52 protein-coding genes and 1 tRNA gene (2 of these 53 running past the window's edge) are annotated in these 56271 nt (G+C 68.2%); 29 read left to right on the top strand and 24 right to left on the bottom strand.

Annotated features, from left to right (window positions below):
* Together mraY and murD are read left to right on the top strand one after the other, a co-directional pair.
* Window positions 1-567, top strand: partial view of a phospho-N-acetylmuramoyl-pentapeptide-transferase gene (gene mraY / locus P73_RS16165; protein WP_043870371.1) — the 3' portion only. Its footprint begins 516 nt before the window's first position; only the last 567 of its 1083 coding nucleotides appear in the window; its start codon lies beyond the left edge, outside the window; it ends in the stop codon at window positions 565-567.
* Window positions 568-628: 61 nt separating this feature from the next.
* A complete protein-coding gene (gene murD, locus P73_RS16160) occupies window positions 629-2026 on the top strand; it encodes a UDP-N-acetylmuramoyl-L-alanine--D-glutamate ligase (RefSeq protein WP_043870370.1) in 1398 nt (465 codons plus the stop codon).
* On the opposite strand, the gene P73_RS16155 is transcribed toward murD, so the two are convergent.
* Window positions 2023-3009 carry a DNA topoisomerase IB gene (locus P73_RS16155; protein WP_043870369.1) on the bottom strand — a complete coding sequence of 329 codons (987 nt, stop codon included), beginning with the start codon at window positions 3007-3009 and terminating at the stop codon, window positions 2023-2025. The genes murD and P73_RS16155 overlap by 4 nt on opposite strands.
* 121 nt (window positions 3010-3130) lie before the next feature.
* Window positions 3131-4063: an L-lactate dehydrogenase gene (locus P73_RS16150; RefSeq protein WP_043870368.1), complete on the bottom strand. Its 933-nt coding sequence runs from the start codon at window positions 4061-4063 to the stop codon at window positions 3131-3133.
* A gap of 235 nt (window positions 4064-4298) precedes the next feature.
* Here P73_RS16150 and ftsW point away from each other — a divergent pair, with 235 nt between their 5' ends.
* The 13 genes from ftsW (at window position 4299) to recN (ending at window position 20160) form a co-directional block, all read left to right on the top strand.
* A complete protein-coding gene (gene ftsW / locus P73_RS16145; RefSeq protein ID WP_043871838.1) occupies window positions 4299-5465 on the top strand; it encodes a putative lipid II flippase FtsW in 1167 nt (388 codons plus the stop codon).
* 22 nt (window positions 5466-5487) lie between these two features.
* Window positions 5488-6600, top strand: coding sequence for an undecaprenyldiphospho-muramoylpentapeptide beta-N-acetylglucosaminyltransferase (gene murG, locus P73_RS16140; RefSeq protein ID WP_043870367.1), 1113 nt, complete (start codon window positions 5488-5490; stop codon window positions 6598-6600).
* 39 nt (window positions 6601-6639) lie between these two features.
* Window positions 6640-8043, top strand: coding sequence for a UDP-N-acetylmuramate--L-alanine ligase (gene murC, locus P73_RS16135; protein ID WP_043870366.1), 1404 nt, complete (start codon window positions 6640-6642; stop codon window positions 8041-8043).
* A gap of 65 nt (window positions 8044-8108) precedes the next feature.
* A complete protein-coding gene (locus P73_RS16130) occupies window positions 8109-9296 on the top strand; it encodes an APC family permease (RefSeq protein ID WP_043870365.1) in 1188 nt (395 codons plus the stop codon).
* 265 nt (window positions 9297-9561) lie between these two features.
* On the top strand, window positions 9562-9798 hold the full coding sequence (locus tag P73_RS16125; RefSeq protein ID WP_043871837.1) for a DUF2484 family protein: 237 nt from the start codon (window positions 9562-9564) through the stop codon (window positions 9796-9798).
* 69 nt (window positions 9799-9867) lie between these two features.
* Window positions 9868-10836, top strand: a complete 969-nt coding sequence (gene murB, locus P73_RS16120; RefSeq protein WP_043870364.1) for a UDP-N-acetylmuramate dehydrogenase — start codon at window positions 9868-9870, stop codon at window positions 10834-10836.
* 100 nt (window positions 10837-10936) lie between these two features.
* Window positions 10937-11848 (top strand): D-alanine--D-alanine ligase, encoded by a 912-nt coding sequence (locus tag P73_RS16115; protein WP_174446912.1) that lies wholly within the window; start codon window positions 10937-10939, stop codon window positions 11846-11848.
* Window positions 11836-12819, top strand: a complete 984-nt coding sequence (locus P73_RS16110; RefSeq protein WP_043870363.1) for a cell division protein FtsQ/DivIB — start codon at window positions 11836-11838, stop codon at window positions 12817-12819. The genes P73_RS16115 and P73_RS16110 overlap by 13 nt, the downstream gene beginning before the upstream one ends.
* On the top strand, window positions 12816-14147 hold the full coding sequence (gene ftsA, locus P73_RS16105; protein WP_043870362.1) for a cell division protein FtsA: 1332 nt from the start codon (window positions 12816-12818) through the stop codon (window positions 14145-14147). The genes P73_RS16110 and ftsA overlap by 4 nt, the downstream gene beginning before the upstream one ends.
* A gap of 420 nt (window positions 14148-14567) precedes the next feature.
* Window positions 14568-16253, top strand: coding sequence for a cell division protein FtsZ (gene ftsZ, locus P73_RS16100; RefSeq protein ID WP_043870361.1), 1686 nt, complete (start codon window positions 14568-14570; stop codon window positions 16251-16253).
* Between the two features lie 313 nt (window positions 16254-16566).
* Window positions 16567-17502 carry a UDP-3-O-acyl-N-acetylglucosamine deacetylase gene (lpxC, locus tag P73_RS16095; RefSeq protein ID WP_043871835.1) on the top strand — a complete coding sequence of 312 codons (936 nt, stop codon included), beginning with the start codon at window positions 16567-16569 and terminating at the stop codon, window positions 17500-17502.
* 149 nt (window positions 17503-17651) lie between these two features.
* A complete protein-coding gene (locus P73_RS16090) occupies window positions 17652-18488 on the top strand; it encodes an outer membrane protein assembly factor BamD (RefSeq protein WP_043870360.1) in 837 nt (278 codons plus the stop codon).
* Between the two features lie 19 nt (window positions 18489-18507).
* On the top strand, window positions 18508-20160 hold the full coding sequence (gene recN / locus P73_RS16085) for a DNA repair protein RecN (protein ID WP_043870359.1): 1653 nt from the start codon (window positions 18508-18510) through the stop codon (window positions 20158-20160).
* An 89-nt stretch (window positions 20161-20249) separates the two neighbouring features.
* Here the strand turns inward: recN and P73_RS16080 are convergent, their stop codons facing one another.
* The gene (locus tag P73_RS16080) at window positions 20250-21617 is read right to left on the bottom strand and encodes an FAD-binding oxidoreductase (protein ID WP_052453349.1); all 1368 of its coding nucleotides are present in this window, start codon (window positions 21615-21617) and stop codon (window positions 20250-20252) included.
* Between the two features lie 111 nt (window positions 21618-21728).
* Between P73_RS16080 and P73_RS16075 the strand changes: the two genes are divergently transcribed.
* Window positions 21729-23414: a chloride channel protein gene (locus P73_RS16075; protein WP_043870358.1), complete on the top strand. Its 1686-nt coding sequence runs from the start codon at window positions 21729-21731 to the stop codon at window positions 23412-23414.
* A 19-nt stretch (window positions 23415-23433) separates the two neighbouring features.
* Here the strand turns inward: P73_RS16075 and P73_RS16070 are convergent, their stop codons facing one another.
* From P73_RS16070 to cobT, 3 genes are all read right to left on the bottom strand, one after another.
* Window positions 23434-23775, bottom strand: coding sequence for a DUF427 domain-containing protein (locus P73_RS16070; protein ID WP_043871833.1), 342 nt, complete (start codon window positions 23773-23775; stop codon window positions 23434-23436).
* Between the two features lie 69 nt (window positions 23776-23844).
* Window positions 23845-25629: an aminopeptidase P family protein gene (locus P73_RS16065; protein ID WP_043870357.1), complete on the bottom strand. Its 1785-nt coding sequence runs from the start codon at window positions 25627-25629 to the stop codon at window positions 23845-23847.
* 62 nt (window positions 25630-25691) lie between these two features.
* Window positions 25692-27566, bottom strand: coding sequence for a cobaltochelatase subunit CobT (gene cobT, locus P73_RS16060; protein WP_043870356.1), 1875 nt, complete (start codon window positions 27564-27566; stop codon window positions 25692-25694).
* A 246-nt stretch (window positions 27567-27812) separates the two neighbouring features.
* Here cobT and P73_RS16055 point away from each other — a divergent pair, with 246 nt between their 5' ends.
* Window positions 27813-28397 carry an NADPH-dependent FMN reductase gene (locus tag P73_RS16055; protein ID WP_043870355.1) on the top strand — a complete coding sequence of 195 codons (585 nt, stop codon included), beginning with the start codon at window positions 27813-27815 and terminating at the stop codon, window positions 28395-28397.
* 55 nt (window positions 28398-28452) lie between these two features.
* Here P73_RS16055 and P73_RS16050 read toward each other — a convergent pair whose 3' ends face one another.
* On the bottom strand, window positions 28453-28854 hold the full coding sequence (locus P73_RS16050; RefSeq protein WP_043870354.1) for a hypothetical protein: 402 nt from the start codon (window positions 28852-28854) through the stop codon (window positions 28453-28455).
* A gap of 197 nt (window positions 28855-29051) precedes the next feature.
* Window positions 29052-30020 (bottom strand): cobaltochelatase subunit CobS, encoded by a 969-nt coding sequence (gene cobS, locus P73_RS16045; RefSeq protein WP_043870353.1) that lies wholly within the window; start codon window positions 30018-30020, stop codon window positions 29052-29054.
* Window positions 30021-30307: 287 nt separating this feature from the next.
* Here cobS and P73_RS16040 point away from each other — a divergent pair, with 287 nt between their 5' ends.
* Window positions 30308-31288 (top strand): DUF808 domain-containing protein, encoded by a 981-nt coding sequence (locus P73_RS16040; protein ID WP_043870352.1) that lies wholly within the window; start codon window positions 30308-30310, stop codon window positions 31286-31288.
* A gap of 78 nt (window positions 31289-31366) precedes the next feature.
* On the opposite strand, the gene P73_RS16035 is transcribed toward P73_RS16040, so the two are convergent.
* The gene (locus tag P73_RS16035) at window positions 31367-32002 is read right to left on the bottom strand and encodes a DnaJ domain-containing protein (protein WP_043870351.1); all 636 of its coding nucleotides are present in this window, start codon (window positions 32000-32002) and stop codon (window positions 31367-31369) included.
* 69 nt (window positions 32003-32071) lie between these two features.
* On the opposite strand from P73_RS16035, the gene P73_RS16030 reads away from it, so the two are divergent.
* On the top strand, window positions 32072-32329 hold the full coding sequence (locus P73_RS16030; protein ID WP_043870350.1) for a BolA family protein: 258 nt from the start codon (window positions 32072-32074) through the stop codon (window positions 32327-32329).
* Here the strand turns inward: P73_RS16030 and P73_RS16025 are convergent.
* The 3 genes from P73_RS16025 to gatB all read right to left on the bottom strand — a co-directional run bounded on the left by P73_RS16025 (window position 32326) and on the right by gatB (window position 34902).
* Window positions 32326-32760, bottom strand: a complete 435-nt coding sequence (locus P73_RS16025) for a DUF4177 domain-containing protein (protein WP_043870349.1) — start codon at window positions 32758-32760, stop codon at window positions 32326-32328. The two genes, P73_RS16030 and P73_RS16025, sit on opposite strands and share 4 nt — an antisense overlap.
* 80 nt (window positions 32761-32840) lie before the next feature.
* Entirely contained in the window at window positions 32841-33329 is a 489-nt protein-coding gene (locus P73_RS16020; RefSeq protein ID WP_043871832.1) for a thioesterase family protein, read from the bottom strand.
* A gap of 55 nt (window positions 33330-33384) precedes the next feature.
* Window positions 33385-34902, bottom strand: a complete 1518-nt coding sequence (gene gatB / locus P73_RS16015) for an Asp-tRNA(Asn)/Glu-tRNA(Gln) amidotransferase subunit GatB (protein ID WP_043870348.1) — start codon at window positions 34900-34902, stop codon at window positions 33385-33387.
* A gap of 165 nt (window positions 34903-35067) precedes the next feature.
* Between gatB and P73_RS16010 the strand changes: the two genes are divergently transcribed.
* On the top strand, window positions 35068-35874 hold the full coding sequence (locus tag P73_RS16010; RefSeq protein ID WP_245629187.1) for a transglycosylase SLT domain-containing protein: 807 nt from the start codon (window positions 35068-35070) through the stop codon (window positions 35872-35874).
* Between the two features lie 16 nt (window positions 35875-35890).
* On the opposite strand, the gene P73_RS16005 is transcribed toward P73_RS16010, so the two are convergent.
* Entirely contained in the window at window positions 35891-36994 is a 1104-nt protein-coding gene (locus tag P73_RS16005; protein WP_052453348.1) for a Hint domain-containing protein, read from the bottom strand.
* 288 nt (window positions 36995-37282) lie between these two features.
* Here P73_RS16005 and P73_RS16000 point away from each other — a divergent pair, with 288 nt between their 5' ends.
* Entirely contained in the window at window positions 37283-38416 is a 1134-nt protein-coding gene (locus P73_RS16000) for an aminotransferase class V-fold PLP-dependent enzyme (RefSeq protein ID WP_043870347.1), read from the top strand.
* Between the two features lie 79 nt (window positions 38417-38495).
* Here P73_RS16000 and P73_RS15995 read toward each other — a convergent pair whose 3' ends face one another.
* The 3 genes from P73_RS15995 to P73_RS15985 all read right to left on the bottom strand — a co-directional run bounded on the left by P73_RS15995 (window position 38496) and on the right by P73_RS15985 (window position 40810).
* Window positions 38496-39719 carry an FAD-dependent monooxygenase gene (locus P73_RS15995; protein WP_043870346.1) on the bottom strand — a complete coding sequence of 408 codons (1224 nt, stop codon included), beginning with the start codon at window positions 39717-39719 and terminating at the stop codon, window positions 38496-38498.
* Window positions 39720-39815: 96 nt separating this feature from the next.
* Entirely contained in the window at window positions 39816-40061 is a 246-nt protein-coding gene (locus P73_RS15990; RefSeq protein ID WP_043870345.1) for a hypothetical protein, read from the bottom strand.
* Between the two features lie 95 nt (window positions 40062-40156).
* Complete coding sequence (locus P73_RS15985) at window positions 40157-40810, bottom strand: pyrimidine 5'-nucleotidase (protein ID WP_043870344.1); 654 nt, start codon at window positions 40808-40810, stop codon at window positions 40157-40159.
* A gap of 123 nt (window positions 40811-40933) precedes the next feature.
* On the opposite strand from P73_RS15985, the gene P73_RS15980 reads away from it, so the two are divergent.
* On the top strand, window positions 40934-41581 hold the full coding sequence (locus P73_RS15980; protein WP_245629186.1) for a GntR family transcriptional regulator: 648 nt from the start codon (window positions 40934-40936) through the stop codon (window positions 41579-41581).
* 6 nt (window positions 41582-41587) lie between these two features.
* Here P73_RS15980 and P73_RS15975 read toward each other — a convergent pair whose 3' ends face one another.
* A complete protein-coding gene (locus P73_RS15975) occupies window positions 41588-43744 on the bottom strand; it encodes a glycosyltransferase family 2 protein (protein WP_082033373.1) in 2157 nt (718 codons plus the stop codon).
* 374 nt (window positions 43745-44118) lie between these two features.
* Here P73_RS15975 and P73_RS26330 point away from each other — a divergent pair, with 374 nt between their 5' ends.
* Both P73_RS26330 and P73_RS26675 read left to right on the top strand, forming a co-directional pair.
* Entirely contained in the window at window positions 44119-44358 is a 240-nt protein-coding gene (locus P73_RS26330) for a hypothetical protein (protein ID WP_043870343.1), read from the top strand.
* Window positions 44352-44477, top strand: a complete 126-nt coding sequence (locus tag P73_RS26675) for a hypothetical protein (protein ID WP_275451661.1) — start codon at window positions 44352-44354, stop codon at window positions 44475-44477. Before P73_RS26330 ends, P73_RS26675 begins: the two co-directional genes overlap by 7 nt.
* Window positions 44478-44550: 73 nt before the next feature.
* Here P73_RS26675 and carA read toward each other — a convergent pair whose 3' ends face one another.
* Window positions 44551-45714 (bottom strand): glutamine-hydrolyzing carbamoyl-phosphate synthase small subunit, encoded by a 1164-nt coding sequence (carA, locus tag P73_RS15965; protein ID WP_043870342.1) that lies wholly within the window; start codon window positions 45712-45714, stop codon window positions 44551-44553.
* A gap of 187 nt (window positions 45715-45901) precedes the next feature.
* Between carA and P73_RS15960 the strand changes: the two genes are divergently transcribed.
* Entirely contained in the window at window positions 45902-46360 is a 459-nt protein-coding gene (locus P73_RS15960) for a GatB/YqeY domain-containing protein (RefSeq protein ID WP_043870341.1), read from the top strand.
* Window positions 46361-46482: 122 nt separating this feature from the next.
* Entirely contained in the window at window positions 46483-46674 is a 192-nt protein-coding gene (locus P73_RS15955) for a DUF3008 family protein (protein ID WP_043870340.1), read from the top strand.
* On the opposite strand, the gene P73_RS15950 is transcribed toward P73_RS15955, so the two are convergent.
* From P73_RS15950 to lipB, 4 genes are all read right to left on the bottom strand, one after another.
* Window positions 46671-47231, bottom strand: a complete 561-nt coding sequence (locus P73_RS15950; protein WP_245629185.1) for a DUF2244 domain-containing protein — start codon at window positions 47229-47231, stop codon at window positions 46671-46673. The two genes, P73_RS15955 and P73_RS15950, sit on opposite strands and share 4 nt — an antisense overlap.
* Window positions 47232-47416: 185 nt before the next feature.
* Complete coding sequence (locus P73_RS15945) at window positions 47417-49108, bottom strand: cytochrome c oxidase subunit I (RefSeq protein ID WP_043870338.1); 1692 nt, start codon at window positions 49106-49108, stop codon at window positions 47417-47419.
* A 244-nt stretch (window positions 49109-49352) separates the two neighbouring features.
* A complete protein-coding gene (locus P73_RS15940) occupies window positions 49353-49826 on the bottom strand; it encodes a c-type cytochrome (RefSeq protein WP_043870337.1) in 474 nt (157 codons plus the stop codon).
* 113 nt (window positions 49827-49939) lie between these two features.
* Window positions 49940-50590, bottom strand: a complete 651-nt coding sequence (lipB, locus tag P73_RS15935) for a lipoyl(octanoyl) transferase LipB (protein WP_043870336.1) — start codon at window positions 50588-50590, stop codon at window positions 49940-49942.
* A gap of 209 nt (window positions 50591-50799) precedes the next feature.
* Between lipB and P73_RS15930 the strand changes: the two genes are divergently transcribed.
* The 3 genes from P73_RS15930 (at window position 50800) to P73_RS15920 (ending at window position 53006) form a co-directional block, all read left to right on the top strand.
* Window positions 50800-52170 carry a peptidoglycan-binding domain-containing protein gene (locus P73_RS15930; RefSeq protein WP_052453347.1) on the top strand — a complete coding sequence of 457 codons (1371 nt, stop codon included), beginning with the start codon at window positions 50800-50802 and terminating at the stop codon, window positions 52168-52170.
* 169 nt (window positions 52171-52339) lie between these two features.
* Window positions 52340-52426, top strand: a tRNA-Leu gene (locus tag P73_RS15925).
* Window positions 52427-52616: 190 nt separating this feature from the next.
* Window positions 52617-53006 carry an acyl-CoA thioesterase gene (locus tag P73_RS15920; RefSeq protein WP_043870335.1) on the top strand — a complete coding sequence of 130 codons (390 nt, stop codon included), beginning with the start codon at window positions 52617-52619 and terminating at the stop codon, window positions 53004-53006.
* 47 nt (window positions 53007-53053) lie between these two features.
* On the opposite strand, the gene P73_RS15915 is transcribed toward P73_RS15920, so the two are convergent.
* Both P73_RS15915 and P73_RS15910 read right to left on the bottom strand, forming a co-directional pair.
* Entirely contained in the window at window positions 53054-55678 is a 2625-nt protein-coding gene (locus tag P73_RS15915; RefSeq protein WP_052453346.1) for a Hint domain-containing protein, read from the bottom strand.
* Between the two features lie 145 nt (window positions 55679-55823).
* Window positions 55824-56271, bottom strand: the final stretch of a protein-coding gene (locus tag P73_RS15910; RefSeq protein WP_043870334.1) for an AEC family transporter. It continues 491 nt past the right edge of the window; only the last 448 of its 939 coding nucleotides appear in the window; the start codon falls outside the window, past its right edge; its stop codon occupies window positions 55824-55826.

Here is a 56271-nt window from a genome sequence, read left to right as displayed (position 1 = left end):
TGGTGGTTCTTCATTCCCTTCGCCATGATCGTCATCGTCGGCGCGGCGAACGCGGTGAACCTCACCGACGGGCTCGACGGGCTTGCGATCATGCCGGTGATGATCGCGGCGGGCACGCTGGGCGCCATCGCCTATGTCGTGGGCCGCGTCGACTTCACCGATTATCTCGGCCTGCATTACGTGCCGGGGACGGGGGAGATCCTCGTCTTCACCGCCGCGCTCATCGGCGGCGGGCTCGGCTTTCTGTGGTTCAACGCCCCGCCGGCCGCCGTGTTCATGGGCGACACCGGGTCGCTGGCGCTCGGCGGCGCGCTCGGCGCGATCGCGGTGGCGACCAAGCACGAGATCGTCCTCGCGATCGTCGGCGGGCTGTTCGTGGTGGAGGCGCTGTCGGTCATCATCCAGGTCGCCTATTTCAAGCGCACCGGCAAGCGCGTCTTCCTGATGGCGCCGATCCACCACCACTACGAGAAGAAGGGCTGGTCGGAGCCGACCATCGTGATCCGGTTCTGGATCATTTCGCTGGTGCTCGCGCTGATCGGTCTGGCGACGCTGAAACTGCGGTGAGGGAAGGCGGGCGCTGCCCGCCTTTTTTCGAGTATTTGGACAGCAAAGGAGAGGGCGCGCGATGATCCCCGTTCTCGGATATGAAGGCAGGCGGGTCGCCGTTCTCGGCCTCGGGCGTTCGGGTCTTGCGACCGCGCGGGCGCTCGTCGCGGGCGGGGCGGAGGCGCTGTGCTGGGACGACAGCGTGGAGGCGCGGGAGCGGGCGGAGGCCGAGGGCTTCGCGCTTCATGACCCGATGGCGCCGGAGGGGTTTGCGGGCGTCGCCTGTCTGGTAGTCTCGCCGGGCATTCCGCATCTCTATCCCGAGCCCAACCGGGTGATCGAACGCGCCTGGGAGGCGGGGGTGCCGGTGGACAATGACATCGGCCTGTTCTTCCGCTCGCTCGGGCAGGGGGACTGGATGGAGTTCGACACGCCGCCGCGGGTGATCGCGGTGACGGGCTCGAACGGGAAATCCACCACCTCGGCGCTGATCCACCATATCCTTGTCGAAAACGGCACGCCCTGCCAGCTCGCCGGCAACATCGGGCGCGGGGTGCTGGACATCGACCCGCCGGAGGATGGCGGGGTGATCGTGCTGGAGCTGTCCTCCTACCAGACCGATCTGGCGCGGGCGCTGACGCCCGATGTCGCGGTCTTCACCAACCTTTCGCCCGATCATCTCGACCGCCACGGGGGCATGGGCGGCTATTTCGCCGCCAAGCGCCGTCTCTTCGCGGAGGGCGGGCCGGATCGTGCGGTGGTCGGCGTGGACGAGAAGGAAGGCCGCTCTCTCGCCAACCAGCTCGTGGAGGATCCCGAGGACATGCGGCTCATCCGCGTCTCCTCGGGGCAGAAGCTCGGCGGGCCGGGCTGGAACGTTTTTGCGCGCAAGGGATTCCTGTCGGAATATCGCAAGGGCAGACAGGTCGCCTCGATCGACCTGCGCGACATGGCGGGCCTGCCGGGGGCGCACAATCACCAGAACGCCTGCGCCGCCTATGCCGCCGCGCGGGCGCTGAACCTGCCGCCGCGCGGGATCGAGGCGGCGCTGCGCTCCTTCACCGGATTGCCGCATCGCTCCCAGCTCGTGCGCGAGCGCGGGGGTGTGCGGTATGTGAACGACTCGAAGGCGACGAATGTCGATGCCGCCGCCAAGGCGCTCCAGGCTTTCCCGCGCATCCGCTGGATCGCCGGCGGCATGGGCAAGGAGGGCGGGATCGCCGCGCTCGCCCCCTGTCTCGGCTCGGTGGCGAAAGCCTATCTCATCGGCTTCTCGGCACGCGATTTCGCGCTCCAGATCGGGGAGACGCCCTATGAGATCTGCGAGACGATGGAGATCGCCGTGGCGAAGGCCGCGGCGGAGGCGGAGCCGGGCGACACGGTGCTGCTCGCGCCCGCCGCGGCCTCGTTCGACCAGTATCCGAATTTCGAGAAGCGCGGCGACGCCTTCGTCGCGGAGGTGGAAAAGCTCGCCTAGCGGCGTTCGAGGAAGGCGAGGAGGCGGCGTTCGGCCGCCGAAAGCCCGCTCACCTGGGCCGGGGTGATTTCCGGCATCTCGTCGGTTTCCGTGAGCGCGATCACATCGGGATGGATATAGCTGCCCCGCGCGATGGTCGGCGTGTTCTTCAGCCGGTCCGCCGCCGCCTGCGACAGCGCGCGGATCGTGGTTTCCCCGGCCTCGCGCGCCTCGAAGGCGGCGAGCGTGCCCGCCCAGGTGCGAAAGCTCTTGGCGGTGAAATCGCCGCCGGTGTGGTCGGAGATATAGGCGTTGAGCGTGTCGGAGCCGAGCCGGTGGGCCACGCCCTCGGCATCGACCCAGCTCAGAAGCTCGGCCCCCGGAAGGTCGCGCGCCGCCTCGAGCGTCCGCAGGAGCTTTGCGTCGGTGAGCCGGCGCCGGACCTTCTGCCCGCCCTTCGCGACATAGGAGAGCTGCAATCCGCTTTCCGTGAGCTTCAGGTGTCGCCGCCGCAGCGTGAGCGCCCCATAGGAGCCGTTCTGTTCGGTATAGGCGGCATTGCCGACCCTGAGCCCGAGCTTGTCGATCAGCAGGACGGCGGCGGCGAGGGCGAAGGCCCGCGCGCCGGGCTCCTCGGCGAGGTCGCGGGCCACCCGGCGGCGCAGGCGGGGCAGGGCGCGGCCGAACGCGGGCAGGCTGCCGTATTTGATCTGTGCCCGCGCCTCTGCCCAATGGGGGTGATAGCGGTATTGCTTGCGGCTGCGTGCATCGAACCCCGTCGCCTGAAGGTGGCCGTTCTCCTTCGGGCTGATCCAGACGTCGGTATAGGCGGGCGGCACGGCGAGCGCCTCGCAACGGCTGCGCAGGGGACCGTGGTCGAGAGTCGTGCCGTCGGGCAGGCGATAGGCGAACCCGCGCCCGCATTTGCGTCGCGAGATGCCGGGCTCGGTGTCGGGATAGAACACGAGGCCCTCCGGCAGGTCTGGCGCGTCGCCGGGCCGCATCAGCCGCGCTTCCCCCGGCGCCCGTCGCCTTTGCAATAGCCGCTCATTGCCGCTGTCCTTTCCGCCCGCACATCATGGGACGGAACGCCGGGCAGGGGCGGGCGGTTCCGGGGGCGGGCGGTCAGAGCGCGAGGGCTGCGAATGTGTCCGACAGCAGCCGCGCGGAGGCCGCGAGCGCGGTGGCTTCGGCCCCGGAGAGATCCGGGAAGAGGTCGCCCGTGACGCCGCGCGCACCGACGATGCGCGGCACGGAGAGGGCGACCCCGGACTGGCCCGCGATCTCCGGCGCGACCACGGAGACGGTCAGGATCGCCTGTTCGTTCCGCGCGATCGCGCGCACGATGCGCTCGAGACCGGCGCCGATGCCGTACCATGTCGCGCCCTTGCCTTCGATGATGGTATAGGCGGCGTTGCGCACGCCGGCGTCGATCTCGGCGCGCAGCCCGTCGGTGAGGGCAACGCGCATCTGCGCGGCGCAGTCGGGCAGGGAGAGCCCGCCCGCCCGCGCCGACTGCCAGGCCAGGACCTCGCTGTCGCCATGTTCGCCGAGCACATAGGCATGGACGAATTGCGGCGCGATCCCGAGGTGGCGGCCGATGAGGTGGCGAAACCGCGCGGTGTCGAGGATCGTCCCGGAGCCGATCACCCGCGCGGGCGGCAGGCCCGAGAGTTCGGTGGCGATCCGGGTCATGATGTCCACGGGATTTGTCGCGACGAGCAGGATCGCCTCCGGCGCGGCGGTCAGCACCCGTCCGATCACGTCGCGGAATACCTCCGCGTTGCGCGACAGCAGGTCGAGGCGGCTCTCCGCCGGTTTCTGCGCGACGCCGGCGGCGAGGATGACGACGGCGGCGCTGTCGAGATCGGTGTAGTCTCCGGCCGAGACGAGGGTGGTGGAGGCGAAGGGCACCGCATGGGCGATGTCCTCGGCCTGGGCGCGGGCGAGCTCCGGCCGGTGGTCTACGAAGACGAGCTGCGCCGCCGTGCCCCTGAGCGCGATGGCATAGCCCGCGGCCGATCCGACCATGCCCGCGCCGACGATCCCGACCTTCATGTCCTGCCTCCTGCGATTGCCGCCCCATCGCATCACCCCGCGCGCCCGCATGCAACCGCAGGGCGGCAGGGCGGGCCATCTTCGCCTCATGTGCCTCTTTTCGCGGCAGATCCCCGCGCATCGCGGGCCCGAGCGCGCAATCTCTGGTGGCGCATTGGGCGAAAAGCCGCTACTGTTTTTCCACGAGACCCGGAAAACCGGGCGGCAGAATGATAACGAGGCAGTTGGCGGTATCATGACAGAGATGGTTTATGGCTCCATCCCGGACCGGGTTGGCGAGCCGATCCTTCCGCGTTGGTGGCGGACGATCGACAAATGGGCGTTGTCCTGTGTCTTCATCCTCTTCGGGATCGGGCTCCTGCTCGGCCTCGCGGCCTCTCCGCCGCTGGCGCAGAAGAACGACCTTCCCGCCTTCTACTACGTGCAGCGCCAGGCCTTCTTCGGCGGCCTCGGCCTCATCGTGATGCTGCTCATCACCATGATGGACCCGGCGAAGGTGCGCCGCTACGCGGTGATCGGTTTCGGTGCGGCGCTCTTTTCGCTGCTGCTGCTTCCGACCTTCGGCACGGACTTCGGCAAGGGGGCGACGCGCTGGTTCTCCCTGGGCTTCGCCTCGGTGCAGCCCTCGGAATTCCTCAAGCCCGCCTTCGTCATCACCGCCGCCTGGCTGATGGCCGCCGCCCATGAGATCGGCGGGCCGCCGGGACGGCTCTATTCCTTCTTCCTCGCGCTCGTCATCGTGATGCTCCTCGCGCTCCAGCCGGATTTCGGCCAGGCCTCGCTCGTCCTGTTCAGCTGGCTCGTGATGTATTTCGTCGCCGGTGCGCCGATCCTGCTTCTGGGCGGGATCGCCGGGCTCGTGGTGGCGGGGGGCACCTTCGCCTATCACAATTCGGAACATTTCGCGCGCCGCATCGACGGCTTCCTGAACCCCGCGATCGACCCGACCACCCAGATCGGCTATGCCACGAACGCGATCCGCGAGGGCGGGTTCTTTGGCGTCGGCGTGGGCGAGGGGACGGTGAAATGGTCGCTGCCGGACGCGCATACCGATTTCATCATCGCGGTCGCGGCCGAGGAATACGGCGTCGTGCTCGTGGCGATCATCATCACGCTCTATGCCACGATCACCGTGCGCTCGCTCTGGCGGCTGCTGCGGGAGCGCGATCCGTTCATCCGGCTCGCCGGCACCGGGCTCGCCTGCGCCTTCGGCGTGCAGGCCTTCATCAACATGGGCGTCGCCGTGCGGCTCCTGCCCGCCAAGGGGATGACGCTGCCCTTCGTGTCCTATGGCGGCTCCTCGGTCATCGCCTCGGGCATCGCGCTCGGCGCGCTTCTGGCCTTCACCCGGACGCGGCCGCAGGGCGAGATCGGGGACATCCTGATCCGGCGCGGCCGCTGATCGGCGGAGGAAGGCAGAGACCATGACCGAGCAAGCTCCCCTTCTCGTGATCGCGGCGGGCGGCACCGGCGGGCACATGTTCCCCGCGCAGGCGCTGGCCGAGGTGATGCTGGCGCGCGGCTGGCGGGTGAAACTCTCGACCGACGCGCGGGGCGCGCGCTACACCGGCGCCTTCCCGACGGCGGTGGAGATCGAGACCGTTCCCTCCGCCACCTTCGCCCGCGGCGGGGTGCTCGCCAGGGCGGCGGTTCCCTTCCGGATCGGCGGCGGCGTGGTCTCGGCCATGGTGAAATTCCTCTCCGACAGGCCGAAGGCGGTGGTCGGCTTCGGCGGTTACCCGTCGATCCCCGCGATCGCGGCGGCGACGCTGCTGAAGATCCCGCGCATGATCCACGAACAGAACGGCATCCTGGGGCGGGTCAACGAGGTCTTTGCCAAGCGCGTGGACTGCGTCGCCTGCGGCACCTGGCCGACCGAACTCCCCGAGGGGGTGAAGGCCTTCCACACCGGCAATCCGGTGCGCGGGGCGATCCTCGAGAAATACGCCGCCCCCTATATCACGCCCGGCGATTATCCGATGGAGATCCTCGTGCTCGGCGGTTCGCAGGGCGCGCGGATCCTGTCGGACGTGGTGCCGGAGGCGATCGCGGGTCTCCCCGCGGCCACGCTCGCCAATCTGCGCGTGAGCCAGCAGGCACGGCCCGAGGATCTCGAGCGTGTCGCGGCGTTCTATGACGCGCGGGGCATCCAGGCCGACGTGCGGACCTTCTTCGAGGACGTGCCGAAGCGGATGAGCGAGGCGCAGCTCGTCGTCTCCCGCGCGGGCGCCTCCACGGTGGCGGATCTCTCGGTCATCGGCCGGCCTTCCGTCCTCATCCCCTTTGCCGCCGCCGCGGGCGACCACCAGACGGCGAATGCGCGCGGCCTTGCCGAGGCCGATGCCGCGATCATGATCCCCGAGAGCCAGCTCACGCCCGACAGCCTGCGCGAGCAGATTGCGGCGGTGCTCGGCCATCCCGAGGGCGCGCTGATGATGTCGCAGGCGGCGCTCTCCGTCGCCAAGCCGCAGGCGGCGCAGGATCTCGCCGCGCTGGTCGAGCAATTGGCCTTTCCTTCCGCGCCACCGGCCGTATAAGCGCCCTTCACAGACTTCCGAGAGACCAGAGGTTCAGAGATGAATGCAGCCGCCACCAAGCTCCCCACCGAAATGGGGCCGATCCATTTCGTCGGCATCGGGGGGATCGGCATGTCGGGCATCGCGGAGGTGCTTCTGAACCATGGCTATCGGGTGCAGGGCTCGGATCTGAAGGCGTCGAAGATCACCGACCGGCTGAAGGAACTCGGCGCGGTGATCTTCGAGGGCCAGCGCGCAGAGAATCTCGAAGGGGCGGAGGTCGTGGTGATCTCCTCCGCGATCAAGCCGGGCAATCCCGAACTCGACGCCGCCCGGCTCCGGGGGCTGCCGGTGGTGCGCCGCGCGGAGATGCTTGCGGAACTCATGCGGCTCAAGTCGAACATCGCCGTCGCCGGCACCCATGGCAAGACGACGACGACGACGATGGTCGCAACGCTCCTCGACGCGGGCGGGATCGACCCGACCGTGATCAACGGCGGCATCATCCATGCCTATGGATCGAACGCCCGCGTGGGCCTTGGCGAATGGATGGTGGTGGAGGCCGACGAAAGCGACGGCACCTTCAACCGCCTGCCCGCGACGATTGCCATCGTGACCAATATCGACCCGGAACACATGGAACACTGGGGCTCCATCGAGAACCTGCGCAAGGGCTTCTACGATTTCGTCTCCGGCATTCCGTTCTACGGCCTCGCGGTGTGCTGCACCGATCATCCCGAGGTCCAGGCGCTCGTGGGCAAGATCACCGACCGCCGCGTCGTCACCTACGGGTTCAACGCGCAGGCCGATGTGCGCGCGGTGAACCTGACCTACAAGAAGGGCGTGGCGCATTTCGATATCGTGCTGGCGGCCGAGGACATGGTGATCGAGGGCTGCACCCTGCCGATGCCGGGGGACCACAACGTCTCGAACGCGCTGTCGGCCGTCGCGGTCGCGCGCCATCTCGGCATGAAGGCCGAGGAGATCAAGCAGGCGCTGGCGCAGTTCGGCGGCGTGAACCGGCGCTTCACCAGGGTGGGGGAGGTGAACGGCGTGACCATCATCGACGATTACGGCCACCACCCCGTCGAAATCGCCGCCGTGCTCAAGGCCGCGCGGCAGGCCAGCGACGGGCGGGTGATCGCGGTGCACCAGCCGCATCGCTATTCGCGCCTGCATTCCCTGTTCGACGATTTCTGCACCTGTTTCAACGAGGCCGACGTCGTCGGCATCGCGGAGGTCTACGCCGCCGGCGAAGACCCGATCCCCGGCGCCTCGCGCGACGATCTCGTCGCGGGGCTGATCCGCCACGGCCATCGCCACGCCCGCGCCGTCACCTCCGAGGACGATCTCGAGCGGCTGGTGCGCGAACAGGCGCGCGAGGGGGACATCGTCGTCTGCCTTGGGGCCGGGACGATCTCCGCCTGGGCCCACAACCTGCCGGACCGGCTGTCGAAGGGCTGATTTGACCGTGATCATGGACGCCGCGCCCTGCGCCTCCACACTCGGGCGTCACGGGGGGAATTGACATGTCCGACCATCTCAGGCGCCGCATCGGACCGGGACTTCTGACCGCCTATGGCGTCGGCGTCATGGTGGGCGCGGGGATCTACGTGCTTGTCGGCGCGGTGGCCGCCGAGGCGGGGCTCTACGCGCCGGTGGCCTTCCTGCTCGCCGGCCTCATCGCCGCGCCGTCCGCGCTCTCCTATGCCGAACTGTCCACCCGGATGCCCGAAGCGGCCGGGGAGGCGGCCTATGTCGAGGCCGGGACGGGATCGCGGGCGCTCGGCCTGATCGTCGGGCTGGCCATCGTCGCGGGCGGGACCCTCTCCGCCGCCGCGGTGCTGCGCGGGGGCGCCGGCTACCTGACCGGGTTCCTGCCCGTTCCCTTCGATCTCGCGGTGGCGGGGCTCGGCCTCCTGCTCGTCGCGGTCGCGGTGGCGGGCGTTCTCGAAAGCCTCGCGCTCGCGGCGCTCTTCACCGCCATCGAGGTCGCCGGGCTCGCCCTCGTCGTCTGGGCGGGGTGGAGCGCGCCGGCCTCTCCCGACTGGGTGGCGGGGGCGCCGCCTTACCTGCCGGGGATCGGCATGGCCGCGACGCTCGCCTTCTTCGCCTTCATTGGCTTCGAGGACATCGTGAACATGGCCGAGGAGGTGAAGCGGCCGGAGCGCACGCTTCCGATCGCGATCCTCGCCTCGCTCGGCATCACCACGCTGCTCTACGTGCTCGTCACCGTCGCCGCCGTGCGCGTCGTGCCGCTCGAGGCGCTCGCGTTTTCCGAACAGCCCCTTGCGCTCGTGTTCGAGGCAGGCGGCGGGCCGCTCGCGCTGCTCTCCGCCATCGCGGTCGCCGCCGCGCTCAACGGCGTGCTCGCCCAGATCGTGATGGCCGCACGGGTGCTGTTCGGCCTCGGCAAGCGGGGTGGCGCGCTCGGCCTCTTCCACCGCGCGCATCCGCGCTTCGGCACGCCGGTCCTCGCGACGCTGCTGATCGGGGCCGCGGTGATCGCCGCCGCGTTGCTGCTGCCGGTCTCCGACCTCGCCGGCGTGACCTCCACGATCCTGCTCGTCGTCTTCACGCTGGTGAACGCGAGCCTCCTCCGGCTCAAGCGGCGCCGGCCGGAGGCGCCCTTCACCGTGCCGCGATGGATTCCGGCGGTGGGGCTGGTCTTCGCCCTGCTCGCGCTCGCGGCCTTCGCGCTCGGAGCAATGGATTGAGCCTCCTCGTGATTTTCTGCATTTGGACGCTTGCCATCGGGGCCGTTGCACCGTTACCTTTGCGCAGCCAGAAAAGGCCGGGGTCGGTGTCACTGCCCGTGCGCCTCCCGGTCCTGATCCGGACGGGGACGGCGGGGGGTGACGCGCCGGTTCCGCTTGCATTCGCTGCTGCCATGTCTTTGTGTCGCAAGCCGCTCTTCGCGTCGGGGAAACGCGTCGGGGGCGGGATCAGAGGAAGGTAACGGAAGTGGCCCTCGCGATGGAAATGCCGATCTCTCTCGTCCTGTCGTTCGTCTGGGCGATCGTGGCCAATGTGACCGCGATGCTGCCCTCGCGGCGCGGACATTGGCCGGCGGCCGGGGTGCTCGTCGCACTCGGCGTGCCGCTCGTCGGGTTCGTCACCTACGAAATGGGCCCCTGGGTCGGCCTTGCCGTCCTGGCCGCGGGGGCCTCGGTCCTGCGCTGGCCGATCATCTGCCTCGGCCGCTGGCTGCGGCGGTGAGCCGCCCGACCCTCCACGCCGGCCGAACGCGCCCCTTGCGCGCTCCGCGCCATCGTCTATAGCAGGGCCATGACGAGCTATCCCGACATCCGCGGCACCCTCACCGAACATCGCCTTCTGGCCGATCTCACCTGGCTGCGGGTGGGCGGGCCGGCCGATGCGCTCTTCCAGCCCGCCGATGTCGCGGACCTGCAAGCCTTCCTCGCGGCGCTCGATCCCTCCGTCGCGGTCTTTCCCATGGGCGTGGGCTCCAACCTCATCGTCCGGGACGGGGGCATCCGCGCGGTGGTGATCCGCCTCGGGCGGGGCTTCAACGGGATCGGGATCGACGCGGAGGCGGGGCGGGTGACCGCGGGCGCCGCCGCGCTCGACGCCCATGTGGCGCGCAAGGCCGCCGCCGCGGGGCTCGACCTCACCTTCCTGCGCACCATTCCCGGCGCGATCGGCGGTGCGGTGCGGATGAATGCAGGCTGTTACGGGTCCTATGTGGCGGATCATTTCGTCTCCGCCGAGGCCGTGACGCGGGCGGGGGAGCGCGTGACCCTCACCGCCAGGGATCTGGAGTTCCGCTATCGCGAGACCGACCTGGCCGAGGGCTGGGTGATCGTCTCCGCCACATTCGAGGCCGGCCGCGGCGACCCGCAGGCGCTCGAGGCGCGCATGGCCGCGCAGGTCGCGGCACGCGACGCCTCCCAGCCGGTGAAGGAGCGCAGCGCCGGCTCCACCTTCCGCAACCCGGCGGGGTTCAGCTCGACCGGGCGTGCCGACGACGTGCACGACCTGAAGGCCTGGAAGGTGATCGACGATGCGGGCCTGCGCGGCTTTTCCATCGGCGGCGCGCAGATGAGCGGGAAACATCCGAACTTCATGATCAACACCGGCGGCGCCACGGCCGGCGAACTCGAGCTTCTCGGCGAGGCGGTTCGAAAAAAGGTATTCCAAAACGCCGGCATAGCGTTACAATGGGAAATCAGGCGCGTGGGCGAACACGCCGGGGCGGAGATCCCCGACGGGTTGGCCGAAGAGCAAGGCGCGTGACGTCCTTCCCGTCGGGAGGGGCGAAAGACGACCCCGAAACGGGGCAGCGATACAGCAAGGGCCGCGAAAGACGGCTCGGTCATTTGAGGCACGAGTGGACATGTCGAGCAGGCAGTCCCCGAAAGTGGCGGTCATCATGGGCGGACCTTCGGCCGAGCGCGAAGTGTCCCTGTCCTCCGGGCGTGAATGCGCCGCCGCACTGAGGGGCGAAGGATTCGAGGTCATCGAGATCGACGCGGGCGCGGACCTGTGCGCACATCTGCGCGACGCCGCACCCGATGTCGTGTTCAATGCGCTGCACGGGCGGTACGGCGAGGACGGCTGCGTCCAGGGCCTGCTCGAATGGCTGCGCATTCCATACACCCATTCGGGCGTTCTCGCCTCTGCCCTGGCGATGGACAAGGAGAAGACCAAGGAGGTCTATCGCGCCGCCGGCCTTCCTGTCGTCGAGAGCCGCCTGGCCCGGCGCGAGGAGGTCGAGGCCGGGCATGTGCTCGCGCCGCCCTATGTGGTCAAACCCTATAACGAAGGCTCCTCCGTCGGCGTCTATATCGTGCGCGAGGGCAGCAATGCGCCGCGCCTCTCTGCGGAGATGCCGGCGGTCGTCATGGTCGAGGCCTATGCGCCGGGCCGGGAGCTGACCTGCACCGTCATGGGCGACCGCGCGTTCTGCGTGACCGACATCCTGACGGACGGCTGGTACGATTACGACGCGAAATACAAGGCAGGCGGCTCGCGCCATGTCTGTCCCGCCGAGATCCCCGACGAGATTGCCGCGGCCTGCCGCGACTACGCCCTGCGTGCCCATGCGGCGCTCGGCTGCCGGGGCGTCTCGCGCACGGATTTCCGCTGGGACGAGGGCAGGGGGCTCGACGGGCTCATCCTGCTCGAGACCAACACCCAGCCGGGCATGACCCCCACATCGCTCTCGCCGGAACAGGCGCGGGCGGAGGGGATCACGTTCGGCCGGTTCGTGGCCTGGATGGTGGAGGATGCCTCATGCGACCGGTAGACCCGACGGAGTTCGCAAAGGGACCGACCGCCGGCGGTTCGGCCCGCGTGACCGAGGCCGTGGCGCGGGTGCTGCGCGCGCGCAACGGCCAGCCGCCGGAGGCGCCGCCGCGGCCGCGCGATCCCGCGCCCTCGCGCGCCGCCTACAGGATGAGCCGGCTCTGGCTCACGCCCTCGTTCCGTTTCTTCATGCGCCGCCTCGCGCCGGCGCTGGCCGTGGCCGCCTGTATCGGCCTGTGGTTCGCCGATGCTGACCATCGCCGCGCCTTTTCCGACGCGATCCAGGAGATCAAGCGGGAGGTCCAGAACCGCCCCGAGTTCATGGTCAAGCTGATGGCCGTGGACGGCGCCTCCGCCGAGCTCTCCGAAGACATCCGCGAGATCGTGCAGATCGACTTCCCGATCTCCTCCTTCGACCTCGATCTCCCCGGCATGCTCGCGCAGATCGAGGAGCTCGACGCCGTCTCCAGGGCGGGGGTGCATGTGCGCGCCGGCGGGATCCTCCAGGTCGACATCACCGAGCGCAGGCCCTCCGTCGTCTGGCGCGGTCCCCACGGTCTCGAGATGCTCGACGGCGAAGGCCACCGCGTCGCGGCGCTCGACAGCCGCCTCGACCGTCCCGACCTGCCGCTTCTGGCGGGCGAGGGCGCCGACCGCGCCGTGGGCGAGGCGCTCGCGCTCCTCGAGGCGGCGGGGCCGCTCGTGCCCCGGCTGCGCGGCCTCGTGCGCGTCGGCGAGCGGCGCTGGAACATGGTGCTTGACCGCGACCAGACCATCCTCCTGCCCGAGACGGAGCCGCTTGGCGCGCTCGCGCAGGTGATCGCGCTCGACCAGGCCAAGGGGCTTCTGGACCGCGACGTCACCTCCGTGGACATGCGCAAGCCCACACGACCCACATTGCAACTGAGCGAGGCGGCGCAGGACGAGCTGAACCGCCTTCGCGGACCTGAAACCGGAGTGTCCTACCGATGACCGATCTCTACGCTGCCCAACGTGCGATGCGGAACATGCGCAAGGCCGCGCTTCAGCGCGGTGTGATCGCCATCCTCGATGTCGGCACCTCGAAGATCGCCTGCCTCGTGCTGCGCTTCGACGGAGAACGGTTCATGGGCGGAGACGGGGTCGGATCGCTCGCCGGGCAATCCGCCTTTCGCGTGATCGGAGCGGCGACCACCCGTTCGCGCGGCGTGCGCTTCGGCGAGATCGACGCCATGGCAGAGACCGAACGCGCGATCCGCACCGCGGTCCAGGCGGCGCAGAAGATGGCGCAGACCCGCGTCGACCATGTCATCGCCTGTTTCTCCGGCGGCGCGCCGCGGTCCTACGGGCTCGAGGGCATCGTCGAGGTCGAGGGCGACACCGTCTCCGAACAGGATGTCGCACGGGTGCTCGCGGCCTCCGACGTGCCCGATTACGGCAGCCACCGCGAGGTGCTGCACGCCCAGCCGGTGAACTTCGCGCTCGACCACCGTTCGGGCCTGTCCGATCCGCGCGGGCAGATCGGGCGCTCCCTTGCCGTCGACATGCACATGCTCACGGTGGACGGTGCGGCGATCCAGAACCTGCTCTACTGCATCAAGCGCTGCGATCTCGAGGTGGCGGGTCTCGCATCGGGCGCCTATGTCTCCGGCATCTCCGCGCTCGTCGAGGACGAGCAGGAACTGGGCGCGGCCTGCATCGACATGGGCGGCGGCGCGACGGATGTCTCGATCTTCATGAAAAAGCACATGATCTATGCCGACAGCGTGCGCATGGGCGGCGAGCATGTGACCGCCGACATCGCGATGGGGCTTCAGATCCCGAACGCCACCGCCGAGCGGATCAAGACCTTCTACGGCGGCGTCGTCGCCACCGGCATGGACGATCGCGAGATGATCGAGATCGGCGGCGACAGCGGCGACTGGGAGAAGGACCGCCGCACCGTCTCGCGCGCGGAACTCATCGGCATCATCCGGCCGCGGGTCGAGGAAATCCTCGAAGGCGTCCGCGAATGCCTCGATGCGGCCGGGTTCGAACACCTGCCCTCGCAGCAGGTCGTGCTGACCGGCGGCGGCTCGCAGATCCCCGGTCTCGACACGCTCGCGCCGAAGATCCTGGGCCAGCAGGTGCGGATCGGCCGTCCGCTGCGCGTGCAGGGACTGCCGCAGGCGGCGACCGGCGCGGCCTTCGCCTCCGCGGTCGGGCTCTGCCTCTTCGCCGCCAATCCGCAGGACGAATGGTGGGATTTCGAGATCCCGGCGGAACGCTATCCTGCCCATTCGCTCAAGCGGGCGATGCGCTGGTTCAAGGACAACTGGTGAGCGCGGCGGTTGCCGGCCTGCCGGGACGGTGGTAAAAGGGACATGGATCCGCGGCCAACGCGGGCGGCGACCGGCGCGGCCGGCACACCGAAGAGGCACCCGAGCAGTGCCCCGACATTGCGACGCCCAGTCCGGGACCCGTCCCGGAGGCGGGCCGTTCCCCCGGTCCCCGGCCGGGTGCGTAGGTGTCTGCGCGCCGCGACCAGCTAAATCTCGTGTTTTGCGCAAGATCCCGCCGAATTGTTGCGCGGGATCCCCCAGATTTTGTGGTTTTCTCCTGTTTTTGGGATGACGAGCCCCTCGAAACTCCGTAGGATTCGGGGTGAGTAGGTAAATTTTGCCCCGATTCAGGGGCGGGGACAGTCAACCGGCGGACAGGCGCAGACCTGACCGGCCGATCAAAACAGCAGGCGGACGATCATGGCTTTGAATCTGACGATGCCCGAGCGGGACGAGTTGAAACCGAAAATCACCGTGTTTGGTGTCGGCGGTGCGGGCGGCAACGCGGTCAACAACATGATCGAGAAGCAGCTCGAAGGCGTCGATTTCGTCGTGGCGAACACCGATGCGCAGGCGCTCCAGCACGCCAAGGCGCAGGCGCGCATCCAGATGGGCGTGAAGGTGACCGAGGGTCTCGGCGCGGGGGCCCGTCCCTCCGTCGGCGCCGCGGCGGCCGAGGAAAGCATCGAACAGATCGTCGACCACCTCGCGGGGGCGCACATGTGCTTCATCACCGCGGGCATGGGCGGCGGCACCGGCACCGGCGCCGCGCCGATCATCGCCCAGGCCGCGCGCGAGCTGGGCGTGCTGACCGTCGGCGTCGTGACCAAGCCCTTCCAGTTCGAAGGCGCCAAGCGCATGCGCCAGGCCGACGAGGGCGTGGAAGCGCTGCAAAAGATGGTCGACACGCTCATCGTGATCCCGAACCAGAACCTGTTCCGCCTCGCCAACGAGAAGACCACCTTCACCGAGGCCTTCTCCATGGCCGACGACGTGCTCTATCAGGGGGTGAAGGGCATCTCCGACCTCATGGTCCGTCCGGGGCTCATCAACCTCGATTTCGCCGACGTCCGTTCGGTGATGGACGAGATGGGCAAGGCGATGATGGGCACGGGCGAGGCGACCGGCGAGGATCGCGCGATCCAGGCGGCCGAGAAGGCCATAGCAAACCCGCTGCTCGACGAGATCTCGCTCAAGGGTGCGAAGGGTGTTCTCATCAACATCACCGGCGCCTACGACCTCACGCTGTTCGAGCTCGACGAGGCGGCGAACCGGATCCGCGAAGAGGTCGATCCGGACGCCAACATCATCGTCGGTTCGACCCTCGATCCCGACATGGAAGGGGGCATGCGCGTCTCCGTCGTCGCGACCGGCATCGACGCGAACCAGAATATCGGCGAAATGCCCGTGCCGCGCCGCCGCCTGGCCGAGCCGCTGCAATCGCCCGAAACGGTCGAGGAGAAGATCGAGCACGCCCCCGCCGCTCCGGCGGCCCCTGCGCCGCAGCCGCAGCCGCAGGCCTATCAGCCCGCCCCCGAGGCGCCGGCCCAGCCGACCCTCGACGTGTTCGACCCGCAGGCCACCCAGCGCCGCGAGGAGCAGGCCGCGCGCGAAAGCTATCGCCCCGCCGAGGACGACCTGCCGCCGCCCGCCTACCAGCCGCGTCCGCAGCCCGCGCCGCAGCCGGCGATGCACGAACCCGAGCCCGAGGCCTTCGTCGCGCCCCGCGCGCCCGCGCCGGGCACGCCCTCGCCGGAAGCCCTGGCCCGTCTTCAGGCCGCTGTCGCCAAGCAGCCGCGCGCCGAGCCGCGTCAGGTGCAGCCGCATCACCACCAGCCGCAGCCGGAACAGCCCGCCGCGAAACAGGGGCGTTTCGGGATCAATTCGCTCATCGGCCGCATGACCGGGCATGGCGAAGGCGAGGCGCAGCAGCCGCACGCCCACCAGCCCCAGCCCCGTGCCGCGCAGCCGGCGCCGCAGCCCCGCTTCGGCGCGCAGCCGCAGGCCCGCCCGCAGGTGCATCAGGCCTATGACGAGGATCAGGACAGCGATCCGCAGGCCGAGAAGATCGAGATCCCCGCCTTCCTGCGCCGTCAGGCGAACTGAAACAGGAGGGGACCGGCGGACATGACGCCGGGTCACGATCACATCGTGAAACATCGTGGAAAGGCCGCCTCCGGGCGGTCTTTCCTGTTTTGGAACAAGGGCTTGCCGCGCCCGCACGGGATCTTGCGCATCTTCCTGCCGGCGCGCGGCGGTCTATGTTTCAAACGGTTACAATCTTTGAATTGAGAGCCGGGCACGGCGTGGTTAAATCATCCTCAACGAAGGCGCCTCCGTGGCGCCGGGGGCCGGTGCGGTCCCTGTTCAGGAAGCCACCCGCTCCGACAAGAGGGCGGGAGAAAGCAGAGAGCAGATGGTGCAGACTACGGTAGCCAAAGAGATCCGGTTCGATGGGGTGGGCCTCCACTCCGGCGCGCCGGTGACCATGCGCGTCACGCCGGCGCCCGCCAACAGCGGGATCACCTTCCTGCGTGCCGACATCCATGCGGATGCCGCCGACCGCCGCGACCCGATCGTCGCCGCGCGCTGGGATACGGTCGTGCCCTCGCAACTCTGCACCCTGATCCGGAATGAAGACGGCGTCGAGCTGTCGACCATCGAGCATATCATGGCCGCACTGGCAGGGTGCGGCGTCGCCAACGCGACGATCTCCGTCGACGGGCCCGAAGTGCCCATCCTCGACGGCTCCGCCGCGCCCTTCGTCGACGGGATCCTCGCCGCCGGGCTGGTGCGCCAGGAGGGGCCGACCCGCGCGCTCCGGGTCCTCCGTCCGGTGGAGATCCGCCGCGGCGATGCCGTCGCGCGCCTCGAGCCCTCCGACACGATGGAGATCGCGTTTCACATCGACTTTGCCGATGCCGCGATCGGCGTGCAGGACAAGAGCCTCGTGATGGCCAACGGCGCCTTCGTGCGCGAACTGGCGATGTGCCGCACCTTCTGCCGCAAGTCCGACGTGGATGCGATGCGCGAAAACGGGCTCGCCCTCGGCGGCACGTTCGAGAATGCGGTCGTCGTGGATGGCGATATCGTGCTGTCTCCCGGCGGCCTGCGCCGCGCCGACGAGCCGGTGCGCCACAAGATGCTCGACGCCCTCGGCGATCTCTACCTCGCCGGCGCGCCGATTCTCGGCCGCTATGTCGGCCACAAGGCGGGTCACGCGATGACCAATGCGCTTTTGCGCGAGCTTTTCGCGACCCGCGGAGCCTGGGCCTTCGTCACCGTGGACGCACGCACCGCCGCGCGTTTGCCGGGGGCTGGCGTCAGCCCTGCCGATCTGGCCTGCTGCGCCTGAGCGCCGCCGCGACGCGCGGCGGTCCGCTTCCGCTCTCAACCCCGTGACGTTTTTCCGCCGCAAAGGCGTTTTGCCTCAGATTTTTCTGTGCTAGGAGTGTGGCACGGCTCGGGAAAAAGAGCTGACGATTGGTGAGGGTAGGACCTTTCATGACGGTAAGACTTCGACGCGGTGTGGCGGTAACGCTTGGTTTTTCCCTGGCTTTTCTGGCAGCCTGTGGAGACAACGCGCCGGACCGCGATCTGGAAGGCTATCCCGCGGAAGAAATCTACAAGCGCGCCGAATACGAGATCACGCAGCGGGATTTCGACGACGCGGCGCATTACTTCGGCGAGGTCGAACGGCTCTATCCCTATTCGGACTGGGCCCGCCGGGCGCTCATCATGCAGGCCTTTTCCTATCACCGGGACAAGGACTATGAGAATGCCCGCGTCTCGGCGCAGCGCTTCCTCGATTTCTACCCGGCCGACGAGGATGCGGCCTATGCGCAATACCTCCTCGCGCTGTCCTATTACGACCAGATCGACGATGTCGGCCGCGACCAGGGCCTGACCTTCCAGGCACTCCAGGCGCTGCGCGCGGTGATCGAGCGCTATCCGGACAGCGAATATGCCCGCTCCGCCGCGCTGAAATTCGATCTCGCCTTCGACCATCTCGCGGGCAAGGAGATGGAAATCGGGCGTTACTATCTGAAACGCAAGCATTACGCCGCCGCGGCGAACCGGTTCCGCGTCGTGGTGGAGGATTTCCAGACCACGCGGCACACGGCCGAGGCGCTGCACCGGCTGGTGGAGAGCTACCTCGCGCTCGGCCTGCTCGAGGAGGCGCAGACCGCAGGCGCGATCCTCGGCCACAACTACCGTTCGACCGAATGGTACGAGGCCAGCTATCGTCTCCTGGCGGGGCAGGGGCTCGAACCGAAGGCGTTCGAGAACAACTGGCTCGGCGCGGTCTACCGGCAGATGATCCGCGGCGAATGGCTCTGAGGTCGGGAGCGGCCTTCACATGCTGAGAAGTCTCGACATCCGGGACATGCTGATCATCGACCGGCTGGAGCTTGAGTTCCAGCCGGGTCTCAACGTGCTGACCGGGGAAACCGGCGCGGGCAAATCCATCCTTCTCGACAGTCTCGGCTTCGTGCTCGGCTGGCGCGGGCGTGCCGATCTCGTGCGCAGCGGTGCGGCGCAGGGCGAGGTGGTCGCGGTCTTCGACCTGCCGCGCGGGCATGACGCGGAGGAGGTGCTCGCGGAACTCGGGATCGAGACCGAGGACGGCGAGCTGATCCTGCGCCGGGTCAATTCCGGCGACGGGCGCAAGACCGCCTGGGTCAACGACCGACGCGTGTCGGGAGATGTGCTGCGGCGGCTGTCCGACGTGCTGGTGGAACTTCACGGCCAGCATGACGACCGCGGGCTTCTGAACCCGCGCGGGCACCGGATGCTGCTCGATGCCTTCGGCGGGCTCGAGCCCTTGCTCGAGGCGACGCGCGCGGCGTGGAAGGCGCTGTCCACCGCGCGCAGGGCGCATGCGGCGGCGGAGGCGGAACAGGTCGCGCTGAAGGCGGAAGAGGACTTCCTGCGCCATGCGGTCGGAGAACTCGACGCGCTCGACCCGCAGCCCGGCGAGGAGGCGAAGCTCGACGCGGAGCGGCGCCTGATGCAATCGGCCGAAAAGATCGCGGGCGACATCGCCAAGGCGCACCAGGCCCTGTCCTATGACGGAGGCGAGGGGCTTCTGACCGATGCGCTGCGCTGGCTCGAAGGCGCGGCGGACAGGGCCGATGGCCGGCTCGACGGCGCGATCGAGGCGCTGGGGCGCGCGCTCAACGAACTCGCGGAGGCGCAGTCGGGGGTGGAGGACTGCATCGACGCGCTGCGCTTCAACCCGCATGAGCTCGAACAGGTGGAGGAACGGCTCTTCGCGATCCGCGGGCTCGCGCGCAAGCACAACGTGCTGCCTGACGATCTCGGCTCCTTCGCGGCGGGGCTGCGCGACAAGCTGACGGCGCTCGACAGCGGGGCGGGGGATCTTGCCCGGCTGGCGAAGGCGGTGAGCGCGGCGGAAAGCGCCTATGATGCCGCGGCGGCGGCGCTGACCGGGGCGCGGCACAAGGCCGCCTCGGACCTCGATGAGACGATGGCCCGCGAACTCGCGCCGCTCAAGATGGAGCGCGCGGTCTTCGCCACGGAGATCGCGGCGGCGGAACCTGGTCCCGACGGGCGCGACATGGTGGCTTTCACGGTGGCGACCAATCCCGGCGCACCGGCCGGCCCGCTGGGCAAGATCGCCTCGGGCGGCGAGCTGTCGCGGTTCCTGCTGGCGCTCAAGGTCTGCCTCACGCGCGACCAGAGCGGCGTCACGATGATTTTCGACGAGATCGACCGCGGCGTCGGCGGGGCGACTGCCGATGCGGTGGGGCGCCGTCTCAAGTCGCTTTCCGAGGAAGGGCAGGTGCTCGTCGTGACCCACAGCCCGCAGGTGGCGGCGCTCGGCGGCCATCACTGGCGGGTGGCGAAGCGGATCGAGGACGGCGTGACGCTGTCGGAGGTCGCGCCGCTCGATGCCGAGGCACGCATCGACGAGATCGCCCGCATGCTTTCCGGCGACACGATCTCGGACGCGGCGCGCGATGCGGCGCGGGCGCTTCTGGCAGGGTGAGGCCGTCCCGCGGGGACGGGATGCGGCGCGGCTGGATCGGGGGAGGGCCGGCGCCTGACCTCTGCCGTCAGGTCGCCGGCGCCGGGAGGTCAGCGCACGAGCTTGCCGGGGTTGAGGATGTTCTTCGGGTCCAGCGCCGCCTTGATCTGGCCCATCACCGCCCAGCCGCCGCCGTGCTCCGCCTCCATCAGGGGTTTCTTGCCGATGCCGATCCCGTGTTCGCCGGTCACCGTGCCGCCATGGGCGAGCGCGCGGTCGGCCATCCGCGCGGCGAGGCGCTTCGCCTCCGCGATCTCGCCCGCGTCCTCGGGATCGACCAGCAGGATCGCGTGGAAATTGCCGTCGCCCACATGGCCGAGGATCGGACCGTCGATGGAGGAGGCGGCGATGTCGGCGGCCGTCTCCTCGACCGCCGCCGCAAGGCGGGAGATCGGCACGCAGATGTCGGTGACCACCGCCTTTGCGCCCTTGCGCAGGGCGAGGCAGGCCCAGTAGGCGTGGTGGCGCATGGTCCAGAGGGCGCTGCGGTCCTCCGCCTTCGTCGCCCGGTCGAAATCCGATCCGCCGAAGTCCCGGACGATCTCCCCGAACAGCGCGGCCTGCTCGGCCACCGCCGCCTCGGATCCGTGGAATTCGACGAAGAGATGCGGCCTGAGCGGAAAGTGCGAGCCGGAATAGAGGTTCACCGCCTCGACGGAGCGCGTGTCGAGGAACTCGATCCGCGCCATCGGCAGCCCCGCCTGGATCGTCGCGATCACCGCCTCGACCGCCGGTCCCAGCTCCGCGAAGGAGCAGACGGCGGCGGAGATCGCCTCCGGCTGTCCGTGCAGGCGCAGCGTCATCTCGGTGACCAGCCCGAGCGTGCCCTCCGAGCCGACGAAAAGCGCGGTGAGGTCGTAGCCCGCCGAGGATTTGCGCGCCCGCGTCCCGGTGTGGATCACCGTGCCGTCGGCCAGCACCACCTCGAGGCCGAGGACATTGTCGCGCATCGTGCCGTACCTGACCGCCGTGGTGCCCGAGGCGCGGGTCATCGCCATGCCGCCGAGGGAGGCATTGGCGCCCGGATCGACCGGAAACATCAGCCCGGTTGTGCGCAGCTCGAGGTTGAGCGCCTCCCGCGTCAGCCCCGGCTGCACCACCGCGTCCATGTCCGCATCGTTGATCCTCAGCACCCGGTCCATGCGCGAGAAATCGACGACGAGCCCGCCCTCCGTCGCGAGGGTCTGCCCCTCGAGCGAGGTGCCCGCGCCGAAGCCGATGACGGGAATGTCATGGGCATGGCAGATCTTCATCATCTGCGACACCTCCGCGGTCGTCTGCGGATAGGCGACCGCGTCCGGCAGGGTCAGCGGAAACCAGGTCTCCGACCGGCCATGATGTTCGAGATCGTGCTTGGAACGGCTGATGCGACCCTCTAGAACAGTGGACAGAGCGGAGAAGACGGTATCGGGGATCATGGCGGACTCGCTTCAGGGTGGCGGTTCGCGAGACCATAATGGAAGCCTCCGTCCAGTGAAAGCGCACAAGAGCCGTCAGGCCGGCGAAGAGGGAGGACGACAGGCAGACAGATGGCCGACGACAAGGTGTCATATCCCCAGAAGGCATTCGAGGACATCCGCGCCGGACTGAACGAGACGCTGGCGCTCGTGCGGCGCAGGGGGCCGAGCCAGATCCAGTTCTGGTTCATCGCCCTGATGATCGGCATCGCCTCCGGTTTCGCCGCGCTGCTTTTCCGCAAGGGAATCAATTTCCTCCAGGCATTTCTTTACGGAACGCATGACCTGCGCCACCTGCACAGCTTCGCAGGCGAGATGCCGTGGTTCTGGGTGCTTTCCCTGCCGGTGCTGGGTGGGCTCGTCGTCGGCATCGTGCTCAACTGGTTCACCCCCGACGGGCGCGTGCGCTCCGTCGCCGACGTGATCGAGGGCGCGGCGCTGAACGACGGGCGGGTGGAAACCCGCGCCGGCCTCGCCTCCGCCGCCGCTTCGCTGATCACCCTCTCGACGGGCGGATCGACCGGGCGGGAGGGGCCTGTCGTCCACCTTGCCGGGGTTGTCGCCACCTGGGTGTCGGACCGCATCCACGCCTCGGGGATCACGGCGCGCGACCTTCTCGGCTGTGCCGTGGCCGCCGCCGTCTCCGCCTCCTTCAACGCGCCGATCGCCGGCGCGCTCTTCGCGCTCGAGGTGGTGCTGCGCCATTTCGCGGTCCATGCCTTCGCCCCCATCGTGATCGCCTCCGCGGCCGGTACGGTGATCAACCGGCTCGAATTCGGCGGCGTCACCGAATTCGCCCTGGCCGCCGAGGGCGCGCTGACCTTCTATGTCGAGCTTCCGGCCTTCCTGTTGCTCGGCCTGCTCTGCGGGATCGTCGCGGTGCTGATGATGCGCACGATCTTCATGGCCGACGACTTCGCCTCCTGGGTGCAGGGGCGGATCCACCTGCCGCCGGTCCTGCGCCCGGCTTTCGCGGGGCTGATGCTCGGCACCCTCGCGATCTTCTTCCCGCATATCATCGGGGTCGGCTACGAGACGACCTCCGCCGCGCTCACCGGCGAGTTGCTGACGGCGCAGGCGATCTTCTACGCGGTGATCAAGGTGATCGCCGTCGCGATCACCATGGCGGGGCGGATGGGGGGCGGGGTGTTCTCCCCCGCGCTGATGGTTGGCGCGCTGACCGGGCTGTCCTTCGGCCTCGTGGCCACCGCGATCTTCCCCACCGTCTCGGGCACCGCGACGCTCTATGCGCTCGCGGGCATGGGCGCGGTCGCCGCCGCGGTTCTGGGCGCGCCGATCTCCACCACGCTCATCGTCTTCGAACTGACGGGCGACTGGCAGACCGGGCTTGCGGTGATGGTGACGGTCTCGCTCTCCACCGCGCTTGCCTCGCGCTTCGTCGACCGCTCCTTCTTCCTCACGCTGCTGGAACGCCGGGAGGTGCATCTTGCGGCCGGACCGCAGGCCTATCTGCTCGCGACGGTGCGCGTGCATCAATGCTACCGCACGCCGGATGCACCGCGCGCCGCCTCCGCGGAAGCGTGCAGCGAACTGATTTCACAGGGGATCTATATCTCGCCCAATGCGACGCTCGAAAAGGCCATGCCGATTTTCGAGAAGAACAACCTCGTCTTCATTCCCGTCGTCACCCTGCGCGAGGAGACCGGGGTCGAGCTGCACGGCGCCCTGTTCCAGGTCGACGCGCTGCGGGTCTTCTCCCGCAAGCTCGCCGAGACCGCCGCCGAGGAACACAGCTAGCCGGCCGCGTCCGCCGGGATCAGAGCTGTTCGACGGCGGCCTTCGTCGGGTAGAAGGCGATATAGCCGCGCAGCGCCTCGGTGGCCTCCTTCGGCTCGTCATAGGACCAGGCGGCATCCGCGATCACCACGGATTTCGTATGGATCGCGAAATGCTTCGCCGACCCCTTGAACGGATCGACCGAAATCGTCTCCGAAAGCTCGAGAAAGGCCATGGCGAGATCTTCGGGCGGGAAATAGATCACCGGCGGGAAATCGCCCTCACTCAGTTCGAGCGCGCCGGACGTCTCCCCGAGCACCGCTCCGCCGGCCCGGACCACCCAGGTTCCCGGCGCCCTGCGTATCTTGATATGCTGCTCCACCATCTCGCGTCTCCCTCTTTATTTTCGGAATTTCGCGGACCCTATCAGCGTTTTTGCCCCAGGTATATGTCAGATCGGTGCAACAGCCTGCCGCAGCCAGTCCCGCGCCCCGTCCGACAGGCGCGGCGAAATCCGTGTCCAGACCTCGGCATGGTAGTCGTTGAGCCAGTCGCGCTCCCAGGGCGCCAGCTCGTCGGCGAGGATCAGCGTGCGGTCGATCGGCACATAGGTCAGGGTTTCGAAGGCGAGCATGTCGCGGTCCTCGTCGGCCCCCGCCAGCTCCGGAGCGGCCTGCACCGCGATCAGGTTCTCGATCCGGATGCCGAAGGCGCCCTCGCGGTAATAGCCCGGCTCGTTCGACAGGATCATGCCCTCCCGCAGGGGCAGGGTGGAGAGGCGCGAGATCCGCTGCGGCCCCTCGTGGACCGACAGGTAGGCGCCGACGCCGTGGCCCGTGCCGTGATCGTAATCGCGGCCCATCCGCCAGAGCGGTGCCCGCGCGAGCGCGTCGAGATGCGCCCCCGCCACGCCACGGGGAAAGCGCGCGGTGGAAATCGCGATCATGCCCTGGAGCACCGCGGTGAAGGCCGCGCGCTCCTCCGCTCCCGCATCGGCCAGCGCCACGGTGCGGGTGATGTCGGTCGTGCCGTCCACATACTGCCCGCCGCTGTCGATGAGCAGCAGCTCCCCCTCGCGCAGCGCCCGGTTGGTTTCCTCGGTGACGCGGTAATGCACGATGGCGCCATTCGGCCCCGCGCCGCAGATCGTGTCGAAGGAGATCTCCCGCAGCGCGTTCGTGGCCGTGCGGCATTCCTCGAGCTTCCTGACGATCTCGATCTCGGTCAGCTCCTCGGGCATCTGTTCGGAGAGCCAGGCGAGGAATTCCACCACCGCCGCGCCGTCCCTCAGATGGGCTTCGCGCGTGCCGGCGATCTCCGCCTCCGTCTTCACCGCTTTCGGCAGGATGCAGGGGTCCTCGCCCTCCACGATCTCCGCGCCCTTCAGCAGGGTCTTGACGGCCATCGGGGCGGAGCCCGGATCGAGCAGCACCTTGCCCGTCATCTCGGAGAGACAGGCGCCGAATTCCGAACGTGGCCGGATCGTGATGCGCGGATCGGGGCCGAGGTGGGCGTATTTCTCCGCCGCGTCGAAAAGCACGAGCCGCCCGGTCGTCGAGAGCACCGCGAAGGCCTGCACCACCGGGTTGTGGGCGATATCCATTCCGCGGATGTTCAGCAGCCAGGAGATCGAGTCGGGCAGGGTCAGCACCACGGCCTCCGCGCCCGTCTCCGCGACCGCGGCGCCGATCCGCTCGAATTTCTCCTCCGAGGTCATGCCCGTCAGGTCCACCGGCTGGGCGGTGACCGGCGCGGCGGGACGGGGCGGGCGGTCGGGCCAGATCCGGTCGATCAGGTCCGGCGTCGGCACCAGTTCCTGCCCGGTCTTCCCGAGCCGTCCGCGGACGGTCTCGATCTCCCGGACCGTGTGCAGCCAGGGATCGAAGCCGATCTTCCCGACCCCGGCGCCCGCAAGCCAGTCGGAGAGCGAGGTCTCCGGCCAGTCGACATAGTCGAAGATCTCGGGATCGCATTGCGCGCGCACCTGCACGCGGTAGCGCCCGTCGGTGAAGATCGCCGCCCGCTCGTGGAGCACCACGGCGAAGCCCGCCGAGCCGGTGAAGCCGGTGAGCCAGGCGAGGCGTTCGTCGCAGGGGGCGACATATTCGCCCTGGTGGGCATCCGCGCGCGGCACGAGGTAGCCGTCGAGCCCGCATTCATGCAGCGCCGCGCGCAGGGCGGAGATGCGCGGGGCGGCCTGTTCGGGGCGGGAGGTGACCTTAAAGCTCTGGAACATCTGGGAAATGCCGTTCTCGTTCGGAAGTGACTGTATGATCCGCGCCGCCGGGGGACGGAGGTTCAGGAGGCGTGCCGGATGCCCATCACCCGCGCACGGGCGCGCGGGTCGCTGTCGAACAGCGAGGCGAGCTGTTCGGTCATCGCGCCCGCGAGCTGTTCGACATCCGTGATCGTCACCGCCCGGTCGTAATAGCGGGTCACGTCATGGCCGATCCCGATGGCGAGGAGCTCGACCTGCTTGCGTTTCTCGACAAGGGCGATCACGTCGCGCAGATGCTTCTCGAGATAGTTCGCCGGGTTCACCGAGAGCGTGGAGTCGTCGACCGGCGCGCCGTCGGAAATCACCATGAGGATCTTGCGCGCCTCGCGGCGCTGGAGCATCCGGCGATAGGCCCATTCGAGCGCCTCGCCGTCGATATTCTCCTTCAGGAGCCCCTCCTTCATCATCAGCCCGAGATTGGCGCGCGTGCGCCGCATCGGCGCGTCGGCGGCCTTGTAGACGATGTGGCGCAGGTCGTTGAGGCGGCCGGGCTGCTGCGGGCGGCCCTGCTGGAGCCATTCCTCGCGGCTCATCCCGCCCTTCCAGGCGCGGGTGGTGAAGCCGAGGATCTCAACCTTGACGTTGCAGCGTTCGAGCGTGCGCGCGAGCACGTCGGCACAGATCGCCGCGATGGAGATGGGCCGGCCGCGCATCGAACCGGAATTGTCGAGCAGGAGCGTCACCACCGTGTCGCGGAACTCTGTGTCCTTCTCGACCTTGAAGGAGAGCGGCGTCGTCGGGTTGGCCACGACGCGCGCCAGCCGCCCGGCGTCGAGGATGCCTTCCTCGCGGTCGAACTCCCAGGACCGGTTCTGCTGTGCCTGGAGCCGGCGTTGCAGCTTGTTGGCCAGGCGCGACACGGCGCCCTTGAGCGGTTCGAGCTGTTGGTCGAGATAGGCGCGCAGCCGTTCGAGCTCGGCCGGTTCGGCCAGTTCCTCGGCCGCGATCTCCTCGTCATGGGCGGTGGTGAAGACCCGGTAGTTCGGATCGGCATCCGAGATCGGCGCGGGGGCGGGGGGCTCGACCTCGCTCTCCTCCTGCGGCAGGTCGACCTCCTCGGTGAAGTCCTCCTCGGCCATGTCCTCGGAGGAGAGCGTCGCCTCCTGCATGTCCTGCTGCTGATCCTGCGCGGACTCCGCGGAGGCGTCGTTCTCGTCCTCCTGGTCCTGATCCTCGCCCTCGCTGTCGGGCTCCTCCTCCTGCTCCTCCGCCTCGGCGCTCTGGTCCTCGTCCGTGTCGCTTTCCTCCGGATCGTCGCCGAGCTGGTCGCCATAGCCGAGCTCCTCGATCAGGCGGCGGGCGAGGCGGGCAAAGCCCTTCTGGTCCTCCAGGAGCGCGTCCACGTCATCGAGGCTGTTCCGGGTCTGGCCCTCGATGAAATCGCGCCACAGCTCCATCACGTTGTCCGCGCCCTTCGGCAACTCGCGGCCCGTCGCGATATGGCGCAGGTAATATCCCATCGCCTGCGCGAGCGGGGCGTCCTCGCGCCGGGTGATCCCGTCGTAGCCCCGGCGCTGCGCCTCGTTGCCGATCTTCGCGTCGATGTTCTTCGCCGTGCCGGGCATGTACCGCGCCCCCGCGGCTTCGCAGCGCGCGGTCTCGAGCGCGTTGTAGATGTCGAAGGCCATCTGCCCCGCCGGCGCGAACTTCTGGAACATGGCCGTGTCGTGGAACCGGTGGCGCAGCGCCAGCGCATCCGCCGTGCCGCGCGCGATCAGCACTTCCTCCTTCGACATCCGCCGCGACACCTGCGGCAGCCGCACCGTGTCGTTCGTCAGTCCCGAAGGGTCCATCGAATAGGTCACCGTCAGGTCGGGATCGTCGGCAAGCACCTTCGTCGCTTCCGCGAGCGCTTTCTTGAACGGATCGGCCGGGTTGTCGGAGGGTTTGCTCATGCGGGGCTCGGTCTTTCAGGCGGCTTCTGTCGTGCTCAGGCTAAACGCCCCGCGTGCGGATGACCAGCGGGCAGGCGCGGGAAAATGACGGGCAGGCCCGGATTTCGCGGGGGGCGGCCTTCGCGCACAAGACCTGCGCCGGGGTGAACAGGATGCGGCATTGTGACGCGACCCCGCGCGGCGGTAGACAGGCGCGACGGCGCGACCCTCCCCTTCTCCTTCCCTTCCGCGCCAGAGGAGTGACCGATGTCCACACCGAAAATCGCCATCGTGATCGGCTCGACGCGCAACGCCCGCTTCGCCGACAAGCCTGCCAACTGGCTGATCGAAAAGGCCCGGTCCCTGACCGACGCCCTCGATTTCGAACTCGTCGACCTGCGCGATTACGACCTGCCGCTGTTCAACGAGGCGGCCTCGAACCTCTGGGTGCCCTCCGAGGATCCGCGGGCGCTCGCCTGGCAGCGGAAGATGGCCGAATTCGACGGCTACATCTTCCTCACCGCGGAATACAACTCCTCGATGCCCGCCTCGCTCAAGAACGCGCTTGATCAGGCCGGCCGCGAATGGGTGCGCAAGCCCGCCGCCGCCTTCGGCTACGGTTCCGTGGGCGCGGCGCGCGCGGTGGAGCATCTGCGGGCGGTCGCCATCAACCTCCAGATGGTGCCGGTGCGCACGACGGCGAACATCTCCGGTTCCGATTTCTTCAGGGTCTCGCCGCTCGGATCGAACGAGGAGATGAGCACGATCGAGGCGGCGATCCTTCCCTCGGTCGAGGCGATGCTGGCCGATCTCGAATGGTGGGCGAAGGCGACGAAGGCCGCGCGCGGCTGAGCCCGTTCCTCCGCATCTTTGCGCGGGCCCGCCCCTCCGGCGGGCCTTTCGCACCTCAGCCGCCCAGCAGCATCGCGCGGCATTCCGCGAGCCGCTGGTCTGCCAGCCGCGCGGCGCGTTCCGCGACCTCGTGATCGAGCGAAAAACGCGCCTCGGCCAGCAGCCCGCTCTGGGAGACGTGCCCGGCGATCCGCAGCTTTTCATAGGCGCCGGTCTCGCCGGGCGGCACGACCGCGGAGAGCAGGTCCTCCATCGCGTCCCGCAGGGCGCGAATGTCCTCCCGCGGCGTGCGCGCGGCCTCCGCCGAAAGGCGTCCCGCACAATACGCGAAATCGCGGGCGAGGGTCGCGTCGGGCGGCAGCGCCCGGAGCGGCGCCGCGGGCAGGCAGAGTGCGGCCAGCGCGAGGGCCGCGCCGGTCAGGCTGTGGATGAAGACGTGCCTGCGCACCCCTGCCATGATCTCCGCGCTCCCCTGGAACCGTCATGGAACAGGTAGTGCCGGCAGGCCGGGTCCGCCAAGGGGGCGGGCGCGTTTTCGTATATCTCGTATATAGACATTCCCGGCGCGCCGCCGTCGGGACGCCGCCAGTCCCGCGCGGTCAAAGGAAAAAGGCGGGCCAGGGCCCGCCTTGTCCGCACCGGATCCGTTTCCGCCTATCCGGCGATGGCCGCCGCGCTCTCGGGCAGCTCCTCGTCGAAGCAGCGCTGGTAGAACTCCGCCACGGTCTGCCGTTCGAGCTCGTCGCATTTGTTGAGGAAGGTCAGGCGGAAAGCATAGCCGATGTTGCGGAAGATCTCCGCGTTCTGCGCCCAGGTGATGACGGTGCGCGGGCTCATCACGGTAGAGAGATCCCCGTTCATGAAGGCGGTGCGCGTCAGGTCGGCCACGGTGACCATCTGGCTCACCGTCCTGCGGCCTTTCTCGTTGTTGTAATGCGGCGCTTTCGACAGGACGATCGCCGCCTCCGCGTCATGGCTGAGATAGTTCAGCGTGGCGACGAGGCTCCAGCGGTCCATCTGTGCCTGGTTGATCTGCTGCGTGCCGTGGTAGAGCCCGGTCGTGTCCCCGAGCCCCACGGTGTTCGCCGTCGCGAAGAGCCGGAAACACGGATGCGGAGTGATGATCTCGTTCTGGTCGAGAAGCGTCAGCTTGCCGTCATGCTCGAGCACGCGCTGGATCACGAACATCACGTCGGCGCGGCCGGCGTCGTATTCGTCGAAGACGATGGCGCAGGGGTTGCGCAGCGCCCAGGGCAGGATGCCCTCCTGGAATTCCGTGACCTGCTTGCCGTCGCGCAGCTTGATCGCGTCCTTGCCGATCAGGTCGATCCGGCTGATATGGCTGTCGAGGTTGACGCGCACGGAGGGCCAGTTGAGCCGCGCCGCCACCTGTTCGATATGGGTCGATTTGCCGGTGCCGTGGTAGCCCTGGATCATCACGCGGCGATTGTGGGAGAAGCCGGCGAGGATCGCGAGCGTCGTGTCGGGGTCGAACTTGTAGGTCGGATCGATCGCCGGAACACGCTCCGAACTTTCGGCGAAGCCCTTGATCGTCATGTCCGTGTCGATGCCGAAGACGTCGCGGACGGAGATGACTTCGGTGGGTTTTGTGTTCGCGTCCATGATCGGGGCCCGTCAATTCTGAGAAATTTCGTCCTAGCCTGTTTGCCCGTTCTGCGCAGGGGGTGCAAGGGGAGAGGCCGCGCGGATTTCGCAACACCTTCGGCTTCTCCCTCTCCCGCGGCGGTGTGCCGGGGGATCGGGACAGGGGCCGCCCCGCGATAGACCGGCTGGGGGCGCGCGCAACTCCCCTTTCGGATCGCGGCGCCCCTGACGGGCGTTGTTGCCATGGTGCGCCGGGAGCCCTAGACCTATGGGGCGGAAACGAGAGAGAGTTCGGGGAACATGGCATGAGCGGTCTTCTGGCACTTCTGGACGATGTCGCGGGGATCGCGAAGGTTGCGGCGGCCAATGTCGACGACGTGGCCAGCCAGGCGGCGAAGGCCTCGGCCAAGGCCGCGGGCGCGGTGATCGACGACGCGGCGGTGACCCCGAAATACGTCCACGGCTTCTCGCCGGCGCGCGAATTGCCGATCGTCGGCAAGATCGCGCTCGGGTCGATCCGCAACAAGCTCGTGATCCTCCTGCCGCTGGCGTTGCTGCTCTCCGCCTTCGCGCCCTGGCTCATCACGCCGCTGCTGATGCTCGGCGGCTCCTATCTCTGTTTCGAGGGGGCGGAAAAGGTCTATCACCTGTTCCGGCCCCACGCGCCCCATGCCGACGGGCAGCGGCCCGATGTGGGCGACCCGATGCATCTCGAGCGGCAGAAGATCGCCGGCGCGGTGAAGACGGATTTCATCCTTTCGGCGGAGATCATGACGATCATCCTGTCGGGTATAGATCCCGAGAGCGCGATCTGGTTCCAGGCGATGGCCCTCGCGCTCGCGGGGATCCTCATCACGGTCGCGGTCTATGGCGGCGTCGCGCTGATCGTGAAGGCGGACGACGTCGGCCTGTGGCTGAGCCGCGTGGGGCGGCTGTCGGCGACGCGGGCCCTCGGGCGCGGCATCGTGAAATTCATGCCCTGGTTCATGAAGGTGCTGATGGCGGTGGGGACGGCGGCGATGATCTGGGTCGGCGGGTCGATCGTCATCCACGGGCTGCACACGCTCGGGATGCACCAGCCCTACGAGGCGATCCATCACGTCGCGGAGGCGGCGGCGCATGCTGTCGCGACGGCGGAAGCCTTCGTCGCCTGGGCCGTCACCGCCTTCTTCGACGGGATCTTCGGCCTGGCCTTCGGGCTCGTCCTGCTGCCGGTCGTGGCGCGGATCATCGACCCGCTCATCGACGCGGTGCGCGGCAAGCCCGCCGAGGAGGCGGGCCACTAGAGCGCGGGCAGGGGAGGCATCGCTGCGGCCGGCCGGGCGGCATCCCGCAACACGGGCGGAGGGCCGACCCGCCCGCGGTCACTTGAACCAGCGGCTGTCCTTGAGCTGATCCCAGGCCCAGACAACCTGCTGGAGCTGTTCCTCCTGCGACCGGTCGCCGCCGTTCACGTCGGGGTGCAGGATCTTGATGAGCGACTTGTATTGCTTCTTGATCTCGGCCTTGGTCCAGTGGTCCTTGGCCTCGAGGATCTCGATCGCCTGACGCTCCACCGGCGGCAGCTTGCGCGTCGGCGCACCCGGATCGGTCTTTCCGGGGTTGCGCGTGGCATTCTCGCCCAGCACCTCATGCGCATCGTCGATGCCGAGCCGGGCCCAGGCGCGTTCCTCGACCGACCGCTTGCCGAAGGGCTGCGTCGGGCGGTCGCCGGTCTGGGAACTCTTGAAGGCCGCGTCCATCTCGGCCTCCGTCGCATTGGTGAAGAAATTCCACTTGAGATTGTATTCGCGCACGTGGTCCTTGCAGAACCACTTATATTCGTCGAGGTGATCGGGCGACCGCGGCGCGCGATACTGCCCGGCCTCCTCGCAGCCCTCGTGCTCGCAGACACGCTTGGAGGTTTCGAATGCGCCGGACATGCCGCGGCGTCCGCCCCGCTTGTTCTTTTTCGCGGAGGACACCGACATGTCGAAACCGAAGGGATCTTTTTTATCCATCTGCCTCAACCTTTTCGACTCGGACGCAAGACTTTAGATGAGAACGGACCATTGGAAAAGGGGCAGCCCATGACAATTACCGATCAAATGCGTGAACGCCTCGAGGCGGCCTTCGCACCGCGCGAGCTGGTGGTCGAGGACGACAGCGCGAGCCACGCCGGACATGCCGGTAACCCCGGCGGCACCGGCGAGACGCATTTCAACGTGAAGATCCGGTCGCAGGTCTTCGAGGGCCGCTCACGGCTGGAGCGGCACCGGATGGTGCACAAGGCGCTGGGCGATCTGACAGGGCGTGTCCACGCCCTCGCGCTCGATCTCGACGCCTAGGATTCGCGGTCCTCGGCCAGCTCGTCGGCCACCTCGGGCGCGACGCGGCTCGCGGCGGACCCGGCGCCCTTCTCCGCCTTTGCGGGGAAGGGGACGGAGGGCGGCGGGGTGTCGCGGTCGGCCACCGGCCCGCGGCGCCGCAGGTCTGCGGTCTCCGCGCCGGCACGAAGCGTCGCGGCCAGCGCCGCCGCTTCGCCGTCGCGTTCGCGGCGGAACACCAGCACCGTGTGATAGTTCACCGTTTTCGAGGCGATCCCCGCGCGCTCTTCCGTCGGCAGGAGATCGGCGCGGACATATTCCCAGCCCTCCGCACCCTTCTCGTTCAGCACCGTCTGCATCGCCTGCGCGGCGCGCGCCTCGGGCGTTTTCGCGCCCTTGTTCTTTTCGCCCCTGCGCGGGGCGGGCACGGTCAGGTATTCGTAAAAGGGCATGGTCTGTCTCCTTGGTCGGCCACAGGTTTAGCGGAGCGACCCGCTGGGTCAATAGCCTGTCGGGCCCCGTCGGCGGAGGATCACGCAGCGGTGTTCGAAAGCGAGATCGAGCGGCCCGCCTGTGCCGGGCGCGGCAGGTCGGCATGGGCCTGTTTCAGCGCGGAAAGCCGTGCGGCGATCTCCGGCGGAAAGGGCACGACGCGCGGCCCGCCCATGTCGATATGCAGCAGAAGCTCCTCCGCCGTCGCCGCGATCCAGCCCTCGGCGTGATGGATCTCGTGGAACAGCACCATGCGCTTCGCGTCGGCATCCAGAAGCCGCGTGTGCACCCGGACGCTGTCGCCGAGCTTCAGCTCGCGCCTGTAGCAGATATGCACCTCCGCGGTGTAGGTCGTGTGGCGCGCGCGGCGGGCGTAGTCCTCGCCGAGCCCGACGAGCGCATACATCTCGTCGCCGCCCCGGTCCATGATCACGGCGTAAAAGGCCATGTTCACATGGCCGTTGTAATCGACCCAGCCGGGGTCGATCGCGATGGGGGAGGAGATATGCGGGGCGGGCAGATCGGTCATGGCACTGTGCGACGGCATTGCGGGAACGCCGCCCGTCCGGGCGGTGTCCCTGTCCTCAGAGGCCGAGCTTCTTCTTGACGAGCTCGTCCACGGCCTGCGGATTGGCCTTGCCCTTCGACGCCTTCATGACCTGGCCGACGAACCAGCCGGCGAGCTTCGGGTTGGCCTGCGCCTTCTCGACCTGTTCCGGGTTCGCGGCGATCACCGCGTCCACGGCGGCCTCGATGGCGCCCATGTCCGTCACCTGCTTCATCCCGCGCGCCTCGACGATCTCGGCCGGGTCGCCGCCCTCGGTATAGACGATCTCGAACAGGTCCTTCGCGATCTTGCCGGAGATGTCGCCCTTCTTGATCAGCGCGACGATGCCGCCGAGCTGGTCGGGGCTCACCGGGCTTTCGGTGATCTCGCAATCGTCCTTCTTCAGGCGGCCGAACAACTCGTTGATGACCCAGTTCGCGGAGAGTTTCCCGTCCTCTCCGGCGGCCACCACCTTCTCGAAGTAATCCGCATTCTCGGTTTCCGCCGTCAGCACGCCCGCGTCATATTCCGACAGGCCGAAGGCCTTCACGAAGCGCGCCTTCTTCTCGTCGGGAAGCTCCGGCAGGCTGCGGCCGATCTCGTCCACCCAGGCCTGTTCGATCTCGAGCGGCAGAAGGTCGGGATCGGGGAAATAGCGGTAGTCATGCGCCTCCTCCTTCGACCGCATGGACCGGGTCTCCCCCTTTGCCGCGTCATAGAGGCGGGTTTCCTGGTCGACCTTGCCGCCATCCTCGAGGATCGCGATCTGGCGCCGCGCCTCGTAGTCGATCGCCTGCTGGATGAAGCGGGTCGAGTTCATGTTCTTGATCTCGCAGCGCGTGCCGAGATGGGAGAAGTCCTGCGTCTGCTGGTATTTCTCGTACTGACCCGGACGGCAGACCGACACGTTCACGTCGGCGCGCAGGTTGCCGTTCTGCATGTTGCCGTCGCAGGTGCCCAGATAGCGCAGGATCTGCCGCAGCTTCAGCACATAGGCCGCCGCCTCCTCCGGTCCGCGGATGTCGGGGCGGCTGACGATCTCCATCAGCGCGACGCCGGTGCGGTTCAGGTCGACGAAGGACATCGCGGGATCCATGTCGTGAATGGACTTGCCCGCATCCTGCTCGAGATGGATGCGCTCGATCCGCACACGGCGCGCCACGCCCGGCTCCATGTCCACGATCACCTCGCCCTCACCGACGATCGGGTGGTAGAGCTGGGAGATCTGGTAGCCCTGCGGCAGGTCCGGATAGAAATAGTTCTTCCGGTCGAAGGCGGAAAACAGGTTGATCGCCGCCTTCAGCCCGAGCCCGGTGCGCACCGCCTGTTCGACGCAATATTCGTTGATCACCGGAAGCATCCCCGGCATCGCCGCATCGACGAAGGAGACGTTGGAATTCGGTTCGGCACCGAATTGCGTGGAGGCGCCGGAAAACAGCTTCGCCTGCGAGCTCACCTGCGCGTGGATCTCCATGCCGATCACGAGTTCCCAATCCTCCTTCGCACCCGCGATCACCTTCGGTTTCGGCGGGGTGTAGTCGAGATGGTCGAGCATGGCACGGGTCCTTCCAAATCCGGTCTGAACCGCGTTCTAGGCGGTTGCCCGCTCGCAGGCAAGGGGGCCGGTTTCCAAGCGGAGGCGTTTTGCGCAATATGCGCGCGGATTGGAAACAAGACGAGGCCGGGCAGGGCAGCAGCCCCGCAAGGGTATAAAACGAACATGAGACGATACCGATGCGTGTTGGGCGCCGCGTTCTGCGCGCTCGTTGTGACGGGCGGCACGGGACGTGCGGCGGAGACAGCGAAGACGGTGGAGACGAGCCCGGTGCCGGTGTCGCGCCCCTACGAGCTGAAGATGCCGGAGCTGCGCTGGAAATCGCAGCGCAACGGCCCCGCCTGGACCCGCGCGACGATGGGGGCGGTCAAGTCCCATGGCAGCCGCCTGCTGAGCACCATTCCGCGCGATATCGACAGCTGGTGCCCCGGCTATCGCGACCAGACCCTTCAGGGGCGGGCGGCCTTCTGGGCCGGCCTTCTGTCCACGCTCTCCTATCACGAAAGCACCTGGCGCGAGACCGCGGTCGGCGGCGGCGGGGCCTGGGTCGGCCTCGTGCAGATCTCCCCGCCCACGGCGCGGGCCTATGGCTGCGAGGCGCAATCCGCCAGCGCGCTCAAGGACGGGCGCAAGAACCTCGCCTGCGCGGTGCGGATCATGGCGCGTACCGTCGCGCGCGATCAGGTGGTGAGCGCCGGCATGCGCGGGGTCGCCGCCGACTGGGGCCCGTTCCATTCGCAGGACAAGCGCGCGGACATGCAGGGCTGGATCGCGAAACAGCCCTTCTGCAAGCTCGAGATCCGCCGCTCGCCGCTTCCGGTCTATCGCCCGGAAAAGGACGGCCCGCCGGCACCGCCGCCGACGCTTCTCGCGGCCAACGACATCTATATGGAATATATGGAAGCCGCGCTGTCCCTCGCGCCGGACCTGCCCTCCGCGCTCGCGCCGCGCTCCGTCTCCCGCACCCGCTGAGACCGCCTCGCCCGCCTCAGCCGGCGTGGCACAGGGTCTGCGCCTCCCAGGCGGTCAGCTCGTAGCGGGCGAGCGCCTGCGTCCCGTCCGCGGTGGCGAGCTCGGGAAAGAGCAGGAGGATTTCCCTCCGGGCGGCGTCGCTCACGGAGCGGAGCGCCTCCGCCCCCGGATAGAGGCTTTCCGTCGGGCAGGCTTCGGCGAAGACGATCTGGTGGCTGTCGAACAGCATATGGAAATAGGTGACCTCGCCGCCCCCGGCGCGTCGGATCGTGGTGTCGTTGACGAGATGTTTCGCCGCGACGAGCACGTCGCGCTCGCCGAAGAGCATCTCCGCCATCGGGCCGCGCAGGAGCATCCGGTGGTTCGGGCTCACCCTCAGGTCGCGCAGGTTGCCGAGCGCCCCCGCCCGGATCACCACCGGCGCGAGCGCACCGCAGGCAGCGACGCGGCGCGATCCGATCCAGCGGATCGGCTGCGGACCGTGATCGAGCGTGTGGACGAGATCTCCCGCGGCCAGCTCCTCGATGAGCCGCGGCCCCTCCGGCGTGTCGATCCGCGTGCCCTGGGTGAAACAGACGGCCGCGGCGATCTCCTCCAGGGCGAAATGGTTGTTGCCGATGTTGAAATTGCCATCGCCGGCGCGCTCCGTCACCCCGTCGCCGTCGTCGTCCGTGTCGCTGCGGTGGTCGATGCGGACCGGCGGATTCAACTGCGTCAGGTCCACGCCGGGCGCGAGGATCACGTTGTTGAGCCGCGGACCGCCGTCGGAGGAGACGAGGACATTGGCATTGAAGCGCAGATAGGTGTCGCCGAGCCCCGAGAGATCGCCCTGGATATTCGCCGACTGGCCGGGATTCATCGGCCCGTAGGTATAGAGCGTCTCGCCGTTCACATAGGCCGCGGCATTGTCGTAGACCTTCATCCCGACGATGCGGCTCGATCCCGTGACCTCGCCCGCGCGCACGTTCTCCACGGTGATGACGATCACGTCATCCGTGCCGAAGGGCAGGGTGCCGTTCTGGATGATCACCTGGCCGCCGTTGCCGCTGCCATGGTTCGTCCCGATCGCGGCATTGTCGAGCAGGGAGCCGCCCATGACGACGATCTGTTCCGTGGACATCGCCTGTCCCTTCCTGGAAATCCGGCGGGATGGTCGGGCCACCGTTGCGCCCGCTCCGCCCGTCCGACCGGAACCTGGGCCCCGGATACTGCCTCTTGCGCCTTGTGTTTTCCGCCGCCCGGTGTTTCTTTTGATCCGATCCTGCGGAGACGCCTGCGACAGGATGCGCAGGCCGCCCTCCGCTTGTCCACATCTCGCCGGCGGCGGGCGGCGTTTTCGCGGATCCTGTCACCCATCTGCATCGCCGCCGCGCCCCGCATCGCCGCGTCAAGACCCGAGGAGAGCCCGATGACCGCCCTGCGCCCCGATATCGACCCCGATGGACTGCTGGAATTCTCCGTGGTCTTCACCGACCGCGCGCTCAACCACATGTCCGCCGCCTTCCAGCAGGTGATGCGCGACATCCATGCGACGCTCTGCGAGGTCTATCGCGCCGAGACCGCCTGCGTCGTGCCCGGCGGCGGCACCTATGCGATGGAGGCGGTCGCGCGCCAGATCGCGGGCGGCGAGGACGTGGTGGTGATCCGCAACGGCTTCTTCTCCTATCGCTGGAGCCAGATCTTCGAGACGGGCGGGATCCCGGCCTCGGAAGCCGTGCTGAAGGCGCGCCGCACCGGCAACGGCACCCAGGCGCCCTTCGCTCCGCCGCCGCTCGGGGAGGCGGTGGCGAAGATCCGGGAGATCCGCCCCGCCGCGGTCTTCGCCCCGCATGTGGAGACCTCTTCGGGCATCATCCTGCCGGACGCCTATATCCGCGCCCTGGTCGAGGCCGTGCATGAGACGGGCGGGCTGATGGTGCTCGACTGCATCGCCTCGGGATGCGCCTGGGTCGACATGGCGGCGACGGGCGTCGACATCCTGCTCTCCGCCCCGCAAAAGGGCTGGTCGGCCCAGCCCTCCGCCGGCCTCGTCATGCTCTCCGGCCGTGCCGTGGAGGCGGTGAAATCGCGCGCCTCCTCCTCCTTCGCCATCGACCTCGGCAAATGGCTGTCGATCATGGAGGCCTATACCTCCGGCGGCCACGCCTATCACGCGACCATGCCGACCGACGCGCTGCGCGCCTTCCGCGACGCGATGCTCGAGACGAAGGCCTTCGGCTTCGACAGGCTGTCGGAGGCGCAATGGGAACAGGGGCGGCGGGTGCGCGCGCTGCTGAAGGCGCGCGGCTTCGCCTCCGTCGCCGCCGAAGGCGTCGAGGCGCCGGGGGTGGTCGTCTGCTACACCGACGATCCGGAGATCAGGTCCGGCAAGGCCTTTGCCGGGCAGGGGGTGCAGATCGCGGCCGGCGTGCCGCTGGTGTGCGACGAGGGGCCGGACTTCTCCACCTTCCGCCTCGGCCTCTTCGGCCTCGACAAGCTCCGGGAGGTCGATGCCACCGTGGCGCGGCTCGAGACGGCGCTCGACCGGGTGCTGTCCGGCTGAGGGCTTTTTGCTGCGAGAAATACTCACGGCGCACGGGCTCCGGCCGCCGCGCCGTCGAGTATTTGCACAGCAAAGGAGATCAGAGCGGCCCGAGTCCGGCCTTCATCACTCCGCGGCGGATCGGGGTCAGGTCATGCACGGCCTTCAGCCCCACGAGGCGGAGCGATTGCAGCAGGTCCTCGTCCGAGCGCGTGATCCGGTTGAACAGGTCCACCGCCTGTGCGCGCAGCCCGATGTCGCGGCGGCGCGCGCGGGCATAGGCGTCGAGCATCCCGGCGGATCCGAGCGCGACGGGATCGGCGTCGGCCAGCGCCAGAAGCTGGGCGAGATCGTTGAGCGAGGTATTGAGCCCCTGCGCCCCGATGGGGGGCAGCACATGGGCGGCCTCCGCGATGAGCGCCACGCGTTCGGCGGCCAGCCTGTCGGCGACCTGCGTGACGATCGGGAAGATCGCCCGGCGGGAGGCGAGGTCCATCCGTCCGAACATTCCCGCCGCGCGCTCGGTCATGACGGTGTTGAACCGCGCAGGCTCCATATGGAGCAGCTCGGTCGCGTAGGGCCCCCTGTTCATCCAGACGATGGCGGAGGCGGGCCGGCCGTCGAGATCGGGCAGCGGCACCATGGTGAAGGGGCCGCCCTCGCGGTAGATCTCGGTGGAGACATTGCCGTGCGGGAAGTCGTGCGTCGCGGTGAAGGCGAGGGATTTCTGGCCGTAGCGGGTGAGGCGCACGCCGATGCCCGCGGCGGTGCGCACCGGGCTGTCGCGGCCGTCGGCGGCGATCACGAGACGCGCGCGCACCTGGGTGGCATCGGTGAGGGTGACGAGGGCGGCGTCGCTGCGGGTGACGAGGCTGCGGAACCCCGTGCCGTAGCGCAACTCGACTTCGGGAAACTCCGGCAGGGCCCTCGCGAGCTCGCGGCGGATCACCCAGTTGAGGAAATTCCATCCAAAGGGCTCGTCGGCGGTCTCCCGCCCCTCGAACTGGCGCTGGGCGCGGATATGGGGGGCGCCGCCGGCGTCCGAGGGCACCGTATCGACGATGCGCAGCGCCTCGAGCGGGGTGGCATGCGGGGCGAGCCTCTCCCAGATGCCGATCCGGGCAAAGAGATCGCGTGCCGGGCGCAGGAAGGCGGTGGAACGCAGGTCGGCGCCGGCCGCATCGCCCGTCGTCACGGGCGGCGCGGGGTCGACCATCAGTGTCCGGAAGCCTGCGGCGCCGAAGGCCGCGGCGGCGATCATGCCGGCGATGCCGCCTCCGGACACGAGCACGTCGACGGTCTCACGGGAAAGCTCTGCACGCATCGGGATCCTCCTTTGCGCCGCCTCGGGGCGCGCGCGTCACGCGAGATGTAGGCGCAAAGGCGGGATTTGTCCAAGGGGCAGGCCGCCGCGCGGCGGTCAGTGGCCGGTGGTGAGCAGGATCAGCACGACATAGATGACCGGCACCGTCGCCAGGGCGGTGACGCCGAGCACCCAGGGACCGATCGCGAAGGCGCCGTAGACGAGCGCCGCGATCACCGCCACGACGGCGAGGAGGACCATCGCCACGCCGCGCGGGGTGGCTTCGCCCGTGGTGCCGGCATGGCCGCGGTCGTTGTCGTCGTGGTCGGACAGGGGAAGGGCGGCGGCTGTCGCGTCGGTCATGTGCGTGTCTCCGTGGCGCGGGTATCGTTCGTGCCGCGATATAGGACCCGCGGGGGCCGGGAACACGGTGGCGGATTGCCGCAGCGCCGCGCGGCTCAGGCCCGCAGGTCGCGCAGGAAGCGCGCCAGGTTGTCCGTATGGTGATGGATATGCGGCGCCGGCGGATCGAGCGCGGCGGGGGCGACATGCACGGTCTTCATGCCGAGCGCATGGGGCACCTCGAGATTGCGCGGATCGTCCTCGAACATCGCGGCCTCCCCCGGTGTGACCCGGTCGAGTTTCCAGACCGTGTCGAAGGCTTCGGCCCGCGGCTTCGGGTGGAAATTCGCGTGTTCGATCCCGTAGACCGCGTTGAAGATCCCGGCAAGCCCGCGGGCCTCGAGCACGCGTTCGGCATAGGGCGCGGAGCCGTTGGTGTAGACGATCTTGCGGCCGGGAAGGGCGGTGATCGCCGCCTTCAGCTCGGCATCGGCGGCGAGGCCGGAGAAGTCGATGTCATGCACATAGGTGAGATAGGGCAGCGGGTCGGTGCCGTGATTGGCCATCATTCCCGAGAGCGTGGTGCCGAAATCGCGCCAGTAGGCGCCGCGCAGCCGGTTCGCCTCCTCCGTCGTCACGCCGAGCTCGCGTGCGACCCAGTCGGTCATGCGGATCTCGATCTGCGAGAACAGCGCCGCGGAGGGCGGGTAGAGCGTGTTGTCGAGGTCGAAGACCCAGGTCTTGACGTGGGAGAAGGGATCGGCAGCCATGCCGCCTTGCTACGTCGCCGCGGCGCGGGGCGCAAGGGCAAGGTGGTCGTGCCCGGTGTTAGCGCTTGATCCCGCAGGGGGGCGCTGTCTATGGTTCGGCTCTGTGAAAGGACGGCGGAGACGATGACGAAAGACGCACGCATGGGGCCGAAGGACGCCTACGAGCTGATCCTCGACGCGATCGACACCGGGATCTACCGTCCCGGCGACCGGCTCGTGGAAAGCGAGCTTGCCGAGCGGTTCGGCGTCTCGCGCACCCCGATCCGCGAGGCGCTGCAACGGCTCGAGACCCAGTCGATGCTGACGCGCGACGGGCGCTCGCTGATCGTCGCCTCGCTCGACCATAACCAGATGGCGGATCTCTATGTCGTGCGCACCGAGCTCGAGGGCCTCGCCGCGCGCCTTGCCGCGCGCCATGCCACGCCCGAGGAGATGCGGGTGCTGCGCGACATGGTCGAGGAGGATCGCGGCCTGATCGGCAAGCCCGAGGAAATGAGCCGGGCAAACCGGCGCTTTCACAAGCAGATCCATCTCGCCTCGCACAACCGGTATCTGGTGCAGCAGCTCGATCTCGTCCACCGCTCGATGGCGCTGCTCGCGACCACGTCGCTGGCCGCCGAGGGCCGGGGCGAGGAGGCGATCAAGGAGCATGACATGATCGTCTCCGCGATCGAGGCGGGCGACGGGGAGGCCGCGCACAAGGCCCTGTCGAACCACATTTCCAAGGCGTTCGTCACCCGTCTGAAGGTCGATGCGGCGAAGGATCGCTGAGCCGTCTTACCCGGAGGCGGAGGGCAGGGCATCGGGCACGACCGCGCGGGCCGCAGGGCCGCCGCCGTCGGCGCGCGCGGACGCCGACGGCGGCCCTGCGCGATGTCCGGCGCGATCCAGGTCGAGCCCGAAGGTCAGGTGCCGGGGGGCGACCGGCGGTGCGGCCCGCGCGCTGCGCTCGTAGGTCTCGAAGAGAAAGGCCCGTCTCGCCTCCGCAAAGCCCGGACTGCCGGTCGGTTCGGGCAGGACCGCGCCGGGGGCATCGGCGGGGCCGCAGGAGGCCTCCGCGGTCCGTGAGTTCTCCTCCTCCTCGTGAAAGCCGAGGTCATGCACCCCGTGCACGGTCTTGTCCCAGTAGAAGGGCTTCGTCACGATTTCCCACAGCCCCTTGATGGCGGCGAATGTCGCCAGCGGATAATAGAAATGCAGGGTCGGCACCCATGGCCAGAGCCATTTGTGGCTCGGGGTCGAGGTGGCGACCATGGCGCAGGCCACGGTGACGACCTCCGATAGAAGGAACAGCCCGCCCAGGACGATGATGACATCGTGGGGCAGCAGCGTGCGCATCGGATGCGGCAGGCCGAGCGGGAAGAGCCAGAAGGACCACAGGAGCGGGGCCAGCAGGAATTGCGAGAGCGCGCCGAGAAACAGCACCTGCACGCCGAAGAAGCGCCAGGGGCCGAGATCGGCGAGAAGCCGGCGCGGGTTCTGCATGTGCATGGCATAGGTCATCGCATAGCCCTTGAGCCAGCGCGAACGCTGCTTGATCCAGGGCCAGAGGCGGCAATTCGCCTCCTCCCCGGTCGCGGTGTGCAACAGTTCCGTGCGGTAGCCGTGGCGCGCCAGCCGCACGCCGAGATCGGCATCCTCGGTGACGTTGTGGGCATCCCAGCCGCCGAGCTTCTCGATCGCGTCGCGGCGGAAGAACAGCGTCGTCCCGCCCAGCGGCACGGTGAGGCCCATGCGCTCGTATCCCGGCAGGATCACCCGGAACCACGAGGCGTATTCGACGGTGAAGCAGCGCGAGAGCCAGTTGGTGCGGGCGTTGTAGAAGTCGAGCACACCCTGAAGGCAGGCGACCTCGGGGCCGACCTGTGCGAAGCGGGTGGCGACCTTGTGGATCTGCTCCGGTTCGGGCGCGTCCTCGGCATCGTAGATGCCGACGATCGAGCCGCGGCAGAAATCGAGCGCGAAGTTGAGCGCGCGCGGCTTCGTCTTGACCCCGCCGCGCGGCACGATCACCTGCCGCATCCAGCGTGGAAGCTCTGTGCCGGCGATGGCCTCCTGCGTCACGAGGTCGTCCTCCTCGACGACGAGCAGGATATCGAGCAGCTCGCGCGGATAGCTGAGGCGCGACAGGCGGCGGATCAGGCGGGAGGCGATCTCCCGTTCCCGGAAGAGCGGCACCATGACCGAGACGATGGGCAGCCGCGCCGTCTTGCGCCGCGAGGAGAACATGGTCTGCCGGTCCTGCGAATATTTCGCCTGCGCGAAGGCGGCGGCGAGCTTGAGCGCGGTGGAGACGAGGAGCGTGAGCACCGCCCAGGAGGTGAGCAGGATCGCGGCGGCGAGCGGCCGGAACAGCGCGAGCAGCAGCAGGACGATGCCGAGGGCGGAGACGATCCGGGTGATCCGGTGGACATCCATCTCGCGACAGCTCTCATGCGCCGCCACGCGGGTTTCGGCACAGGCGGCGAGCCTGCGCTGGCGCGAGCCGAGGAGCGCCTGGTGCAGCGCCGTTTCCGAGGTGACGGCGAGGCGGACCGGGCCGAAGATCGCCGTCAGGCGCGGACGCAGGCTTTCGAATTCCTCCGGGCGGCAGGCCGCGACCACCACCGTGCCGCCGCTGTGCCGCCACGGCAGGAGCCCGCGGCGGAGGCATTCGTCCGCGCCAAGCCGGTCGATCAGGCGCACGTCGGGCGGCATGCCCGCGAAATCCGCGACGATGGCATGATACTGGCGGGCGAGGGCGCGGTAGAGCGTCGCCTCCTCCACCATGCCGTGCGCGAGGAGGATGTCGCCGATCCGGGCGTCCTCCCGGTGGCGGATCGCGGTGGCCCGCACGAGATCGCCGGGCGCGAGCGCGCCCATATCGACGAGGATCTGGCCGATCGGCCTGCGCCGCTCGGGCTGCGCTTGCGGATCGTCGTGGGCGGGACGCATGCCCTCTCCGGCGGCGCCGGGCGGGTGTCCCTGGAAAACCCTCTGCCGATCGAATGTCATCTGACCCCGCGATCCTGACCCTGCGTTGCCGCGCGGTCGGAGTGATGGACCGGCGATGGCTCACCGTTGTCCGTGCCGGGTTAAAATGCCGTTAACCGGAGATGGAAAAACGGCGGGAGATCCCGCCGGTCGCACGCGTTCCGATGATCCCCTGCCGGAGGATGTCCCCCGGCTCGCCGGAACCGGCCCAGGGTGCGGCAGTCAGATCCGGTCGACCTGCCGCCCGTGCGGACCTTCACCCCCGCTGGCATTGACATGCCGGATTTAGCGGTGAGGGCACGGGAGGATTGTTCCCATGCCCTCCACGTTCTTAAATGTTCGCCGAAGAAGGCCTCGAGCTTGGCGACGGCCTGGTTCACGGGCTCGGGCTGATCGTACAGGTCGTAATGCGTTGCCCCCGGCACCACGAGAATGTCTTTCTGCGCCGAGCGCGCCTTGTTGAACAGCTCGAACCCGTCGCGATAGGAGCCGAAGGCGCCGACCTGTCCACCGCCGACGATAATCTGCAACGGCTGGGTCAGAAGCTGGTCCGCAAGATGGACGGGGTGTGCTGATCGAAGTGCTGTCCGACTGGCGGAAGACCTTCGAAGGCTATCACCTTTATTACGCCAGCCGAAGACAGCATACGCCGGCGCTTGCGGCGCTGATCGAGGCGCTCAGGTTTCGCGGGTGAGCGTCGGAAAGCGCCCGCTGCCATCGTGCGGCGATGCCGCGCGGGCCGTCTTCCGATCCTGTCGCCGTCGCCGTCAGGCGGTTTCGCGCGCTGCCATCGCCGCAGCGAAGCGCTCGAAGAGATAGTAGCTGTCCATCGGCCCCGGCGAGGCCTCGGGGTGGTACTGCACCGAAAACACCGGACGTCCCTCGAGCGCGATGCCGCAGTTCGAGCCGTCGAAGAGCGAGATATGGGTCTCCTTCACCCCGGCGGGCAGCGATTGCGCATCGACCGTGAAGCCGTGGTTCATCGAGGTGATCTCGACCTTGCCGGTGTCGAGATCCTTCACCGGATGGTTGGCGCCATGGTGGCCGTGGTTCATCTTGATCGTCTTGGCGCCGAGGGCGAGGGCAAGCATCTGGTGGCCGAGGCAGATGCCGAAGACCGGCAGGTCGCGCTCCAGCACGCCCTGGATCATCGGCACGGCATATGTGCCCGTCGCCGCCGGGTCGCCCGGACCGTTCGACAGGAAGACGCCGTCGGGCTCATGGGCCAGCACCTCCTCGGCGGTGGCGGTGGCCGGGAGCACGGTGACGTCGCAGCCCGCCGAGGCGAGGCAGCGCAGGATGTTGCGTTTCGCGCCGAAATCGACGGCGACGACCTTGAACCCCTTGCCCTCCCGTTTCGGGAAACCATCGGGCCAGGCCCACCGCATTTCGTCCCACCTGTAGGATTGCGCGCAGGTGACGTCGCGGGCGAGGTCGAGGCCCACGAGGCCGGAGAAGCTGCGCGCCTGTCCAACGAGGGCCTCGATGTCGAAATTGCCCTCGGGATCGTGGGCGATGGCGACATGGGGCGCGCCCTGCTGGCGGATCGCGCGGGTCAGCCGGCGGGTGTCCACCCCGCCCATGCCGATGCGGCCCCGCTTTTCGAGCCAGGGTCCGAGCTCCTCCTGCGCGCGCCAGTTCGACGGTTCGGTCGGGTCCCATTTGACGACCATGCCCGCGGCGACCGGGTCGGCGGTCTCGTCGTCCTCGGCATTCACGCCGACATTGCCGACATGCGGAAAGGTGAAGGTGACGACCTGTCCGGCATAGGAGGGATCGGTCATGATCTCCTGATAGCCGGTCATCGCGGTGTTGAAGCACAGCTCGGCAGTGGTGGTGCCGGTCGCGCCGAAGCCCTTCCCGTAGAAGACCGTCCCGTCGGCCAGGGCCAGACAAGCGGTCGGTTTTCCGGACTGTTGACCAGATGCCATGCGCGACTCTCCTCCAGGGGCAAAATTGGCCGGAACCTAAGGAACCCGGCCTGCGGCGTCAAGGCGAGCGCGGCGCATTTCTGCGGTGCCGCGATTTCCGCATGTTATCGCTCCCATCAGCGGTTGAGAAGGTCCGGCGCATTGGGTATGGTGCGCACTTGCGACATCGTCAGGGGATGAGGCCCATATGGATATGCGTAACCGGATCAACGCCGCGCTCAAGGAGGCGATGAGGGAAAAGGACAGCGAAAGGCTGGCCACCCTGCGCCTGATCAACGCCGCGATCAAGGACCGCGAGATCGCCGCCCGCGGCGAAGGCAAGGAGGAGAGCGTTTCCGACAGCGAAGTGCTCGGCATCCTTGGCAAAATGGTCAAGCAGCGGCAGGAGAGCGCGAAGGCGTTCGAGGAAGGCGGGCGGCTCGAACTGGCGGAGAAGGAACGCGCGGAGATCACCGTGATCGAGGGGTTCCTGCCGCGTCAGCTCACGCCCGCGGAGACCGAGAAGGCGGTGTCCGACGCGATCGCCGAGACCCGTGCCGATAGCATTCGCGACATGGGCAAGGTGATGGGCGTTCTGAAGTCGAAATACACCGGACAGATGGATTTCGGCGCGGTCGGACCGCTCGTGAAGGCGAAACTCGGCTGAGACCCGCCCATGATTTCAACGAAAAGCCGCCGGTTTCGGCGGCTTTTTTCTTGTCCGCGGGCGACGGGGAACAGTGCGGCGCCTCTCGTGTTCGTCCTTCGTGATGGAAAGGAGGAAGGACCATGAACATGGAAATGAGACCTTTGAAACGCGACGCCGGTACGGCCCTTGCCGCGAAGCGGGGTGAGGTGAGGGAGGGCGATCTGCGCGGCGCCTCGAGGAACATGTACGAGACCCTCACCGAGAACGAGCTGGCGGAGATGGCGGGAGTGGATCTGCGCGACGTTTCCGCGCGCAGCCGCGACCGGGATTAGCCGCGCAGCCGCTCCAGAAGAAGCGCGAGGTCGTCGCGCAGGCGGGTGCGCTCCTCGGGCGAGAGGAACGCGCCGAGTTCGACCTCGCGCGCATTCTGCGGCCCACCGCCCTTCAGCGTGAGATACTGCTCCACCTTTCCCGCCGTGGGATGGAGGGAGAGGCGGATCCAGTAGGGATTCGCCTCCCACTCGAAGGTCTCGCCCGTCTGCGACCAATGGGTCAGTGTGATCCGGTCCGGCCAGACGAGAAGTTCCTCGCGCAGCCTGTCGCGGTCCGAGCGCCGGATGGCGGCCCAGAGCGCCGCGAGGGCGGCCATCATGAAGGCGAGGAGGATCCAGAACGCCGTCGTGCCGATGAAGGGCACGATCGGGATCAGCCCGCCTGCGAACATGATCCAGATCACCACTGCGAAACCGCGCGCCGGAAGCGACCGGTGCGGCCAGAGATCGAGGCGCAACAGGGGCGTGTCCCCCTCCGGCACGGGGCGGGGAAGGGGGCCGTCATGGGGCGGTGTCCAGCGATAGGGCATGGTGGTGCGTGCGTTTCCTTCGCTCATCCTAGCGCGGGGCGTCCGCCGCGCCATCCTCAATTTGCCTGCGGCGGGTTTTCGCGACCGGCTTTCGGGGCCGGTGGCCGGGCGCCCGCATGGGGCCCGCCGGGGGACGGCGCCGCCGACTCATCGGCGGTTGAACGGAAAAGGCCCCGCGGGGGCGGGGCCTTGCCTGTCGTTTCGGATCGGGCTCAATGCGCGTGGTGCTTGTCCCAGTCCTCACGCTTCGGGAGCGTTTCGAACGTGTGCTCCGGCGGCGGGGAGGGCAGGGTCCATTCCAGCGTGTCCGCGTACTCGTTCCAGTAGTTCGCTTCGGTCACGCGGCGGCCGGCGAGCAGCGTGTAGAACACGATGCCGATGAACAGGAGGAACGAGGCGAAGGACAGCAGCGCGCCCCAGGACGACACCTTGTTCCACATCGCGAAGGCTTCCGGGTAGTCGATGTAGCGACGCGGCATGCCCTGGCGGCCGAGGAAGTGCTGCGGGAAGAAGGTGAGGTTCACGCCGATGAAGAACAGCCAGAAGTGCAGCTTGCCCGCCCATTCCGGGTATTGGCGTCCCGACATCTTGCCGATGTAGAAATACACCCCGGCAAAGATGCAGAAGGCGGCACCCATCGACATGGTGTAGTGGAAATGCGCCACGACGTAATAGGTGTCGTGATAGGCACGGTCCACGCCCGCCTGCGACAGCACGACGCCGGTCACGCCGCCGATGGTGAAGAGGATCAGGAAGCCGAAGGCAAAGAGCATCGGCGTCTTGAACTCGAGCGAGCCGCCCCACATCGTCGCGATCCAGGAGAAGATCTTCACCCCGGTCGGCACGGCGATGACCATGGTCGCGAGCATGAAGTAGGTCTGCTGGCTGAGCGACATGCCGACCGTATACATGTGGTGCGCCCAGACGACGAAGCCGAGCACGCCGATCGCGATCAGCGCCCAGACCATCGGCAGGTAGCCGAAGATCGGCTTCTTCGAGAAGGTGGCGATGACGTGGGAGATGATGCCGAAGCCCGGCAGGATCACGATATACACTTCCGGGTGGCCGAAGAACCACAGGATGTGCTGGTAGAGGATCGGGTCGCCGCCGCCGGAGGCCTGGAAGAAGGAGGTGCCGAAGTTGCGGTCGGTGAGCAGCATGGTGATCGCGCCCGCCAGGACCGGCAGGGAAAGCAGGATCAGCCAGGAGGTGACGAAGATCGACCAGGCGAAGAGCGGCACCTTGAACAGGGTCATGCCCGGCGCGCGCATGTTGAGCATCGTCGTGATCATGTTGATCGCGCCGAGGATCGAGGAGGCGCCGGAGACGTGCACGGCAAAGATCGCGAGGTCGGTGGAATAGCCGCCTTCGTTGGTGGAGAGCGGCGGGTAGAGCACCCAGCCGATGCCGGAGCCGGTCTGGCCGTTGCCGCCGGGCGCGAAGAGCGAGGCGATGCCGAGGCCGACGCCGCAGACGAAGAGCCAGTAGGACAGGTTGTTCAGACGCGGAAAGGCCATGTCCGGCGCGCCGATCTGAAGCGGCATGAAATAGTTGCCGAACCCGCCGAAGAGCGCGGGAATGACCACGAAGAACATCATCAGCACGCCGTGATAGGTGATCATGACGTTCCAGAGGTGGCCGTTCGGCGTACAGGCCTCCGCGCCGATGCCCGACAGGAGCCGTGCGGCCGGTTCACCCGCCTCGTTGAGGCACATGTACTGGACGCCCGGATCCATGAGCTCGAGGCGCATGTAGACGGTGAAACAGACCGAGATGAACCCCACCACGGCGGCCGTGAAGAGGTAGAGGATCCCGATATCCTTGTGATTGGTGGAAAGGAACCAGCGGGTGAAGAAGCCCCGTTTGTCCTCGTGTCCGTGGCCGTGAATGGCTGCGTCTGCCATGCGGTCCTCCCGATTTGGTGCGTGTCTCTTGCATCTGCCGGCCGGTCTCCGGTCTCGCCGGGGAGTCATGGGCAGAGTTGAAACAGGTTGTAAGCCCTCACGCGGGCGAGAGCAATCGCTCTGCGCATCGCGGCGGCAGAATTTTCGACATTTTGTCGCGGGACGCGCGCGGCCCGTGCAGAACGCAAAACCGCCGCCTCATACGGGGCGGCGGGTCTGGCAGGTCGCGTCGCGGGCGGCGCGCTTATTCCGTCGCCGGAGCGTCTTCGGCAGGCGCGTCCTCGGCCGGTGCCTCGTCCGCGGCGGGGGCGTCCTCGGAGAAGGTCGCGAGATAGGCCGCGACGTCCTCGCCGCCCTTCGGCAGCTTGAAGGTCATCTTCGAGCGGCCGGAACCGCCATGCGTGTCGATATATTCGGTCGGGTCGGCCACGTATTCGGCGAGGGACGCCTCGTCCCAGACCGCGCCGGTCGCGCCGACCGCGAGGATGCCGTCACCGTAGTTGAAGCCTTCGACCGAGGCCACCGGACGGCCGACCACGCCATGGAGGTTGGGTCCGGTCTTTCCGCCCTTGACGAACGTTTCCTCCTCGGAGGCGATCATGTGGCAGGATTTGCACTTGCGGAATTCCTTCTCGCCATTGGCGGCGTCACCCTGCGCGAAGGTTGCGGCGGTGCTTGCCAACAGGGCGGCGGCTGTGAAGGCAAAGAGTTTGGTCATTGGGTGGAATCTCCCGTTGATTCATGTGTCCGGGCGTCACCATAGCGTGTCTGGCGCGATCTGCCAGCAATGGATTGTCGCACCCGCGGGGCCGCCTCTCCGGCGCCGCCGGATCAGCCGCCGAAGACCTGGCCGAAGCCGCGCCGCAGCGCGACATCCACATCCGCCATGCTCACCGGAAGCCCGAGATCGACGAGCGAGGTCACCCCGTGGTCGCGGATGCCGCAGGGCACGATGCCGTCGAAATGCGACAGGTCCGGATCGACATTGATCGCGAGCCCGTGGAAGGAGACCCATTTGCGGACCCGCAGGCCGATCGCGGCGATCTTGTCCTCGGGTTTCCCGCCGGCGGGCGTCAGCGGCTTGTCGTCGCGCACGACCCAGACGCCGACGCGGCCGTCGCGGATCTCGCCCGTCACGTTGAACTCGGCGAGCGCCGCGATCACCCAGGCTTCCATGTCGGCGACGAACTTGCGCACGTCCCGCCCGCGCCGGTTCAGGTCGAGCATCGCATAGGCGACGCGCTGTCCCGGCCCGTGATAGGTATACTGCCCGCCGCGCCGGGTCTGGTGCACGGGAAAGCGGTCGGGATCGACGAGATCCTCGCGCCGCGCCGAGGTGCCGGCGGTATAGAGCGGCGGGTGCTCGAGCAGCCAGATCATCTCCCCGGCCTCGCCCGCCGCGATCGCCTCCGCCCGCGCCTCCATCTGCGCCAGCGCGGTCTCGTATCCCGTCAGCCCCTCGGAGATTCGCCATTCCACCATCGTGCAGTCCTCGCCCGTCTCGCCGCTCCGATCTACTGCGCGGGCCGGGCGGGGAAAAGGGGCGGTCGGGCAAAAACGGGGCAACGCCGGCATTTTCCGGCGGCGGGAGGGGCAAAATCCGGTGGCGGGGCAGAAAACGCTTTGGTCCTCACGCCTGCGTGATAGAGTTTCGGCCATCCTGTAGGTTTTCTCGCGGAAGGGGTATTCCGATGATCAAGTATTTCGTTTCGACGGCCTTGGCCGCATCGCTCATGATCGGCGCGACCTCGCGCGTTCAGGCCGATACCGGCGATTTCATCGCCGGCGCGGTGATCGGCGGCCTTCTGGGGGCGGCGAGCCAGCAGCCGAAGAAGACCGCGACCACCACCCGCCAGCCCGCGACGAGCTATCGTCCGCGCCTGCCCTCCACGCAGGAGGGGCGGGAGATCCAGGCCTCGCTCAATTATTTCGGTTTCAACGCCGGTACGGTCGATGGCCAGCTCGGCCAGAAGACGCGCAACGCCGTGTCCTCCTATCAGGTCTATCTCGGCTATCCCGCCACGGGACAGCTCACGCCGTTCGAGCAGGAACTCCTGATCTCCTCCTACAACCGCGCCCAGGCGGGCGGGGCGCAGACCGCCCGGATCATCGCCGCGAGCCCGGACGGCACGCGCGGCCTCCTGAAGGCCTATCGCCAGGAAATGGCCGGCGGCGCGGCCGGCAGCGCCCAGCCCATGATACCCGCCGCCGCACCGGCCGCCGCCCCCATGACCACGGTCGTCGTCAACCCGGTGATGCCGCAGGCAACCGCCCCGGCCGCCGCCGCCGCGCAGGCCGCCATGCCGAGCTTTGTCGCCGCCGCGCCGGCAGAGGACAAGGCGCCCGGCGCGATGCCGAATTTCCTCGGCGCGGGGGAGAAGGTCTCGCTTGCGTCCCATTGCAACAAGGTGTCCCTGCTGACCAACACCAACGGCGGCTTCGTCACCGAGGCGTCGATGACCGATCCCGACCAGGCGCTCAACGAACAGTTCTGCCTCGCGCGGACCTACGCGATCTCGCAGGGCGAGGAGATGATCGCGAAAGTGTCGGGCTTCACCCCCGAACAGATCGCCGCCCAGTGCGAGGGGCTCGCCCCCGCCATGGCCTCCCAGATCGCCGCGCTGTCGGTGAAGCCGCGGGACGCGGTGCTCTCGGAAACCTCGGATTTCGTGCTGAATTCCGGCATGGCCCCGGCGCAGCTCAAGGGCACGGCGAAGATCTGCCTTTCGGTCGGCTACCGCACCGACAATCTGGATGTCGCGCTGGCCTCCTCGCTGATCCTCGTCGCCCTGGGCGAGCGCGCCTATGGCGAGCTGCTCGGCCATCACCTGAGCCAGGGCGTCGGTGCGACCCAGCGCCCCGATCTGGCGCAGGCCTGGTATGGCGACAGCCTCGCGGCACTCGATGCGGGCGTTCCCGCGGTCTTCGCCCCCGGCCAGCCGGAACGGGCGGGGTTGCTGAAAAAGGCCTCCCTGTCGCTGACCGGCGTCCCGGCGCAGGAGGCGCCCGCGGTGGTTCCGGCCTCGGGCACCGCGCTTCCGGTGTTTTCCGTGACGGACTGAATGACCACTCCGCATGACCGGGCTCAAAGGCCGCCCCCGTGGCGGCCTTTTTCCGTCGGGGTTTCAGGGGCTTGGCGCGGGCCGGGCAAAAAAATCGGGCCGCCGCGCTTTTTCCTCTTCACATCGCCCGAACGCTTCGGTAGATAGCCCCTCACCAAGCCAAGACAGTGCGGTCGTGGCGGAATTGGTAGACGCGCAGCGTTGAGGTCGCTGTGGGGTAACTCCCGTGGAAGTTCGAGTCTTCTCGACCGCACCATCTCCTCCCTCGCGGAGAGACTGAAAAAGCCCCTGCCGGATCGGCGGGGGTTTTTCTTTGGGCCGGGACGCCAGGCTCTGCAAGGACCGCTGGGCGGGTATGCGGCGGCGATCGGGCATGCGGGCTTGAGGCGCGGGCGCCTGCGTGCCATGTCGGAAGCAGGACGAGCAGATGCAAACGGAGACCCGCCATGCCCCGACACACGCCCGAGGGAATGGAACTGACCCTGCGCACCCTGGCGATGCCCGCCGACACGAACGCCGCCGGCGACATCTTCGGCGGCTGGGTGATGAGCCAGATGGACCTTGCGGCCGCGATCCGGGCCAATGAGCGCAGCAACGGGCGCACCGTGACCGTGGCCGCCAACGAGATCGTGTTCCGCAAGCCGGTCAAGGTGGGCGATACGCTGTGTGTCTATACCGCCGTCGATCATGTCGGCCGCAGCTCTGTCGTGATCCGGATCGAGGTCTGGGCCCGGCGCGCCTACACCGCCGAGCGGGAGCAGGTGACCGAGGCGCGGTTCACCATGGTCGCGGTCGATGACCAAGGACGCCCCCGCACCGTCGATCCGGCGGGCTGATCCCTCCGCAGCCGGGGCGCGGGCGAGGCCCGGAGCCCCGTTCCGCCTCAGGCGATCAGTAGCTCCGCCTCATGCGATTTGAGACAGCGGCGTGCGGTGTCGCCATGGCTGCCCGGCAGGCTGCGCAGTTCGGGGAAGAGGGCGAACAACTCCTCGCGCGCCCGGTCCGCGACGCCGGTCAGCGAATAATCAGAGACGTGGAAACTTTCCGACGCCGCGCCCTCGGCAAAGATCACCTCGTGACGGTCGAACATCAGGTGGTAGTAGCACACCGTGCCGCCCGGCCGCTGCCGGATCGTGCGCCCGTTGACGAGGTGCCGGGCCGCGGCAAAGACCTCCGACGTGCCGAAGAGCATGTCCGCGCGCCAGCCGCGCAGCAGCATCCGGTGCTGCGGCGAGACGGTCAGCGCCGCCTCGTTGCCGAGCGCGCCCGCCGCGATCTCCACCGGGGCGAAACGCCCGACCGCGGGCACCTCGCGCGCACCGATCCAGCGCAGGCGCTGGATGCCGTTGTCCATCGTCACGACCGGATCGCCGACGCGCAGGTCTTCCACCCGGCGCGCGCCCTGCGGCGTCGCGATGCGCGTGCCTCGGGCGAAACAGATGACGGTCTCGATATTGCTGAAATTGATGACGGTGCCGTCCGCGAGCGTCAGCGATCCGTTTTCCCGGTTGGTCTCGTCATAGGAGATGGAGCCGCGGATGAAATTCGACCCGAGCCGCGAGAGGTCGAGCACGTCGCCCTGCTCGTCATCGTCGATTTCCGAGCCGATGATCGTGATCGTCCTGCCGTCGAGCAGGCCGGGGTCGATGATGATACGGTCGTTGCCCGCGCCGCCGGTGATCGTGTCGCCGCCGCCCGCATAGATCGTGTCGTCGCCCGCGCCGCCGAAGATCCTGTCCGCCCCCGTGCCGCCGTGGATCGTGTCGTTGCCGTCGCCGCCGTCGATCAGGTCGTTGCCCGCGCCGCCGAGGATCGTGTCGTCGCCCTCGTCTCCGTAGAGCTCGTCATCGCCGCCCGCGCCGTCGAGGTAATCGTTGCCCGCGCCGCCGTGGAAGATGTTCGTATAGGCATCCGCGCCCGAGGTGCTCTGGCCGTCGAAGCCGATGAGCGTGTCGTCGTAGGCCGAGCCGATGATGCCGTCGATGCCTGTGCCACTGTCGCCTTCGGCATCGCCGCCGGAGAAGCTGCCTGTGGCGAGGTTGACGGAGACACCTGCGCCCGAGGCGGAGTAGTCGATGGTATCCTGGCCGGTGCCGCCATCCATGCTGTCCGCGCCGGCGCCGCCGATGAACGTGTCGTCGCCGTTGCCGCCGGTCATCGTATCATTGCCTGCGCCGCCGATGAGCGTGTCGTTGCCGTCCTCGCCGTGCAGCGTGTCGTTGCCCGCGCCGCCGTCGATCACGTCATTGCCCGTCCCGCCATAGACGGTGTCGTTGCCGGGGCCCGCGCGCACGGTGTCGTTGCCCGCGCCGGCGTGAACGGTGTCGTTGCCGAGGCCCGAGTCGATCACGTCATTGCCGGCCCCTGCGTCGATCACGTCGTCGGCATCGGTATAGACGGTTTCGAACTTCACATCGGAGACGTAGATCGCCTGCTGGGCGGGGCTTCCGGCGTTGGAATAGCTGATCTCGACGGAGGAGACGGGGCCGGGGATGGTCACCAGGATCGCGCCGTTGGCATCGTCGCCTTCGACATAGTTTGCGTTATACGTTGCCGTGGCGGTGTTGCCGTTGACACGGACCGCGCCCTCGGAGGTGATCGTCAGGGTGACTGCGTTCCCGTCGGCATCGTAGGTGGTGACCGTCACCCGGTCGGTAAAATTGTAAGTGTCGATGTCGCTGATGCGGAAGCTGACATTTTCCACGTTCTGCGCCGTCGCGCCGTTGGAGGAGGAGAAGTCGAGCGTGAGTTTCGAAGTCTCGCCGCGTGCGCCGGTGCCGAAGAGCCGCAGCGAACTGTCGCTGTCGAAATCGCCATTCTCGGTGTAGATCCGGTCGTTGGAAATCGTCGCGGTGTTGTCCCTTGCGGTCTCACTGTAGCCGACCGAGACCCTGACGCCGCCCACGGTGGTGCTCGCGCCGTTCTCGACCGATCTCCCGTCGCGGTCGAGCTGTTCCCAGCTGAACACGTTTTCGACGCGGTATTGCTCGTCGACAAGCTCGCCCTGCGGATCGGGGGTGGTGGTCGAATTGATCACGTCGTCGCCCGAGGTGCCCTCGATCAGCCCGTCCTGATAATCGGCATAGCTGAACCCGTCCGCGCCGTTCGAGCCCATGTCGGGATTGTCGTGCCGCGAGATCACCTCGTAGCTGCGGCCGGAGACGAGCGGCTTTTCCGATAGCGTGTAATAGCCCCTGGCGGAGCCGCTTTCGACGTCGAACTGGACCACCTGGAAGGTCTGGTTCGTCACCGTGTCGCGCACCGTCCAGACGATCTCCGCGTCGACCGGCGAGTTGCTCGAGCTGTAGCGGCCGAGCGAGATGTTCGCCCGCGCGTTCTCCCCCCTGTCGTCATCATCGAGGCCGGTGCCGTCCGCGCCCCGTTGGCTGTCGGTGACCGTGGCGATGCCCGCTGCGGTGTCCGGGCCGCGGTAGGTCCCGGTGCTGCCCGCGTTGCCGAGGAAACCGGTGGGGTTGATGTCGTAAAACTTCAGGGTGTAGACGGCCATTCCACTCTACTCGATATAAATTGCCTTTGGCCGCGCGCTGGGCGGCGTGCGAAATACTGCGGATGTGCATCGGCGAATTTTGTGGCAGGAATGGGGCGTGAGGGGGCAAATTGCGTGGCTGTGCCGCAAAAGCCACGGGCCGCGCTCAGGGCAGCAGGCCGAGCCAGACCCAGGTCGTGACGATGCAGAGCGCGGTGGAAATCAGCACCGCGGAGGCCGCGACGCGCTTGGCGACCCCGTACATGTTGGCGAAGAGATAGGCGTTCACCCCCGGCGCCATCGCGGCGGTGATCGTGGCGGAGCGCAGCGGACCCGCCCCGAGGCCGAAGGCGAAATGGCCGAGCCCGTAGGTGATCACGGGATGGACGACGAGCGAGGCGACGATCGTCCAGGCGATCATCCGCATGTCGCCCTCGGGCCTGTAGCGCAGCAGCACGCCGCCGAGGGCGAACAGCGCGGCGGGGATCGCCGCACGGTTCATGAGCGCGACGGCGTCCCAGACCGGCCGGGGCAGGGTGAGGCCCGAGAGGTTGACGATCCAGCCCGCCGCGATCCCGAGCACGAGGGGGTTCTGGCCGATGGCCGTGAGGATC

Source organism: Celeribacter indicus (assembly GCF_000819565.1).
In the GTDB taxonomy this organism is placed as follows: domain Bacteria; phylum Pseudomonadota; class Alphaproteobacteria; order Rhodobacterales; family Rhodobacteraceae; genus Celeribacter; species Celeribacter indicus.
Note: the sequence above shows the minus strand (reverse complement) of the source record. Positions and strands in the feature narration are given on the sequence as shown.

Coding starts and splice junctions, on each gene's coding strand:
- P73_RS16155 (WP_043870369.1), bottom strand. CDS start 3,009: ATGCGGCCCGGCGACGCGCCAGACCTGCCGGAGGGCCTCGTGTTCTAT.
- ftsA (WP_043870362.1), top strand. CDS start 12,816: ATGACCGATCTCTACGCTGCCCAACGTGCGATGCGGAACATGCGCAAG.
- P73_RS16050 (WP_043870354.1), bottom strand. CDS start 28,854: ATGGCAGGGGTGCGCAGGCACGTCTTCATCCACAGCCTGACCGGCGCG.
- P73_RS16035 (WP_043870351.1), bottom strand. CDS start 32,002: ATGGATAAAAAAGATCCCTTCGGTTTCGACATGTCGGTGTCCTCCGCG.
- cobT (WP_043870356.1), bottom strand. CDS start 27,566: ATGAGCAAACCCTCCGACAACCCGGCCGATCCGTTCAAGAAAGCGCTC.
- P73_RS15920 (WP_043870335.1), top strand. CDS start 52,617: ATGCCCCGACACACGCCCGAGGGAATGGAACTGACCCTGCGCACCCTG.
- murC (WP_043870366.1), top strand. CDS start 6,640: ATGAATGCAGCCGCCACCAAGCTCCCCACCGAAATGGGGCCGATCCAT.
- P73_RS15980 (WP_245629186.1), top strand. CDS start 40,934: ATGACGAAAGACGCACGCATGGGGCCGAAGGACGCCTACGAGCTGATC.
- P73_RS15960 (WP_043870341.1), top strand. CDS start 45,902: ATGGATATGCGTAACCGGATCAACGCCGCGCTCAAGGAGGCGATGAGG.
- P73_RS16090 (WP_043870360.1), top strand. CDS start 17,652: ATGACGGTAAGACTTCGACGCGGTGTGGCGGTAACGCTTGGTTTTTCC.
- P73_RS16130 (WP_043870365.1), top strand. CDS start 8,109: ATGTCCGACCATCTCAGGCGCCGCATCGGACCGGGACTTCTGACCGCC.
- P73_RS16010 (WP_245629187.1), top strand. CDS start 35,068: ATGAGACGATACCGATGCGTGTTGGGCGCCGCGTTCTGCGCGCTCGTT.
- murB (WP_043870364.1), top strand. CDS start 9,868: ATGACGAGCTATCCCGACATCCGCGGCACCCTCACCGAACATCGCCTT.
- P73_RS15930 (WP_052453347.1), top strand. CDS start 50,800: ATGATCAAGTATTTCGTTTCGACGGCCTTGGCCGCATCGCTCATGATC.
- P73_RS15990 (WP_043870345.1), bottom strand. CDS start 40,061: ATGACCGACGCGACAGCCGCCGCCCTTCCCCTGTCCGACCACGACGAC.
- P73_RS16030 (WP_043870350.1), top strand. CDS start 32,072: ATGACAATTACCGATCAAATGCGTGAACGCCTCGAGGCGGCCTTCGCA.
- recN (WP_043870359.1), top strand. CDS start 18,508: ATGCTGAGAAGTCTCGACATCCGGGACATGCTGATCATCGACCGGCTG.
- gatB (WP_043870348.1), bottom strand. CDS start 34,902: ATGCTCGACCATCTCGACTACACCCCGCCGAAACCGAAGGTGATCGCG.
- ftsW (WP_043871838.1), top strand. CDS start 4,299: ATGACAGAGATGGTTTATGGCTCCATCCCGGACCGGGTTGGCGAGCCG.
- P73_RS15975 (WP_082033373.1), bottom strand. CDS start 43,744: ATGCGTCCCGCCCACGACGATCCGCAAGCGCAGCCCGAGCGGCGCAGG.
- P73_RS16125 (WP_043871837.1), top strand. CDS start 9,562: ATGCCGATCTCTCTCGTCCTGTCGTTCGTCTGGGCGATCGTGGCCAAT.
- P73_RS16055 (WP_043870355.1), top strand. CDS start 27,813: ATGTCCACACCGAAAATCGCCATCGTGATCGGCTCGACGCGCAACGCC.
- P73_RS16040 (WP_043870352.1), top strand. CDS start 30,308: ATGAGCGGTCTTCTGGCACTTCTGGACGATGTCGCGGGGATCGCGAAG.
- P73_RS16110 (WP_043870363.1), top strand. CDS start 11,836: ATGCGACCGGTAGACCCGACGGAGTTCGCAAAGGGACCGACCGCCGGC.
- P73_RS16150 (WP_043870368.1), bottom strand. CDS start 4,063: ATGAAGGTCGGGATCGTCGGCGCGGGCATGGTCGGATCGGCCGCGGGC.
- carA (WP_043870342.1), bottom strand. CDS start 45,714: ATGGCATCTGGTCAACAGTCCGGAAAACCGACCGCTTGTCTGGCCCTG.
- P73_RS16005 (WP_052453348.1), bottom strand. CDS start 36,994: ATGTCCACGGAACAGATCGTCGTCATGGGCGGCTCCCTGCTCGACAAT.
- P73_RS15945 (WP_043870338.1), bottom strand. CDS start 49,108: ATGGCAGACGCAGCCATTCACGGCCACGGACACGAGGACAAACGGGGC.
- P73_RS15915 (WP_052453346.1), bottom strand. CDS start 55,678: ATGGCCGTCTACACCCTGAAGTTTTACGACATCAACCCCACCGGTTTC.
- P73_RS16020 (WP_043871832.1), bottom strand. CDS start 33,329: ATGACCGATCTGCCCGCCCCGCATATCTCCTCCCCCATCGCGATCGAC.
- P73_RS16075 (WP_043870358.1), top strand. CDS start 21,729: ATGGCCGACGACAAGGTGTCATATCCCCAGAAGGCATTCGAGGACATC.
- P73_RS15950 (WP_245629185.1), bottom strand. CDS start 47,231: ATGAGCGAAGGAAACGCACGCACCACCATGCCCTATCGCTGGACACCG.
- P73_RS15940 (WP_043870337.1), bottom strand. CDS start 49,826: ATGACCAAACTCTTTGCCTTCACAGCCGCCGCCCTGTTGGCAAGCACC.
- P73_RS16000 (WP_043870347.1), top strand. CDS start 37,283: ATGACCGCCCTGCGCCCCGATATCGACCCCGATGGACTGCTGGAATTC.
- P73_RS16065 (WP_043870357.1), bottom strand. CDS start 25,629: ATGTTCCAGAGCTTTAAGGTCACCTCCCGCCCCGAACAGGCCGCCCCG.
- P73_RS16115 (WP_174446912.1), top strand. CDS start 10,937: ATGTCGAGCAGGCAGTCCCCGAAAGTGGCGGTCATCATGGGCGGACCT.
- ftsZ (WP_043870361.1), top strand. CDS start 14,568: ATGGCTTTGAATCTGACGATGCCCGAGCGGGACGAGTTGAAACCGAAA.
- cobS (WP_043870353.1), bottom strand. CDS start 30,020: ATGGACGCGAACACAAAACCCACCGAAGTCATCTCCGTCCGCGACGTC.
- murD (WP_043870370.1), top strand. CDS start 629: ATGATCCCCGTTCTCGGATATGAAGGCAGGCGGGTCGCCGTTCTCGGC.
- P73_RS16025 (WP_043870349.1), bottom strand. CDS start 32,760: ATGCCCTTTTACGAATACCTGACCGTGCCCGCCCCGCGCAGGGGCGAA.
- murG (WP_043870367.1), top strand. CDS start 5,488: ATGACCGAGCAAGCTCCCCTTCTCGTGATCGCGGCGGGCGGCACCGGC.
- P73_RS15985 (WP_043870344.1), bottom strand. CDS start 40,810: ATGGCTGCCGATCCCTTCTCCCACGTCAAGACCTGGGTCTTCGACCTC.
- lipB (WP_043870336.1), bottom strand. CDS start 50,590: ATGGTGGAATGGCGAATCTCCGAGGGGCTGACGGGATACGAGACCGCG.
- P73_RS15955 (WP_043870340.1), top strand. CDS start 46,483: ATGAACATGGAAATGAGACCTTTGAAACGCGACGCCGGTACGGCCCTT.
- P73_RS16080 (WP_052453349.1), bottom strand. CDS start 21,617: ATGATCCCCGATACCGTCTTCTCCGCTCTGTCCACTGTTCTAGAGGGT.
- P73_RS26330 (WP_043870343.1), top strand. CDS start 44,119: ATGTTCGCCGAAGAAGGCCTCGAGCTTGGCGACGGCCTGGTTCACGGG.
- P73_RS15995 (WP_043870346.1), bottom strand. CDS start 39,719: ATGCGTGCAGAGCTTTCCCGTGAGACCGTCGACGTGCTCGTGTCCGGA.